General features: G+C 74.8%; 47 protein-coding genes (2 of these 47 running past the window's edge). 26 read left to right on the top strand and 21 right to left on the bottom strand.

The window, feature by feature from the left end:
- Both ACYVQV_RS04530 and ACYVQV_RS04525 read right to left on the bottom strand, forming a co-directional pair.
- Window positions 1-2167, bottom strand: partial view of a 3-hydroxyacyl-CoA dehydrogenase NAD-binding domain-containing protein gene (locus ACYVQV_RS04530; protein ID WP_461022068.1) — the 5' portion only. Its footprint begins 17 nt before the window's first position; 2167 of the gene's 2184 nt are visible here — the first part of the coding sequence; it begins with the start codon at window positions 2165-2167; its stop codon lies off the left edge, out of view.
- Window positions 2168-2219: 52 nt separating this feature from the next.
- Window positions 2220-3440: an acetyl-CoA C-acetyltransferase gene (locus ACYVQV_RS04525; RefSeq protein ID WP_461022067.1), complete on the bottom strand. Its 1221-nt coding sequence runs from the start codon at window positions 3438-3440 to the stop codon at window positions 2220-2222.
- A 106-nt stretch (window positions 3441-3546) separates the two neighbouring features.
- Between ACYVQV_RS04525 and ACYVQV_RS04520 the strand changes: the two genes are divergently transcribed.
- Window positions 3547-4122 (top strand): TetR/AcrR family transcriptional regulator, encoded by a 576-nt coding sequence (locus ACYVQV_RS04520; RefSeq protein WP_461022066.1) that lies wholly within the window; start codon window positions 3547-3549, stop codon window positions 4120-4122.
- Between the two features lie 10 nt (window positions 4123-4132).
- Here ACYVQV_RS04520 and ACYVQV_RS04515 read toward each other — a convergent pair whose 3' ends face one another.
- Window positions 4133-4564 (bottom strand): DoxX family protein, encoded by a 432-nt coding sequence (locus ACYVQV_RS04515; RefSeq protein WP_461022065.1) that lies wholly within the window; start codon window positions 4562-4564, stop codon window positions 4133-4135.
- Window positions 4565-4800: 236 nt separating this feature from the next.
- Here ACYVQV_RS04515 and ACYVQV_RS04510 point away from each other — a divergent pair, with 236 nt between their 5' ends.
- The 3 genes from ACYVQV_RS04510 (at window position 4801) to ACYVQV_RS04500 (ending at window position 7784) form a co-directional block, all read left to right on the top strand.
- Window positions 4801-5094: a hypothetical protein gene (locus ACYVQV_RS04510; RefSeq protein ID WP_461022064.1), complete on the top strand. Its 294-nt coding sequence runs from the start codon at window positions 4801-4803 to the stop codon at window positions 5092-5094.
- Window positions 5091-6698 (top strand): amidase family protein, encoded by a 1608-nt coding sequence (locus ACYVQV_RS04505; RefSeq protein ID WP_461022063.1) that lies wholly within the window; start codon window positions 5091-5093, stop codon window positions 6696-6698. The genes ACYVQV_RS04510 and ACYVQV_RS04505 overlap by 4 nt, the downstream gene beginning before the upstream one ends.
- A gap of 99 nt (window positions 6699-6797) precedes the next feature.
- The gene (locus ACYVQV_RS04500; RefSeq protein WP_461022062.1) at window positions 6798-7784 is read left to right on the top strand and encodes a hypothetical protein; all 987 of its coding nucleotides are present in this window, start codon (window positions 6798-6800) and stop codon (window positions 7782-7784) included.
- A gap of 9 nt (window positions 7785-7793) precedes the next feature.
- Here the strand turns inward: ACYVQV_RS04500 and ACYVQV_RS04495 are convergent, their stop codons facing one another.
- Complete coding sequence (locus ACYVQV_RS04495; RefSeq protein WP_461022061.1) at window positions 7794-8189, bottom strand: VOC family protein; 396 nt, start codon at window positions 8187-8189, stop codon at window positions 7794-7796.
- Between the two features lie 99 nt (window positions 8190-8288).
- On the opposite strand from ACYVQV_RS04495, the gene ACYVQV_RS04490 reads away from it, so the two are divergent.
- Window positions 8289-8963 carry a GyrI-like domain-containing protein gene (locus ACYVQV_RS04490; RefSeq protein WP_461022060.1) on the top strand — a complete coding sequence of 225 codons (675 nt, stop codon included), beginning with the start codon at window positions 8289-8291 and terminating at the stop codon, window positions 8961-8963.
- Between the two features lie 40 nt (window positions 8964-9003).
- Here ACYVQV_RS04490 and ACYVQV_RS04485 read toward each other — a convergent pair whose 3' ends face one another.
- A complete protein-coding gene (locus ACYVQV_RS04485) occupies window positions 9004-9591 on the bottom strand; it encodes a C39 family peptidase (protein WP_461022059.1) in 588 nt (195 codons plus the stop codon).
- 228 nt (window positions 9592-9819) lie between these two features.
- Between ACYVQV_RS04485 and ACYVQV_RS04480 the strand changes: the two genes are divergently transcribed.
- The 4 genes from ACYVQV_RS04480 to ACYVQV_RS04465 are packed head-to-tail and all read left to right on the top strand — an operon-like array spanning window position 9820 to window position 14667.
- Window positions 9820-11403, top strand: a complete 1584-nt coding sequence (locus tag ACYVQV_RS04480) for an ABC transporter substrate-binding protein (protein WP_461022058.1) — start codon at window positions 9820-9822, stop codon at window positions 11401-11403.
- Complete coding sequence (locus ACYVQV_RS04475) at window positions 11400-12374, top strand: ABC transporter permease (protein WP_461022057.1); 975 nt, start codon at window positions 11400-11402, stop codon at window positions 12372-12374. Before ACYVQV_RS04480 ends, ACYVQV_RS04475 begins: the two co-directional genes overlap by 4 nt.
- On the top strand, window positions 12371-13213 hold the full coding sequence (locus ACYVQV_RS04470; RefSeq protein WP_461022056.1) for an ABC transporter permease: 843 nt from the start codon (window positions 12371-12373) through the stop codon (window positions 13211-13213). Before ACYVQV_RS04475 ends, ACYVQV_RS04470 begins: the two co-directional genes overlap by 4 nt.
- Entirely contained in the window at window positions 13210-14667 is a 1458-nt protein-coding gene (locus ACYVQV_RS04465; protein ID WP_461022055.1) for an ABC transporter ATP-binding protein, read from the top strand. Before ACYVQV_RS04470 ends, ACYVQV_RS04465 begins: the two co-directional genes overlap by 4 nt.
- A 65-nt stretch (window positions 14668-14732) precedes the next feature.
- Here ACYVQV_RS04465 and ACYVQV_RS04460 read toward each other — a convergent pair whose 3' ends face one another.
- Entirely contained in the window at window positions 14733-15671 is a 939-nt protein-coding gene (locus ACYVQV_RS04460; protein WP_461022054.1) for an endonuclease/exonuclease/phosphatase family protein, read from the bottom strand.
- Between the two features lie 708 nt (window positions 15672-16379).
- Here ACYVQV_RS04460 and ACYVQV_RS04455 point away from each other — a divergent pair.
- The 3 genes from ACYVQV_RS04455 to ACYVQV_RS04445 all read left to right on the top strand — a co-directional run bounded on the left by ACYVQV_RS04455 (window position 16380) and on the right by ACYVQV_RS04445 (window position 17966).
- Entirely contained in the window at window positions 16380-17270 is an 891-nt protein-coding gene (locus ACYVQV_RS04455) for a bile acid:sodium symporter family protein (RefSeq protein ID WP_461022053.1), read from the top strand.
- Window positions 17271-17374: 104 nt separating this feature from the next.
- Window positions 17375-17656 (top strand): type II toxin-antitoxin system RelE/ParE family toxin, encoded by a 282-nt coding sequence (locus ACYVQV_RS04450; protein ID WP_461022052.1) that lies wholly within the window; start codon window positions 17375-17377, stop codon window positions 17654-17656.
- Between the two features lie 16 nt (window positions 17657-17672).
- Window positions 17673-17966: a HigA family addiction module antitoxin gene (locus tag ACYVQV_RS04445; RefSeq protein ID WP_461022051.1), complete on the top strand. Its 294-nt coding sequence runs from the start codon at window positions 17673-17675 to the stop codon at window positions 17964-17966.
- 93 nt (window positions 17967-18059) lie between these two features.
- On the opposite strand, the gene dnaB is transcribed toward ACYVQV_RS04445, so the two are convergent.
- On the bottom strand, window positions 18060-20261 hold the full coding sequence (gene dnaB / locus ACYVQV_RS04440; RefSeq protein ID WP_461022050.1) for a replicative DNA helicase: 2202 nt from the start codon (window positions 20259-20261) through the stop codon (window positions 18060-18062).
- A 389-nt stretch (window positions 20262-20650) separates the two neighbouring features.
- Between dnaB and ACYVQV_RS04435 the strand changes: the two genes are divergently transcribed.
- Window positions 20651-22033 (top strand): MATE family efflux transporter, encoded by a 1383-nt coding sequence (locus ACYVQV_RS04435; protein ID WP_461022049.1) that lies wholly within the window; start codon window positions 20651-20653, stop codon window positions 22031-22033.
- A 28-nt stretch (window positions 22034-22061) separates the two neighbouring features.
- Here the strand turns inward: ACYVQV_RS04435 and ACYVQV_RS04430 are convergent, their stop codons facing one another.
- From ACYVQV_RS04430 to ACYVQV_RS04400, 7 genes are all read right to left on the bottom strand, one after another.
- A complete protein-coding gene (locus ACYVQV_RS04430; RefSeq protein WP_461022048.1) occupies window positions 22062-25172 on the bottom strand; it encodes a hypothetical protein in 3111 nt (1036 codons plus the stop codon).
- A gap of 156 nt (window positions 25173-25328) precedes the next feature.
- Window positions 25329-25775 (bottom strand): 50S ribosomal protein L9, encoded by a 447-nt coding sequence (gene rplI, locus ACYVQV_RS04425; protein WP_461022047.1) that lies wholly within the window; start codon window positions 25773-25775, stop codon window positions 25329-25331.
- Between the two features lie 14 nt (window positions 25776-25789).
- Window positions 25790-26026 carry a 30S ribosomal protein S18 gene (gene rpsR / locus ACYVQV_RS04420; RefSeq protein WP_461022046.1) on the bottom strand — a complete coding sequence of 79 codons (237 nt, stop codon included), beginning with the start codon at window positions 26024-26026 and terminating at the stop codon, window positions 25790-25792.
- Between the two features lie 130 nt (window positions 26027-26156).
- Window positions 26157-26732: a single-stranded DNA-binding protein gene (locus ACYVQV_RS04415; protein ID WP_461022045.1), complete on the bottom strand. Its 576-nt coding sequence runs from the start codon at window positions 26730-26732 to the stop codon at window positions 26157-26159.
- An 81-nt stretch (window positions 26733-26813) separates the two neighbouring features.
- Window positions 26814-27104: a 30S ribosomal protein S6 gene (gene rpsF / locus ACYVQV_RS04410; RefSeq protein ID WP_461022044.1), complete on the bottom strand. Its 291-nt coding sequence runs from the start codon at window positions 27102-27104 to the stop codon at window positions 26814-26816.
- 124 nt (window positions 27105-27228) lie between these two features.
- The gene (locus ACYVQV_RS04405; RefSeq protein ID WP_461022043.1) at window positions 27229-28836 is read right to left on the bottom strand and encodes a glycosyltransferase 87 family protein; all 1608 of its coding nucleotides are present in this window, start codon (window positions 28834-28836) and stop codon (window positions 27229-27231) included.
- Entirely contained in the window at window positions 28793-31279 is a 2487-nt protein-coding gene (locus ACYVQV_RS04400) for a transglycosylase domain-containing protein (RefSeq protein WP_461022042.1), read from the bottom strand. Before ACYVQV_RS04400 ends, ACYVQV_RS04405 begins: the two co-directional genes overlap by 44 nt.
- A 296-nt stretch (window positions 31280-31575) precedes the next feature.
- Between ACYVQV_RS04400 and ACYVQV_RS04395 the strand changes: the two genes are divergently transcribed.
- The 4 genes from ACYVQV_RS04395 (at window position 31576) to ACYVQV_RS04380 (ending at window position 35660) form a co-directional block, all read left to right on the top strand.
- Window positions 31576-32070, top strand: a complete 495-nt coding sequence (locus ACYVQV_RS04395; protein WP_461022041.1) for a hypothetical protein — start codon at window positions 31576-31578, stop codon at window positions 32068-32070.
- Window positions 32071-32205: 135 nt separating this feature from the next.
- Complete coding sequence (locus ACYVQV_RS04390) at window positions 32206-33699, top strand: flotillin family protein (protein ID WP_461022088.1); 1494 nt, start codon at window positions 32206-32208, stop codon at window positions 33697-33699.
- Window positions 33700-33942: 243 nt separating this feature from the next.
- The gene (locus ACYVQV_RS04385) at window positions 33943-34530 is read left to right on the top strand and encodes a PadR family transcriptional regulator (protein WP_461022040.1); all 588 of its coding nucleotides are present in this window, start codon (window positions 33943-33945) and stop codon (window positions 34528-34530) included.
- A gap of 50 nt (window positions 34531-34580) precedes the next feature.
- Complete coding sequence (locus ACYVQV_RS04380) at window positions 34581-35660, top strand: inositol-3-phosphate synthase (protein WP_461022039.1); 1080 nt, start codon at window positions 34581-34583, stop codon at window positions 35658-35660.
- 316 nt (window positions 35661-35976) lie between these two features.
- Here ACYVQV_RS04380 and ACYVQV_RS04375 read toward each other — a convergent pair whose 3' ends face one another.
- Both ACYVQV_RS04375 and ACYVQV_RS04370 read right to left on the bottom strand, forming a co-directional pair.
- Window positions 35977-36105, bottom strand: coding sequence for a hypothetical protein (locus ACYVQV_RS04375; protein ID WP_461022038.1), 129 nt, complete (start codon window positions 36103-36105; stop codon window positions 35977-35979).
- Window positions 36102-36968 (bottom strand): helix-turn-helix transcriptional regulator, encoded by an 867-nt coding sequence (locus ACYVQV_RS04370; RefSeq protein WP_461022037.1) that lies wholly within the window; start codon window positions 36966-36968, stop codon window positions 36102-36104. The genes ACYVQV_RS04375 and ACYVQV_RS04370 overlap by 4 nt, the downstream gene beginning before the upstream one ends.
- Window positions 36969-37224: 256 nt before the next feature.
- Between ACYVQV_RS04370 and ACYVQV_RS04365 the strand changes: the two genes are divergently transcribed.
- The 3 genes from ACYVQV_RS04365 (at window position 37225) to ACYVQV_RS04355 (ending at window position 43493) form a co-directional block, all read left to right on the top strand.
- A complete protein-coding gene (locus tag ACYVQV_RS04365) occupies window positions 37225-40161 on the top strand; it encodes a type 2 lanthipeptide synthetase LanM family protein (RefSeq protein ID WP_461022036.1) in 2937 nt (978 codons plus the stop codon).
- Between the two features lie 118 nt (window positions 40162-40279).
- Window positions 40280-40516, top strand: coding sequence for a hypothetical protein (locus ACYVQV_RS04360; protein ID WP_461022035.1), 237 nt, complete (start codon window positions 40280-40282; stop codon window positions 40514-40516).
- A gap of 58 nt (window positions 40517-40574) precedes the next feature.
- Window positions 40575-43493: an ATP-binding protein gene (locus ACYVQV_RS04355; RefSeq protein WP_461022034.1), complete on the top strand. Its 2919-nt coding sequence runs from the start codon at window positions 40575-40577 to the stop codon at window positions 43491-43493.
- Here the strand turns inward: ACYVQV_RS04355 and ACYVQV_RS04350 are convergent.
- The 3 genes from ACYVQV_RS04350 to lanKC all read right to left on the bottom strand — a co-directional run bounded on the left by ACYVQV_RS04350 (window position 43427) and on the right by lanKC (window position 50291).
- Window positions 43427-45610, bottom strand: coding sequence for a prolyl oligopeptidase family serine peptidase (locus ACYVQV_RS04350; RefSeq protein WP_461022033.1), 2184 nt, complete (start codon window positions 45608-45610; stop codon window positions 43427-43429). The two genes, ACYVQV_RS04355 and ACYVQV_RS04350, sit on opposite strands and share 67 nt — an antisense overlap.
- On the bottom strand, window positions 45607-46986 hold the full coding sequence (locus tag ACYVQV_RS04345) for an MFS transporter (RefSeq protein ID WP_461022032.1): 1380 nt from the start codon (window positions 46984-46986) through the stop codon (window positions 45607-45609). The genes ACYVQV_RS04350 and ACYVQV_RS04345 overlap by 4 nt, the downstream gene beginning before the upstream one ends.
- 611 nt (window positions 46987-47597) lie before the next feature.
- The gene (gene lanKC, locus ACYVQV_RS04340; RefSeq protein ID WP_461022031.1) at window positions 47598-50291 is read right to left on the bottom strand and encodes a class III lanthionine synthetase LanKC; all 2694 of its coding nucleotides are present in this window, start codon (window positions 50289-50291) and stop codon (window positions 47598-47600) included.
- Window positions 50292-50516: 225 nt separating this feature from the next.
- Between lanKC and ACYVQV_RS04335 the strand changes: the two genes are divergently transcribed.
- From ACYVQV_RS04335 to ACYVQV_RS04320, 4 genes are read left to right on the top strand one after another with little or no spacing between them, the layout of a single operon-like run.
- A complete protein-coding gene (locus ACYVQV_RS04335; protein WP_461022030.1) occupies window positions 50517-51410 on the top strand; it encodes a basic amino acid ABC transporter substrate-binding protein in 894 nt (297 codons plus the stop codon).
- A gap of 60 nt (window positions 51411-51470) precedes the next feature.
- Window positions 51471-52256 carry an amino acid ABC transporter permease gene (locus ACYVQV_RS04330; RefSeq protein ID WP_461022029.1) on the top strand — a complete coding sequence of 262 codons (786 nt, stop codon included), beginning with the start codon at window positions 51471-51473 and terminating at the stop codon, window positions 52254-52256.
- A 5-nt stretch (window positions 52257-52261) separates the two neighbouring features.
- Window positions 52262-53131 carry an amino acid ABC transporter ATP-binding protein gene (locus ACYVQV_RS04325; RefSeq protein WP_461022028.1) on the top strand — a complete coding sequence of 290 codons (870 nt, stop codon included), beginning with the start codon at window positions 52262-52264 and terminating at the stop codon, window positions 53129-53131.
- Between the two features lie 44 nt (window positions 53132-53175).
- Window positions 53176-53799 (top strand): ATP-binding protein, encoded by a 624-nt coding sequence (locus ACYVQV_RS04320; RefSeq protein WP_461022027.1) that lies wholly within the window; start codon window positions 53176-53178, stop codon window positions 53797-53799.
- A 21-nt stretch (window positions 53800-53820) separates the two neighbouring features.
- Here the strand turns inward: ACYVQV_RS04320 and ACYVQV_RS04315 are convergent, their stop codons facing one another.
- Window positions 53821-54507, bottom strand: a complete 687-nt coding sequence (locus ACYVQV_RS04315; protein ID WP_461022026.1) for a hypothetical protein — start codon at window positions 54505-54507, stop codon at window positions 53821-53823.
- Window positions 54508-54620: 113 nt separating this feature from the next.
- Here ACYVQV_RS04315 and ACYVQV_RS04310 point away from each other — a divergent pair, with 113 nt between their 5' ends.
- Window positions 54621-56000 carry an MFS transporter gene (locus ACYVQV_RS04310; RefSeq protein ID WP_461022025.1) on the top strand — a complete coding sequence of 460 codons (1380 nt, stop codon included), beginning with the start codon at window positions 54621-54623 and terminating at the stop codon, window positions 55998-56000.
- A 30-nt stretch (window positions 56001-56030) separates the two neighbouring features.
- On the opposite strand, the gene ACYVQV_RS04305 is transcribed toward ACYVQV_RS04310, so the two are convergent.
- Window positions 56031-57503, bottom strand: a complete 1473-nt coding sequence (locus ACYVQV_RS04305; protein ID WP_461022087.1) for a CCA tRNA nucleotidyltransferase — start codon at window positions 57501-57503, stop codon at window positions 56031-56033.
- 136 nt (window positions 57504-57639) lie between these two features.
- Here ACYVQV_RS04305 and ACYVQV_RS04300 point away from each other — a divergent pair, with 136 nt between their 5' ends.
- Window positions 57640-57671, top strand: the start of a protein-coding gene (locus ACYVQV_RS04300; protein ID WP_461022024.1) for an NUDIX hydrolase. Its footprint extends 490 nt past the window's final position; the window shows 32 of its 522 coding nt (coding positions 1-32); it begins with the start codon at window positions 57640-57642; its stop codon lies beyond the right edge, outside the window.

Here is a 57671-nt window from a genome sequence, read left to right as displayed (position 1 = left end):
CGACGGCCCGCTCCCGCAGCCACGCCGACGGCCGAAACCGCTCCCCGTAGGCGTCCGCGAGCCCGTCCGCGCGGGCGACGAAGCCGGCCAGGCCGCCGTCGTACCCGGTCATGTACTGCGCCGGGCCGCCGGTGGTGGGCGGGTACCCGATGCCGAGGATCGCTCCCACGTTCGCGGTGGCGGTGTCCCGCAGCACGCCGTCGGCGAGGCAGCCGGCGGTCTCCAGCGCCATCGCGAACCGGTACCGGTCCTGGACGTCCGCGTACGGCACCTGCACCTCGGGGCGGGTGAAGTGCTCGCGCACCCCGGGCCACAGCCGCTTGGGGCCGTCGTCCGGGTAGTCGTAGAAGCCGCCGCCGGCGGCGCGGCCCGCGCGCCCGAGCTCCACCATCCGGTCGACGACGGCGGCGCCGGGGTGCTCGGCGTAGGGCGTGCCCTCGGTCTCCGCGGCCTTCCGGGCCTCGGCGCGGATGTGCTGGGTGAGGGTCAGGGACACCTCGTCGAGCATCGCCAGCGGCGGCGCGGGGAACCCGGCGGCGGTCGCCGCGCGCTCGACGGTCATCGGGTCGACGCCCTCCCCGACCAGCGCGGCGGCCTCCATCACCAGGGTGCCGAAGACGCGGCTGGTGAAGAACCCGCGCCCGTCGCCGACGACGACGGGGACCTTGCCGATCTGCTGGACGAGGTCCACGGCCCGGGCCACCGCCTCGTCCGACGACCGCTCGCCGCGGACGATCTCGACGAGCCGCATCCGGTCGACCGGGCTGAAGAAGTGCAGCCCCACCACGTCGGTCTGCCGCTGCACCGCGGTGGCCAGACCGCTGATCGGCAGGGTCGAGGTGTTGGAGGTGATCAGGCAGTCCGGCCCCACGACGGCCTCGACGTCGGCGAGCACCCGGTGCTTGAGCTCGGCGTCCTCGAAGACCGCCTCGACGACGACGTCGCACCCGGCGAGGTCCGCGGTCGCGGCGGTCGGGGTGATCCGCGCCAGGACGGCGTCCCGGTCGGCGTCGGTCATCCGGCCCTTCGCGACCCGGCGGTCCAGCACCGCGGCGGCGTGGTCGCGGCCGCGCCGCGCCGCCTCGACGTCCACGTCGACGAGGACGACGTCGATCCCGGACGACGCGCAGGCGTGGGCGATGCCCGCGCCCATCATCCCGGCGCCCACGACGCCGACCCGTCGGGCCGTGCCGTGCACGACCCCCGCGGGGCGGGTGCGGCCCGAGCCGATCGCCTGCAGGTCGTGGAAGAACGCCTGGATCATCGCCTTCGCGACCGGTCGCGTGACCAGGCTGGTCAGGTAGCGCGACTCGATCCGCAGGGCGGTGTCGACGTCGACCTGCGCCCCCTCGACGGCCGCGCACAGGATCGCCCGTGGCGCCGGGGCCGGGTGGCCCTTGAGGGTCGTGCGCAGCGTCGCGGGGAACGCCGGCAGCACCGCCGCCAGGCCCGGGCTGGACGGCGTCCCGCCCGGGAGGCGGTAGCCCTTGCGGTCCCACGGCTGGGTGGCGGCACCGGGGTCGTCCGCGTGCTCGAGCACCCAGCGCCGGGCCGCGGGCAGCAGGTCCTCGGCGGTGGCGACGAGCTCGTCGACGACCCCGGCCTCCGCGGCGGCCCGGGCGGTGTGCCGACGTCCCTCCAGCAGCCAGCCGGTCAGGGCGGGCTGCAGCCCGAGCATCCGGACCAGGCGGGTGACACCGCCTCCGCCGGGGAGCAGGCCCAGGGTCACCTCGGGCACGCCCAGGCGCAGCGACGGGTCGTCCACGGCGACCCGGCGGTGGCAGGCCAGGGCGATCTCCAGCCCGCCGCCGAGCGCGGTGCCGTTCAGCGCGGCGACGACCGGGCGGCCGAGCCGCTCGAGCCGCCGCAGCTGGGCCTTGACCTCCTCGATCCGGGCGAAGAACTCCCCGGCCTGCTCGGGCTGCACCGACTGCAGCAGGTGCAGGTCGCCGCCGGCGAAGAAGGTCGACTTGGCGCTCGTGACGACGACGCCGCGGACGTCGTCCCGCTCGGCCTCCAGCCGGTCGACGGCGGCGCCCATCGACCGCCGGTACGCCTCGTTCATCGTGTTCGCGCTGGAGCGCGGGTCGTCGAGGGTGAGGACGACGACGCCGTCGGCGTCGCGCTCGTACCGGACGACGTCGGGGGTGTCGGTCTGGGTGGTCATCGCTGTCCGTCCTGGGGTGGTCGTCGGCTGGCCGGTCGGCGGAGGGCGGCGGTCACAGGCGCTCGACGACGGTGGCGATGCCCATCCCGCCGCCGACGCACAGGGTCGCCAGGCCGATCCGCTGGTCGCGGCGCTCGAGCTCGTCGACGAGGGTGCCGAGGATCATCGCGCCGGTCGCGCCCAGCGGGTGGCCCATCGCGATGGCGCCGCCGTTGACGTTCACGACGTCCGGCGAGAACCCCATCTCCCGGACGAAGCGCAGGACGACGGCCGCGAACGCCTCGTTGACCTCGACGAGGTCGACGTCCTCCGGGCGCAGCCCCGCCTTGGCGAGCGCCTTGCGGGACGCCGGGGCGGGGCCGGTGAGCATGATCGTGGGTTCGGACCCGGTGACGGCGGTGGCGAGCACCCGGGCGCGCGGGGTCAGGTCGAGCCGGCGGCCGACGTCCTCGGTGCCGACGAGGACGAGCGCCGCGCCGTCGACGATGCCGGAGGAGTTGCCGGCGTGGTGGACGTGCGCGATCCGGTCGACCCAGTGGTACTTCTCCAGCGCGACGGCGTCGAAGCCAGCCCCTTCCCCGAGCGCGGCGAACGACGGCTTCAGCGCTGCGAGGGACTCGACGGTGGTGTCAGGGCGCAGGTGCTCGTCGCGGTCGAGGATGGTCAGGCCGTTGAGGTCGTGGACGGGGACGACGGACCGCTCGAACCGCCCGTCCGCCCAGGCCTTCGCGGCCCGCTGCTGGGAGGCGACGGCGTACCGGTCGACGTCCTCGCGGGTCAGCCCGTCGAGGGTGGCGATGAGGTCGGCGCCGATGCCCTGCGGGACGAAGTCGGTGGCGAACGCCGTCGCCGGGTCCATCGCCCAGGCACCACCGTCGGTGCCCATCGGGACGCGCGACATGGACTCGACACCCCCGGCCAGGATGAGGTCCTCGAACCCGGACCGGACCCGGGCCGCCGCCTGGTTGACGGCCTCCAGCCCGCTGGCGCAGAACCGGTTGAGCTGGACGCCCGCGACGGTGTCCGGGAGGCCGGCCTTCAGGGCGGCGGTCTTCGCGATGTCGGCGCCCTGGTCGCCGACCGGGGTCACGCAGCCGAGGACGACGTCGTCCACGAGGGCCGGGTCGAGGCCGGGGTTGCGCTCCCGGACCGCGTGCAGCAGGCCGACGACGAGGTCGACGGGCTTGACCTGGTACAGGGAGCCGCCGGGCTTGCCGCGGCCACGCGGGGTGCGGATGGCGTCGTAGACGATCGCCTGGGGTCCGGCGCTCATGGGTGCTCCGTCGTCCGGCCAGTGGGTGACCCGCCGCACGCTACGCCGTGACTGAACACGTGTTCAAGACCTTGATCGGACGTTCAGCCGGCGGCACCATGAGCGGGTGCAGCAGGCCACCGACGACCTCACCGCCCGGGCGCGGATCCGCAACGCCGCCCTGCGGCTGCTCGCCGAACGCGGTGAGAGCACGTCCCTGCGCGAGGTCGCCCGCGAGGCGGGCGTCACGCCCGGCCTCGTCGTCCACCACTTCGGGTCCCGCGACGGGCTGCGCACCGCCGTCGAGGACCACGTCATCGACCTGTTCCGGCAGACCCTGGACGCCGTCCCGCTGGAGGGGTCGGCCTCGCAGGTCGGCGCCGCGCGGGACGCGGCGATGGCCGACCTGCTGCGTGGCGACCCGGCGCTGATGGGGTACGTGCGCCGGCTCGTGATGGCCCCCGGGCCCGGGGACGACCGGTTGGTCGAGCGGGTCGTCGGGTTGTCGCTGGACCAGGTGCGGTCCCTGCGGGCGCACGGGGTGACGAAGGTCGGGGTCAGCGAGCAGCACCAGGCGGTGGCGATGCTCGTCCGCCAGCTCGGGTACCTGCTGCTCGAGCCGGTGGTCGAGCGGATGTGGGCCGAGGCGGTCGGCCCGGACGGCGACCCGCCGCCTCCCGTCGAGGTGCGGCTGCGCCGCTGACGACCGCCTGCTACCCCTCCCGGGAGCGGCGCCAGGCGCGCCAGGCGCCGGTCGACCACAGCGCCCACGCGACGAGGACCGGCTGGAACCACAGCCGCACGAACCGGGCCTGGTCGGAGTCGAGCCCGAACGCGTCGGTGCGGGTCAGGTACTGCGACACGTTCCCGGGGAAGATCGCGACGAAGAACGCGGCGACGACGAAGCCGACGGCGACCCGCCGCCGGGGCAGGGCGACGAGCGCGCCGCCGAGCGCCAGCTCGACCGCACCCGACCCGAGGACGACGAGGTCGTCGTCCAGCGGCACCCACGGCGGGACCTGCGCCTGGAACTCCTCGCGCGCGAACGTCAGGTGGCTGCTGCCCGCGAACAGCAGGAACGCCCCGAGCAGCAGGCGGCCGGCGGTGCGCAGGCGGGACGACGGGGCGTGCTGCTCCAGGCTCATGATCGGGACGCTAGCCGTCGCCCGGTCCCCTCGCGCGGTCTGCGACGCAGTTCCGGGCCGTCTCAGGCACCGGAGCTGCGTCGTTGTCGGTCACTCCGGGGGCAGACCGGGGCCGCCAGGCGGGCGAAGCCGCGGATCCACCCGGGACGCCTTGTGCCACCGCGGGAGACGGGGTGACAGTCCCCGAACCGTCGGCCGCGCACGACCAGGCGCCGGCCACGACCCGGGGAGGACCAGTGGCGGACCCGACACCACCCACCGACGCCGAGCTGGACACGCTCATCCGGGCGCGCCTGGCCGTCGTCGGCATCGACCTCGACCAGCTGCCGGACGGCGAGCGCGACCCCGAGACGGGGTCGCCGTCCCGCCAGCAGGCCCTCGGCTACCTGCGCGGGCTGCTGCGTGGCACCGCGGCGACGATCAGCGCGTGGGACCTGCCCGCGCCGACCCCGGAGCTCGACCAGCAGGTCGCCCCGCCGGCGCTCTACCCGTCGCTGTACGACACGTGGACCGAGGGAGGCCTGTCGTGAGCGCACCGACGAACGGCGCGGACGGCGCCACCCGGCGGCTGTTCCTCGCCCGGCTCGCCGCGCTGTCCGCGGGTGCCGTGGGCGCGGGGTCGTTGCCCGGCGTGGCGGCGGCCGCGTCACCGCGACGGCACGCGACCGCGCCCGACGTCGCCGTGTCGGCGGAGGACCTGGAGAGCCCTGCGGACCTGACCATCGCGCAGGCCGCGGCGGCGATCCGCTCCGGCGACCTCACCTCCGAGGCCCTCGTGCGCGCGTGCCTGGAGCGGATCGAGCGGTACGAGGACGTGTACGACGCGTTCAACCTCGTGCTCGGTGCCCGGGCGCTGGGGCGCGCGCGCTTCCTCGACCGGCGCCGTCCGCAGTCGCTGCTGCACGGCATCCCGCTGGCGATCAAGGACAACTACTACACGGCCGGCATCCCCACGACGGCGAACTCGTACGTCTTCCAGGACTTCCGGCCGCCGTACGACGCGACGGCGTTCGCCCGGCTCGAGGCGGCCGGCGGGGTGCTCATCGGCAAGACCCAGATGGGACCGCTGGCGACGTCGCGGGCCACCACGCCGGCCGGGGTCGTGACGACCCGCAACGCGTGGGCCCCGTTCGACCCGGGCATCACCCCGGGCGGGTCGTCGAGCGGCTCGGCGACGGCGACCGCCACCGGGATGGCGTTGTCCAGCACCGGGACCCAGACCGGCGGCTCGATCACCGGGCCCGCCGAGGAGCAGGGCCTCACCGGGCTGAAGCCGACGATGGGCCGGGTGTCGCTGTACGGGGTCATCCCGCTGACGTACACCCGCGACCACCCCGGCCCGATCGCCCGGGACGCGATGGACGCCGCGATCATGCTGTCCGAGATGGCCGGGCCCGACCCGAACGACTTCCGCACCCAGGGGCTGCCCGACGTCCCCGACCTCGTGCGCGCGGCGACCCCCGTGCGCGAGGGCGACCAGGTGGTCCTGCGACGCGGGACGCGGATCGGCGTCACCCCCGACTACCTCGACGCGGACGGCGAGGTGCTGGCGGCACGGCAGGCGTACCTGGCCGCGCTCGACGCCATCCCGGGCGCCGAGGTCGTCGAGGTGCCGCTGCCCGACGAGTGGGACCTGCTCACCGGCGGGGCGTTCAACAACGTGCGGCTGCCGGAGCGGTCCGAGCCGTTCCTGCCGTGGCTGACCGAGGACCTGCGCCTGTTCGGGGTGTCCGTGCTGCCGTGGCTGGCCGGGATGCTGCTGTCCGGGCCGGAGTACCTGCACGGCCAACGGGCCAAGGTGGTGCTGTACGAGCGGGTCATGGACCAGGTGCTCGCGGACTGCGACGTCGTCGTGCAGACCGGCCCGGTGCCGTTCGACATCATCGGCCTGCCGGAGATCGCCTTCCCGATCGGGTTCAGCTCCGCCACCGAGGACCGCCCGGCGCTGCCCATCGGCACGATCCTCGGCGCCGGTCCCTTCGCCGAGGACCGGTTGCTGGAGGTCGTCGGCGCGTACCAGGCGGTGACCGACTGGCACACGCGCCGCGCGCCGCTGCCCGACGTCGCCGGTCTGCGCGCGTCCGCCGCCGCCCCGCGGCTCAGCGCCGAGGAGGTGGCCGAGCTGTCGCAGTGACGACGGGGGCGGTCCGAGTGGGGGTGAACCTGTTCCGGCACAGGCGACCTGGGAGATCCACCGCCTGGGACGTCGACGCACCCAGTAGGGTCCGCCGTCGTGCCGCTCTTCCGCCGTGGACCCCGCCACCCCCTTCCGCAGCTCGTGGAGGCCGCGTGCGATGACGCCGAGCTGTGCGCCGCGCGTGACACGGCCGTCGCCACCGGCGACTGGCGGCCGGCCGCGACGCTCCTGGCGCGGACCCGGCAGGAGGCCGACCGCCGCGCGCTGGTCGCCGCCGTCCTGGCCGACGCCGCCGGGCGTGACCTGTCCTGGGTCGACGCCTGGGTCGACGAGGACCCGAGCCAGCACGCACTGCTGGTCCGGGGTTGGGCGGGGATCGAGCGCGCGTGGGCGGTGCGTGGGAGTGCCAGCGCCTCCCGGACGAGCGCAGAGGCCTTCAAGGCGTTCCACGCCTGGTTGGCGGACTCCGAGCCGTACCTGTGGGAGGCGGCCAAGGCCGACCCCGACGACCCAGTGCCGTGGGTCGCCCTCGCGTGGATCGCCGTCGGGCTGGGGTGGGACCGCGCGTCCTGGGACCGGCTGTGGTCGGAGTACCAGGCCCGATCGCCTCAGGGGCGGGCCGGGTACGTTCCCGCGCTGCAGTACCTGTCCGCCAAGTGGCACGGCTCCCACGGCGACATGTACGAGCTCGTCGCGAAGGCGCCGCCCGTCGGGTGGGCGGCGGTGCTGCCGCTCCAGGCGCACATCGAGCTCTACCGGGACCAGCTCATCTCGAGGAAGATGGGCTTCCTGGACGCGTCGGTGTTCTGGGAGGACGCCGCCCGCTCCCGGGACCTCGACGTCGCCATCGGGTGGGCCCGGCAGCGGCCCACGCACCCGCTCGCAATGCACGACCTCAGCGTGGTGGCCTACTGCGCCGTGGACGCCAGTCGGTGGACGGAGGCGGCCGCCGTCTTCGAGATCACGGGCCACCGCAGCTACTCGTACCCGTGGTCGTACGGCGGTGACCCCGCCGAGAGGCTGACCCGAGGGCACGCGATGGCGATGAAGCGAGCGGGCAGCCGCTTCTGGGCGGAGGACTGAGCGAGCGCCTCAGGCCGTCGGGCCCGACAGCCCGATGACCAGCCCGCCGGGTGCGCGCACGATCGCGATCCGGACGCCGGGCATGACGTCGTGCGGTGCGGCGACCGACTCCGCGCCGGCGGCGATCGCGTCGGCGTAGCTGGCGTCGGTGTCGTCGACGTGCACGGTCGGGGTGGTGCCCGGGGTCTCGCCCTTACCCAGGCCGCGGACGCCGCCGCCACCCTGCCGGGAGTAGGTGAACAGGTGGTAGTCGCCGGAGGGGCTGGGCATCGGCGGCTGGAACTGCCATCCGAGGACGCGCGCGCACCAGTCCCGCGTCGCGGTCGGGTCGCTGCTGGCGAGCTCGGTGTGGGTGATCCACCCGTGCAGTCCGGGCGTGTGCTCGTGGGTGCGCTGGTCGGTCACGGTGCCTCCTCGGGGCGGTGCTGTCGCCGTTCTGACCGCCGGCGAAGCGTCGACTCATCGACGGCGTCCGGTGGTTGCCCCCGGACCACCGGGCCGAGGATGCTGACCGCCGACGACGAGGGGGCAGCCGTGCCGGACAGCTACGACGTCAAGAAGGACCTGCGTCACCTCTACGCGCCCCGGCGTGGGGTGATCGAGGTCGTCGACGTCCCCGCGCTGCGCTTCCTGGCCGCCGACGGCCACGGCGACCCGAACACCTCGACCGACTACCGCGCCGTCGTCGAGGCCCTGTACACCGCGTCGTACGCGGTACGTGCCGTCGCGAAGGCCGAGCTCGGCCGGGTGCACACGGTCGGGCCGCTGGAGGGCCTGTGGTCGGCGGACGACGTGGGGGTGTTCCACGCTCGCGACAAGGCCGCGTGGGACTGGACCATGATGATCGTCCAGCCCGAGTGGGTCACTCCGGACGTCGTGGACGCCGCCCTGGCGCGGGTCCGGGCGACGAAGGACCTGCCGGCCCTCAGCCTGCTGCGGTTCGAGGAGGTTACCGAGGGGCTGAGCGTCCAGACGCTGCACGTCGGGTCCTACGACGACGAGGGACCGGTCATCGCCCGCATGCACGACGAGTTCATGCCCGCCAATCGCCTCGTGCCGCGCGGACGGCACCACGAGGTCTACCTGTCCGACGCGCGCCGGACCGAGCCGGCGCGGCTGCGCACCATCCTGCGGCAGCCCGTCGACCGGTCGACCGTTCAGTCCGTCAGCACCCTGTAGGGGTAGCCGGCGCAGTGGGTGAACCCGACGCTGGCGCGTCTCAGGCGCCGTAGGCGGTGAACCGGTTCATCTTGTTCCAGGCGACGATGTTGTCCTCGTTGCGCCAGACACCGTCCCGGACCGGCGTGTACGGGTCGGCGATCTTGTACTGGTCCGGTCGGTAGCCGACGATCGCGATGTAGTGGCCGGCGGAGAAGTAGTCGTTGTTGACCCGGTCCATGTTGATGACGACGGGGTACCCGGCGTTGATGCTGGCCTTGACCCGGCTGCGCAGCCGCTCCTTGAGCGTGCCCACCGGGGGCTGGCGGAAGTAGTAGCGCTGGGTGCGGCCGGCGATCCCGAGCCGGTCGTTGAGCACCCGGGCGATGGCGTACGGGTCCTGCAGACCCTGACCGTTCACGAGGCCGAGGCTGTCGGCGAGCGACGCCTGGGACGGGTAGAGCCCTCGCGCGGTGAGCGCGATGCGTGAGCTGGCGGCGGAGCACCACGACTGCGTGGCCTGCTGCCGGTACTGGTAGGCGACGGTCTCGGCGGCGCTCGCGGCGGTCGCGGTCGCGGCGGTCAGGCCGACGCCCAGGCCGAGGGCCAGGACCCCTCGGCGGGAGAGGTCGACGGTGGTTTCCTTCATGAGCGTGCTCCGGTCGTGAGGCGCGGACGAGATGGTGGACGCCACGGATCGTGCTGCTGGTCGGTGCCCCGCGGTCGGCTCGCGCCGCGTCCGGAACCTGCCAAGCAGGTTGCTGCCATCCCGCGCCTGCTCGCGATCGCACGGCACCACGGTGGCCGGTTTGAATACGATAACGATTGTCGTTTACAGTCCGCGGCCGAAGCAGTGGCTGACACACGGAGGACGGCGATGGGTAGGCGACGGGCGAACGGGCTGGCCACGGCGGGGGCGGTGCTGGCGTTGACGGCCGCCTGCACCTCCGAAGGCACGGAACCGGTGGCGTCGCAGACGCTGCGGGTCGTCGGCCCGTTCGAGGTGCACAGCCTGGCCCCGGCCACCAGCGACGGCTTCTTCACGCGCCTGCAGGTCGTCGAGACCCTCGTGAGCAGCGACCTCCAGGGCGAGATCACGCCCGGACTCGCCACGTCGTGGGAGCCCGCCACCGACGGGCTGAGCTGGACCTTCGAGCTGCCGCAGGACGTGACCTTCCACGACGGGACGCCGCTGACGTCGGACGCCGTCGCCGCCTCGCTGGGCGCCGCCGCGGACGAGGCCGCCAGCCCCCTCGCCGACGTCCCGGTCGAGCAGGTCACCCCCGACGGCGACGCGGTCCGCGTCGACCTGGCGGAGCCCTTCCCGACGCTGCCCGCGGTGCTGACCCACTACAGCACCGCGGTCCTGGCGCCGGCGTCCTTCGACCCCGACGGCCACGTCACCGAGGTGATCGGCACCGGCCCGTACGAGGTGGCGGACGTCGAGCTGCCGGCGTCCATCGAGGTCAGCCGGGCCAGCACCTGGCGCGGCGACGCACCGGAGGTCGAGCGCATCGCGTTCCAGTCCGTCGGCCGGGCCGAGCAGCGCGCGCTGATGGCGACGAGCGGGCAGGCCGACGTCGTCTTCGGTCTCGAACCCGCCGGACGGCAGCGCGTGGAGGCGGCGGACGGGGTGCGGATGGAGTCCAGCCTGCAGCCCCGGACCCTGCTCATGAAGGTCAACACCCAGCACCCGGTGCTGTCCGACGTCAGGGTCCGCCAGGCGATCAGCCTGGCGCTGGACCGACCCGGGATGGCCGAGGCGGTGCTGCGGGAGGAGGACCTCGCCGCCACCCAGCTCCTGCCGCCGTCCCTCGCCGCCTGGCACCAGGACGAGGTGGAGCCGCTCACCCACGACCCGGCACGTGCGCAGCGGCTCCTCGCCGACGCCGGCTGGACCCCCGGGCCGGACGGCGTCCTGCAGCGGGACGGCCAGCCGCTGGCCCTGACGCTGACCACCTACCCCGACCGCGCCGAGCTGCCCGCCCTGGCCACCGCGATCCAGGCGGCGCTCAAGGACGTCGGCATCGACCTGACCGTGGACGTGACCAACTCCAGCGAGATCCCCTCCCGGCACCACGCCGGCACCCTCGAGCTCGGCCTGCTCGCCCGGCACTTCGCGCTCGTCGCCGACCCGCTCGTCACCGTCGCCGACACGTTCTCCCCCGAGGGGTCGGACTGGGGCGCGATGGGATGGAGCGACCCGCAGGTCACCGCCGCGATCGACGAGCTGCTGGCCGCGACGACCCCGGACGAGGGTGACGCACAGCGCGCCATCGTGATGACGGCGGCGCAGGAGCAGCTGCCGCTCGTGCCCGTCGCCTGGTACCGGATGAACGCCGCCGTGTCCGACCGGGTGGACGGTTTCGCGATGGACCCGCTGGAGCGCACCTGGCGGCTGTCCGAGGTCACCTGGGCGGACGACGCCACCGCGGACGGCCGCACGGGTGACGGCTCGTGAACGGCGGGCTCACGCCCCGCCGCGTGGTCGGGGTCCTCGGACGCCGGACCCTGCAGGCCCTGGGAGTGGCTCTCGCCGTCTCGGTGCTGTGCTTCGCCGTGGTCCGCCAGCTGCCCGGGGACGCCGCCTACCGGATCGCCGCGGGACGCTACGGCGACGACCTCGTCGACGCGGCCGCAGCCGACGCCGTCCGCGGCGAGCTCGGACTCGACCGGCCCGCGTGGCAGCAGCTCGGGGACTGGCTGCTGGCCGTCGCCCAGCTCGACCTCGGGCGCTCGCTGGTGACGTCCCGCCCGGTCCTCGAGGAGGTGTCGTACTACCTCTGGGGGACGCTGCAGCTCACCGCCGCCGCACTGGCGGTCGCCGTGGTCGTGGGCGTGACGGCGGGCCTGCTGGCGGCGCGCCGCCCCGGTGGCGTGCTCGACCGGCTGACGACGGCCTGGGTGGCCGTCGTGCGCGCGCTGCCGCCGTTCCTGCTCGGCCTGCTGCTCGTGCTGCTGCTGTCGGTGCAGCTGGGGCTGCTCCCCGCGGTCGGGCACGGGACGTCGTCCAGCATCGTCCTGCCCGCCCTCACCCTCGCCGCGGGCCTCTCGGGGCTCTTCGCCCGCGTCGCCAGGGACACGGCCGTGCAGGTCATGGCGTCCGACCAGGTGCGCTTCGCCCGGACGAAGGGCCTGGCGGAGCGGCTTGTCGTGGTCCGCCACGTGCTGCGCAACGCGGGCGTGGTGCTCCTCCCGTACGTCGGGGTGCAGGCCGTCGTCCTCGTCGAGGGGGTGGTGGTCGTGGAGAGCCTGTTCGCCTGGCCGGGGCTCGGTCACGCGCTCGTCCACGCGGTGTTCTGGCGCGACGTCCCGGTGCTGCAGGCGACCGCACTGGTGCTGGCGCTGCTCGTCGTCGCCGTCAACACCGTCGTCGACCTCGGCACCCTCGCGCTCGACCCGCGGCCGCGCCACCAGGGGGTGACGGCGTGAGCGTCGGCACCCGGCTGGCGCCGGAGACGTCGGCCGTCCCCGTCCGACGGCGTCGCCGGCCCGTCGCCCGGGCCGCCGCGGTGGTCGTCCTCGCCGCGATCGTGCTGTTCGCGCTGCTGGGCCCCCTGCTCCTGCCGGACCCCGCGGCGCAGGACCTGAGCCGCTACCTGGAGCCGCCCAGCGGGTCGGAGCCCCTCGGCCGGGACGACTACGGGCGCAGTGTGCTCGCTCGCCTCGCGCACGCCACCCGGCTGTCGCTCGCCGTCGCCGCGGCCAGCGTGGTCACCGCGCTCGCGCTCGGGACGGCGTCCGGTGTCGCCGCCGCCTGGTTCGGGGGGTGGGTCGACACCGTGCTGCGCGGGATGAGCGAGGTGCTGGTCGCGCTGCCGGCGCTGCTCGTCGTCCTCCTGTTCGCCGCGCTCGCCGCCGACGGCTCCGTGCTCAGCCTGTACGTCGGCCTGGCCCTCGTGCAGTGGGTGGAGTACTTCCGCGTCGTGCGCGTGCGGGCGGGGCTCGTGCTGGCGTCGCCCGCGGCCGAGGCCGCCCGGCTGCTGCGGCTCGGACCCGTCCACCTCCTGCGCCGGCACCTGTGGCCGGCGCTGAGCTCGGTGCTCACGACCCTCGCGGCGCTCGGCGCCGTCACCTGCGTGCTCGCCGTGTCCACGCTCGGGTTCATCAAGGTCGGCCTGCACCCCCCGCGCGCGGAGCTCGGGCTCATGGTCACCGAGGGGTTCGCCTTCTACGACGTCGCCCCGTGGATGTCGCTGGCGCCGGTCGTCGTCCTGTTCCTGCTCACGGTCAGCCTGCTCGGGCTGCGCCGCCCGGAGGTCGCGTCGTGAACGCCCTGCACCTGCACCACCTCACCGTCCGGCACGGCGGCGCCGTCCTCGTCGACGTCAGCGGCCTCGACGCCGAACCGGGGGTGCCCGTGACGGTTGTCGGCGAGAGCGGCTCGGGCAAGTCCCTGCTCGCGCACGCCGTCATGGGCACGATCGCCGACGAGCTGGACGTCGCGGGCGCGATGACCCTCGGTGGCGCGCGGCTGGACCTGGCGGACCGGTCGAACCGGCGACGGCTGTGGGGCCGGGAGCTGGCGATGCTGCCGCAGGAACCCGCGCTCGCCCTCGACCCGACGATGCGCGTGCTCGGTCAGGTCGCGGAGGGGGTGGCCGGGTTCCCGGCGCGGCGCGGCGCCGCGCTCCAGAAGGCGACGCGGGCACTCGGCCGGCTGGGGATGGCGCACACCGCGCGGTCCTGGCCGCACACCCTGTCCGGCGGCATGGCTCAGCGGGTCGCGTACGCGGCCGCCACGATCGGCGGGGCCAGGCTGCTCCTCGTCGACGAACCGACCAAGGGCCTGGACGCCGCGTCGCTCGACCGGCTCGCGGACCTCCTGCACGAGCACGTCGACGGCGGCGGGCTGCTCGTCACCATCACCCACGACCTCGGGCTGGCGCGGCGGCTCGGCGGCCAGGTGCTCGTCATGCGGGAGGCGGAGGTGGTCGAGCGCGGGCCCGCCGACCGGGTGCTCACCGCACCGGAGCACGAGTGGACGCGGCGGCTGCTCGCCGCCGAACCCGCCCGGTGGCGCAAGGCGTGGCAGCGTCCGGACCCGGTGGGTGATCACCCCCTCGACGGCGATCCCGTCGTCGTCGCGGACGCCGTGACGGCCGGGTACGGGGGCGAGCCGCTGTTCCGGGACCTGTCGCTGCAAGTGCGTCCGGGTGAGCGGTGGGCCGTCAGCGGACCCAGCGGTGTCGGCAAGTCGACCCTGGGGAACGTGCTCGTCGGCCTGCGCGAACCCGACACCGGCAGCGTGCGACGTCACCCGGGTCTCGACGGCGGGAAGGTGCAGAAGCTGTACCAGGACCCGGCGCTGTCGTTCCCGCCCGCGGTGACGCTCGGGACGGCCGTGCGGGACGTCGTCCGCCGGCACACCGTCCCGGCGGGGCGCCTCGAGGGCCTGATGGCGGAGGTGGGACTGCCGGCGTCTCTGCTGGCCCGTCGTCCGGGCCAGGTGTCTGGCGGCGAGCTGCAGCGCCTCGCCATCGTCCGGGCCATGCTGCTGCGGCCCGCGCTCGTGCTCGCCGACGAGGCGACCTCCCGGCTGGACCTGCTGACGCAGGAGCGGACCGTCGACTGCCTCATGGTCGAGGTCGCCGAGACCGGGTGCGCCCTGGTGGCCATCACGCACGACGAGGACCTCGCTCGGGCAGTCGCAGACCGGCACCTGCGGTTGACCGCGAGGTCGACGCAGGTGGAGGCGACCGGCGCGGTGCTGCTCACCGGCTGACGCCCGCGACTCGGCCGCTGACCGCGGGGGCCGGCGTGCGAGCCGGTCCCCCGCGCTCGTCGGCGTCACCCCAGCGGCTTGAAGGTCACCTGACCGCGGATGACGTGGTGACCGGAGGAGTCCACGGGGACGACACCCTTCGACATGCCGGTGTGCGCGTCCACGCCGCGGAACGACGCGAACACGTAGTCCAGCTTGCGGGCGGCACGCCCCTCGGGGTGCTCCGGGCTCGGCGGCTTGCTGTCCGTCGTGGGCTGCATGTCGCGGCACAGGCCGGTCCCGCAGTAGTCGTTGTCGCTCTGGTCGCCCTCCCAGAACTTGTCCGTGTCGGTCCCGCCACCCTGGACGCGGTAGAGCGGCTCGAGCTCGGAGGAGCTGGGCGTGGCGTTGAGGTCGCCGGTGAGGACGACCCGCCGGTCCCAGCCCACCCACGTGTTCACCACGTCGGTGATCGTGTTGACCTGCGCCGTGCGGTTGGCCTTGCCGTCGGGGGCGTCGTCGTAGCCGAGGGCCAGGTGGGTGGTGCAGACCCACGACTTCGCGATGCCGGACCCGGTGATCTCGGCGCAGAGCAACTTGAAGTCCCGGCCGCCGTAGCTGCCCAGGCTGTGCGTCGACGTGGCGCCCATCCCGCGCTTGGTGGCGATCGCGTTGCCCTTGGCGGTCCGCCCGTTCGTGACGGGGCACCGGGCGTTGCCGTCCTTCTGGGCCCGCCAGTGCACGGCCCAGCCGGCCGCGACGAGCTCGTTCTTCTGCGACTCGCACAGCTCCTGGAACGTGATGGCGTCCACGTCGCCCCAGGCCTGGGCCGCGTTGAGCGCCGCCTGGTGCCCGCCCATGTCGGTGTTGTGCTGGACGACCCTGAGCTTGTCGTCACCGGTCCCCGCCTGCGCGGCGGGCGCGGACGCCAGGGCGGCCAGGGCCAGGCCGGCGACGGTGGCGACCGCCCCCAGTCGTCGCGCACGCACCGTGCGCCGGGGTCGGTCGACGGTCGGGTGGTTCATCGGTTCTCCTCGTGCCAGGGACGGCGGTTCGCCGCTCGCCACCGATCCTGCGCCGAGGGTCGTCCGCGACGGACTGACGCGCCGCGTCCGGAACCTGCCCGGCAGGTTGCTGCACCGCGGAACCGGAGCTCGACTCGGCGCCCAGCCGTCGGTCGGTGGTTCAGGACCCCCGCGGACTGGCCCCTCGTGCCAGGGCATCGGGTCACGTGCGCGGCAGCCAGGTTGGCGTCGTCCTGGCCACGGGGCCCCGAACGACCAGCGGCACGGACAGGGCTCGACCGCAGCACCGAGAACGCGGTAGCGAGGTGGCCGCAGTCCCGGCCCGTAGTCGAGACGCGCGCCGACGAGGAGCGGGAGCGCGACCTGGCTCACCGACAGCAGGGCACCCGGGCAGCCGAAGACCGCGTCGTGCGGGTGCGGCTCCTCGGCGGTGAACTCCCAGGCACTCCCGCTGCAGCCGCCTGACCGGACGTCGATTCGCACGGAGCCACCGGCGGCGCCCAGCTGCTCGACGGCTGCCGGTGACACCGGGAACGGCGGCCAGGTCGTCTCGTCGCTGCTCACGCGTCCGTCCTAGCGGTCGGGTCCGACGGTGGTTCACGGGCCCGGCGCTCGTCGGGGAGTGAAGGGACGGCGTTGCTGCGAAACGACCGTCTTTCCTGTGTCCTCGTGTCACACTCAGCGCCCCACTGAGGAACGAGGTCACCGATGCAGGACTCCGCGCCGATCGCCGTCGGGCTGCCGATCGCGCTCGCGATCATCATGTTCGGGCTGGGCCTGTCCCTGACGGTCGGCGACTTCCGGGCGGTCGCCCGCTCGCCGAAGGCCGTCGCCGTCGCGCTCGTCCTGCAGGTGCTGGTGCTGCCGGTGGTGGCGTTCGGGCTCGTCACCGTGTTCGACCTCGACCCGCTGCTGGCCGTCGGGGTGATGCTGCTCGCCGCGTCACCGGGTGGGACGACGGCGAACCTGTTCAGCCACCTTTTCCGCGGGGACGTCGCCCTCAACGTGACGCTCACCGCTGTGAACTCGGTGCTCGCGGCGTTCACCATCCCGTTGATCACGAATCTGGCGATCACCCACTTCGGCGCCGCGGGCGAGCTCGGCCTGCAGACCGGCAAGGTCATGCAGGTGGTGGCGATCGTGCTCGTCCCCGTAGCGGTCGGCATGCTGGTCCGCAACCGCTCGGCGGCGTTCGCGGCGCGCTCGGACAAGCCGGTGCGGATCTTCTCCATCGTGGTGCTGGTGGTCGTCGCCGTGGGCGCGCTCCTCGGTGAGCGGGACAACCTCGCCGACTACCTGCGGCAGGTGGGGCTGGTCACCGGGCTGTTCTGCGTGGCCAGCCTCGGCATCGGCTACACCGGTGCGCGACTGCTGCGGCTCGGCGAACGGCAGGCCATCGCCACGTCCATGGAGATCGGCATCCACAACACGACCGTGGCGCTCACGATCGCCCTCAGCGTCCTGGAGAGCACGCAGGTCGCCGTCCCATCAGCCGTCTACTCGATCCTCATGTACGTGTTGGCGACCGCCTTCGGGTTCCTCATCACCCGCGACCAGCGCACCCCCGACCGGACGACGGAACCGCAGCTGCAGCGCTGAGACCACGCCGCTCACGTTTCGTCGGGCGGCGGACTCGACCGATCGGCGGCAGTCGACGTGCAGTCACCTGGCACAGACATAACGCGCCGCGTTATGCTCGCCGCGTGATCGTGTCGTTCCGTGACGCTGCCACGGAGCGGCTCTGGTCACGTCAGCGCGTGAAGGGCCTGGATCCTCGGATCCAGCGGACGGCTCTTCGCAAGCTGGCGATGCTGGACGCCGCCCACGCACTCGACGACCTTCGGGTCCCTCCAGGAAACCGCCTGGAAGCGCTCAAGGGCGATCGGACAGGGCAGCACAGCATCCGCATCAACCAGCAGTGGCGGATCTGCTTCATCTGGACCGCAGCAGGACCCCAGGACGTCGAGATCGTGGACTACCACTGAAGGAGGGAGTAATCCGATGGACATCATGACGCCTATCCACCCCGGCGAGGTCCTCCTCGAGGAGTTCCTCGAGCCGCTGGGTGTCAGTCAGCACCACCTGGCGGTCTCGATCGGGGTGCCGCCACGGCGGATCAACGAGATCGTGCACGGCAAGCGGCGTGTCACGGCCGACACGGCGCTGCGCCTGTCCCGGTACTTCGGAACCTCCGACCGGTTCTGGCTCAATCTCCAGACCCGGTTCGACCTGGAGGTGGAGAAGGACCACCTGGGTTCCGCCCTCGACCAGATCCAGCCCCTGCAGAGCGCCTGAAGAGCTGCGCCTCGGCCCCGAACGTGCCGGCGCCTGTGCGACATGGGGCCGTTCTTACAAGATCGAGTACATGGCGACAATGGGGCCCAGACCCTAGCCGCCCTGAGCCATGTCGACGAACCGCGAGTAGTGGCCCTGGAAGGCGACGACGATCGTGTCGGTCGGGCCATTGCGGTGCTTGGCGACGATGAAGTCGGCCTCGCCCGCACGGGGCGACTCGCGCTCGTAGGCGTCCTCGCGGTGCAGGAGGATCACCATGTCCGCGTCCTGCTCGATACTTCCACTTTCACGTAGATCAGACATGGCGGGACGCTTATCCGTCCGCTGCTCAGGCCCACGGTTGAGCTGCGAGATCGCGATGACCGGCACCTCGAGCTCCTTGGCGAGGAGCTTGAGGGCGCGGGAGAACTCGGAGACCTCCTGCTGGCGGGACTCGACGCGCTTGCCGGACGTCATCAGCTGCAGGTAGTCGATGATCACGAGCTTGAGGTCGTGCCGCTGCTTGAGGCGCCGGCACTTCGCCCGGATCTCCATCAGCGACATGTTCGGGCTGTCGTCGATGAACAGCGGCGCCTCGCTGACCCGCCCCATGGTCCGGGCCAGCCGGGTCCAGTCCTCCTCGCGCATCGTGCCCTTGCGCATGTGCTGCAGCGACACCGTCGCCTCGGCGGAGAGGAGCCGCATCGTGATCTCGTTGCGGCCCATCTCCAGGGAGAAGATGACCGACGTCATCCCGTTCTTGATCGACGCCGACCGCGCGATGTCCAGTCCGACGGTCGAGTTGTGCGTCGGGATCATCGATCGCGTCGCGAGGTACAGGTGGGTCGGGTGGTCGATCTCCACGCACCGGACCGGGACGCTGTCGACCCGCCGTACGGAGACCAGACGACGGACGGCCGCGAACCGCCGTTCGCCCCGCGCCTGCTTGTGGGCCAGCTGCTTGGACGGGGCGCGGAACACGTCGTCGTCCGAGGCGATGCGCAGGGCGCTTCCGTCACTCGTCACGACGCACCCGAGGCCGTGCGCGAGTTCCGCGACCACCGCCTCGACGGCACCGGCCGGCGCGACCCGCACCAGGCCGTCGTCCTGGACCTCACCGAGGACGTCGAGCAGACCGGCCAGGGCGTCCTGGCGCTGCGCCACCGACCCGCGCAGGTACGCCGGCACCCCGGCACCGTCTGCTGCACCGTCCCACCCGGAGCCCTCGGCAAACGCGCGCACCTCAGGGTCGACCGAACCACCGGCCGCCACGGCCGCCGCGACCCCCGCGGCGTACGGGGCCGACGACCGAGCCACGCCGGCCAGGTCGAGCGGACGGGCCACCGGGACCAGGTGCTTGTCACCGATCGAGTCGGCGACCTGCCCGGTCGTCCGGATCGCCGCCACACCGGCCGCTTCGGTCAGCCACTGGTGCTGCTCGTCGGCGACGACGGTCGTCCCGTCGTCGAACACCACCTCGTAGCAGGGCCGGTCGGTCATCACCTCGGTGGCGGCGACCACCCGGGTCGGGGTCCCGTCGGCGGCGAGCAGCTCGTCGCCGACCACGACCTCGCCCATCGTCGTCCAGCCGGTCGGCGTCGGCAGGGGCGTGTCGAGCGCGAGCGCCTTGCCGATCGCCGGGCGCGCGGCGATGACGATCATCTGACCGGGGTGCAGGCCGTTGGTGAGCTGGTCGAGGTCGGCGAACCCGGTGGGGACGCCGATCATCCCGTCACCGCGGTGGCTGGACGCCTCGATCTCGTCGATGGTGCCCTCGATGACCTCGCCGAGGGGCACGTAGTCCTCGGTGGTCTTGCGCTCGCTGACCGCGTACACCTCGGCCTGGGCGGTGTTGACGATCTCGTCGACGTCTCCGCCGGACGCGGCGTACCCGAGCTGCACGATCTTCGTCCCGGCCTCGACGAGACGGCGCAGGACAGCCCGCTCGCGGACGATCTCGGCGTAGTAGCCGGCGTTCGCGGCGGTCGGCACCGACGAGATGAGCGTGTGCAGGTAGGCGGCGCCGCCGACCCGGCCGAGCTCGCCGCGCTTGGTCAGCTCGGCGGCGACGGTGACGGCGTCCGCGGGCTCACCGCGCCCGTACAGGTCGAGGACGGCGTCGTAGACGAGCTCGTGCGCGGGCCGGTAGAAGTCGTTGCCGCGCAAGACCTCGACGACGTCGGCGATCGCGTCCTTGCTGAGCATCATCCCGCCGAGCACGGACTGCTCCGCGGCGACGTCCTGCGGCGGGGTGCGGCCGAGGTCCTCCGACGGCGGACCGGAGGTCTCGTACTCGTTCAGGTCCGCGACGCTCAACCGGCCCTCCCCTGCTCCCGCTGCCCGACGCGACCCGGTGGCCGCTCGAACAGGTGTCTACACGCCTGCCCCGACAAGCCACCCCGCCCGTCCGGCGCCCCCGCGGACCGGGACGAGCAGCAGGACGCTAGGTCCTCCCCCCGCGTGTCTCCAAGCCGCTCCGTCCACACCGCCTGTGGACAACCGGTGGACCGGTGTGGACCCACGCACGGATCTTGTCCACAGGCTGGGGAGAGCGTTGTGGACGGTGACGGTTCGTCGTCCACCGCTCACGCCTGTGACGTGCGACGACGGCGTCCACCGGTTGTGGACGACGAAAAAACTTCACCGGCCGTCCACCCGTTGGCCCTGGCGTCCGCTGGCCGGCGCCGCCCGGTAGAACAGCGGACGTGACGGAGGACGAGCGGACGGCGGCGGCCACCGGGCCCGGCCGTCGGCGTCGCCGGCCGCGCCTGCCGGACGAGGACCGGCGCATCCTGCGGCTCGCCGTCCCGGCGTTCGCCGCGCTCGTCGCCGAACCCCTGTTCCTGCTCGCCGACTCCGCGATCGTCGGCCACCTCGGCACCCTGCCGCTCGCCGGGCTCGGTGTCGCCGCCCAGGTGCTCGCCACCGCCGTGGGGGTGTTCGTCTTCCTCGCCTACGGCACCACGGCGGCCGTCGCCCGCCGCCTCGGCGCCGGTGACGTCCGCGGGGCCCTGGCCCAGGGCGTCGACGGCCTGTGGCTGGCCGCCGCGCTCGGCACCGCCACCGCCGTCGCCGGGTGGTTCGCCGCGCCGGCGCTCGTCGACGCGCTCGGCGCCTCCGCGGCGAGCCACCCGTACGCCGTCAGCTACCTGCGCTGGTCCCTGCCCGGGCTGCCCGGGATGCTCGTCGTCCTGGCCGCCACCGGTGTGCTCCGCGGGCTGCAGGACACCGGCACGCCCCTGGTCGTCGCCGTCGCCGGCGCCACCGCGAACGTCGGGCTCAACTACGCCCTCGTGCACGGCGCCGGGATGGGGATCGCCGGTTCCGGCCTGGGGACGTCGATCGCCCAGCTCGCGATGGCCGTCGCGCTGCTCGCCGTGGTCGTCCGCGGCGCCCGCCGGCACGGCTCACCGCTGCGCCCGGACCTGCCGGGTATCCGCGCGGCCGGTCGCTCCGGCGTCCCCCTCGTCGTCCGCACCCTGTCGCTGCGCGGCATCCTGCTGGTCACCACGTTCGTCGCGGCCCGGCAGGGGGACACCGCGCTCGCCGCCCACCAGGTGGTCTTCACCCTGTGGACGTTCGGGGTGTTCGCTCTCGACGCCATCGCCATCGCCGGGCAGGCCATCACCGGCCACGCCCTGGGAGCCGGGGACGTCGCCGGCACCCGCGCGGCGACCCGCCGCATGGTCCGGTGGGGCGTCGGGTCGGCGGTCGTCCTCGGCGGCGTGTGGCTGCTCGGGCGCGACGTCATCCCGCCGCTGTTCACGCCCGACCCGGACGTGCGCGCCGCGATCGCGGCCGCCCTCGTCGTCGTCGCGCTCACCCAGCCGCTCGCGGGGTACGTGTTCGTCCTCGACGGCGTGCTCATCGGCGCCGGGGACGCCACCTACCTCGCCGCCGCCGGCGCCCTGGTGCTGCTGGCGTACCTGCCGCTGGCCGCGGCGGTGCTCGCCCTGGCCCCCGGTGGGACGACGGGCCTGGTGTGGTCGTGGGCGGCATTCACCGGCGGGTTCATGGCGGTGCGCGCCGTGACGCTGTGGTGGCGCGAGCGCTCCGACGCGTGGCTGGTCACCGGCGCGCACCGCTGACCCTGCGCGTCGAGGCACCGGACGGCGCTCACGGGCGACGGCGGTCCGGCTCCAGCACCTCCAGCAGGTCCCGCAGGCACGAGTACCCGCCCGGCCGCGGACCCGAGCAGCGGACCGCCTGGTCGTCCATCGCCGCCAGCAGCCGCTGCTGGCTCGTCGCCGAGAGCGTCCACCCCAGCGGCGGCTCCACCGCCGGTCGCGTCCGCGGCGCGACGACGACCACACCGCCGGGGAGCTGGTCGCGCAGCTCCCGGACGGCGGCGTCGCAGCGGGCCGCCGCGCCGCGGCCCTCCTGGACCGGCGCCGCCAGCACGGGTGCCGGACACGGGTCCGCCAGCGCCCCCGCGGCCCGCTGCAGCCACGTCGCGTCGTCCACCTGCAGGTCCCGGGCCCGCAGCCCCGCCGCCGGCACCAGCGGCTCCGGGGCCAGGTCGGCGGCGGGGACGGCGAGGTCGGCGCGGTTGGCGTTCTGCAGGTAGACCACGACCGGGACGACGACCGGCCCGTCCGCCGCGAGCGCCCGGACGTTGTGCGCGCGCACCGCGTCCAGCAGGTCGGGGGCGAGGTCCGCGAGGGTGCCGACGCCCGAGCCCTCCGCGTACCCGCCGTCGACGAGCTGCATGTCGGGACGCCGGGAGCAGTCCAGCACGGGCCCGTCGGGCAGCACCTGCTCCGTGGGCGGCACGCGCCCGGCGGGGGTCACGGTCGGGAACCGCGCGGACAGCATCGACGCCGTCGCCCAGGTGACGTGCGGCGCGCACACCCCGTACGTCGTGCGCAGGTCCAGGGTCGCCGGTGGCAGGCCGGTCAGCGCCCGGCACCGCGGTTGTCCCCGGCCGGCGACGTCGACGACCAGGGCGTCGGCGCGGACCCTCTCCGGGGTGCGCACGTCAGCCTGGGAGACGAGCACGCGGCAGCCGAGGCCGGCGGCCGCCGAGCTCAGCACGAGCGCGCCACCGGCCCCGTCGACGTCCGCGGTGAACGGGTCGGACAGGCCGGGTGCCTGCTCCTCCCACGTCGTCTCGATGAGCCCGGCGCGGTCGAGCCACCGGCCGTCACCGTCCAGACCGGGGACCCGCAGGCCGGCGCCGCCTCCGAGGGTGTCGCCGACGAGGAGCCCCGCGATGGCGGAGGCCAGCGCGTCGGGCGCCGCGAGGTCGCGGGCCGCGGAGACCGGTTCGTCCCCGCGGCCCAGCGCCAGGCCGACGGACCCGCCGCTGACCCCGCTGGAGAGCGCGACGGCGTGCGTGGCGCAGGGCCCCTCGGCTCGCAGCCGCGCCAGGGCGGCCGCCGTCCACGTCGTCGCGCGGATCCCGCCGCCCTGGGCGGCGACGACGACCATCGGCCGCACGGTGACCGGTCCGGCGGGCGTGGTGACGGTGCGGTCGCACGCGCCGCTGCGGGCCACCCAGTCGTCGACGACCTCCGTCAGCGCAGGGCGGTCGTCGACGAGCCGGGGGTCCTGGACGCCGTGCACGGCGCCCGGTGGCAGCGGCAGCGCCCGCACCGCGTGCAGGTCGGGGTCACCGCCGAACAGGCTGTTGACCAGCGGCACGGTGAGCAGCAGCGCGATGACGGGGTTCGCCTCGAGGCGCAGCAGCCGGAAGACCGCCAGCGGCTGCTGGTGCTGCAGGTGCACCTGGAGGTACCCGACGATGACGACCCACGCACCGATCACCGCCTCGACCGTCCCGACGACGCCCAGCCACGGCGGGAGGGTGGACGGCCACAGCAGGATCGCGACCAGCACCGCGAGCGCGAGGAGCCACAGGGTCAGCGGCAGCCCGCGCAGGACGCCCGTCCGCGGGCGGTCCCGTGGACGGTCCGGCCGCAGCACCCGCACCGCGGTGGCGACCGGGCCGGTGGGGACCTCGGCGTCGGGCCCCGCGTCGGCGGGCGTCCGGCGGTCCACCCAGGACATGAGGCGCCGGACGGCGGGCAGGGAGAGCGCTGCCAGCGCGGCGCCCGTGCCCCACAGCAGCAGCTGGAGCGACCAGGAGCCCCAGTCGCCCTCCGGGCCGGTGACGACGGGTGCGGTGAAGGACCGCAGCAGGCCGAGACCCGCCGCGGCGGGCACGCAGGCCGCGAGCAGGTCCCCGAGCCACCAGACCCGCCGGGCCCTGCCGAGGTCGCGGACGCGGCGGGGTGGCACCGGACGTGGCGGCCGCCACCGGTGCAGCGCCCACGACGTGGCCCACAGCGCGACCGGGAGCACGACGGGCACCACCAGCAGCTGCGCGTCCACGAGGTGCCGGCCGGCCGTCGCGGCCAGCGCCGCGGCCCCGACCAGGACGAGCGCGGGGCCGACCAGCCACCACCGCGAGGGCGGCGCCGGCTCGGTCGGACGGCGCAGCACGTGGGTGGCCCACGCACGCTCGGCGCGCAACCGCCCCAGCACGAGGAGCTGCCCGGTCACCAGGACCATCAGCGCGAGCGCGACGACGAGGTGGCGCCGGCTCTGCGGGTCGGGATCGGCCCATCGGCGCTGGACGTCGGGCAGCTGGTCCCAGATGTCCGGCAGCGGCACGATCGACAGGACGGTCAGGACGAGGACGACGAGCAGCGACAGCCGCTGGTACCAGACGGCCCTGGCACCGGAGCGCAGCGCACCGGCGGCCCTGCCGCGCAGCCCGTCGTGCCGGAAGGCCGCGACGACCAGCACCGTGACCGCTGCCCACTTGCCGCTGGTGGCGGAGGCGAGCGGCAGCCGGAGCCAGGGCGCCGTCCCGCCGGCGAGCAGGGCGGCGGCCCCGGTGAGGAGCCCGACCGCCTCGGCGACCTCGAAGCCGACGAGAACGACCAGGGCGCGTCGCGCGACCCGGCTGGCCGCGACACGGCGTCGCAGCAGGGTCCAGTAGGCCAGGACGAGGACCACGTCGGCGACGACGTGGGCCAGCACGGCGGCGGCGACGGTCCCCGTCCACTCGCTCGCCTGCCAGACGGCCCAGGCGCGCCCGTCGCCGGCGACCGCCAGCGGGCCGACGAGGTCGGTCAGCGAGCGGCTCTCACCCCGTGGCGTGATCGCCCCGGTCACGAGCCGGTCGACCTCGCCGAGGACGACACCGGCACCGAGCAGGGCGAGGAGGGCGAGACCGGTGCGCACCGGCAGCCGCGGTGGGTCCTGCGCGGTGTCGGTCACGTCGTCCCCCTGCCGGTCGCGCCCCGCGACGTCACGCGGCGCCGGTGTTCCACGTGAACCCAAGCGCATGCGGTGCAGCGCGTCCAGACGCACCGCGGCCCGTCCCCTGGTCGGGGACGGGCCGCGGGCGAACGCCGTTCGGCGCCGGATAGAGCGTCAGGCGGGGACGACCTCGAGGTCGACCGCGGCCTGGACGTCGGCGTGCAGGCGCACGTGCACCTGGTAGCTGCCGACGGTCTTGATCGGCTGGGCGATCTCGATCTTGCGCTTGTCGACGTCGACGCCCTTGGCGGCCTTGACCGCCTCGGCGACGTCACCGGGGGTGACGGCACCGAAGAGGCGGCCACTGGCACCGGCGTTGACGGTCAGGGTCACGCTGTCGCCCTCGAGGCGCGACTTGACCTGCTGCGCCTCGTCGAGGGTGGCGATCTCGCGGGACTGGCGGGCCTTGCGGATCGAGTCGACCTGCTTCTGGCCGCCCTTGGTCCAGGCCGTGGCCAGACCGCGGGGGACGAGGTAGTTGCGGGCGTACCCGTCCTTCACCTCGACGACGTCACCGGGGGTCCCGAGGCCGGAGACCTCCTGGGTCAGGATGAGCTTCATTGTCCGGTCCCCTCTCAGCGGGCCGAGCTCGAGTACGGCAGCAGGGCCATCTCACGGGCGTTCTTGATCGCCTTGGCGAGCTGCCGCTGCTGCTGCACGGACACCCCGGTCACACGGCGCGCGCGGATCTTGCCCCGGTCCGACACGAACTTCCGCAGCAGGGCGGTGTCCTTGTAGTCGATGTAGGTGATCTTCGCTGCCTTGAGCGGGTTCTGCTTCTTCTTCGGCTTGCGCACAGCTGGCTTAGCCATCGTGGAGCTCCTCCTTCGGGAGCCCGGGTCCTGCTGTGGAGGTACCCGGGATGGGGTTGTCTCGTCTCTGGTCGGACGCCGTCAGGTCGTTCGACGGCGTCCCGTGGTCCCCTCGGGGACCGTCAGCGGCTCAGAACGGCGGGTCGTCGTTGAACGACCCACCACCCCAGCCGCCCTGCTGGCCGCCACCGCCGGCGGACGGGCCGGTCGCCCACGGGTCGTCGGCCTGCTGGCCACCGCCCTGCTGACCGCCCCAGCCGCCACCCTGCTGGCCGCCCTGCTGACCGCCGTAGCCACCCTGGCCGCCGCCCTGCTGCTGGCCGCCGAAGCCGCCTCCCCCCCGGGAGGTCTTGTTGACCTTCGCGGTGGCGTAGCGCAGCGACGGGCCGATCTCGTCGACGTCGAGCTCGACGACCGTGCGCTTCTCGCCCTCCTTCGTCTCGAAGGAGCGCTGCTTGAGCCGGCCCTGGACGATGACGCGCGACCCGCGGGTGAGGGACTCGGCGACGTTCTCCGCCGCGTCGCGCCACACCGAGCACCGCATGAACAGCGCCTCGCCGTCCTTCCACTCGTTCGTCTGGCGGTCGAACGTGCGGGGCGTGCTGGCCACGGTGAAGTTGGCCACCGCGGCACCGGACGGCGTGAACCGCAGCTCCGGGTCGGCGGTCAGGTTGCCGACGATCGTGATGACGGTCTCGCCTGCCATGCGGGTCTCTCCTCAGCTGGTCTGCGGGGGTTGGTGCGCCGGGACGCTAGCCCGGTGCACCGACGGCGGGTGGAGTCCGCGTCAGCGGGTCTCCGGGCGGATCAGCTTGGTGCGCAGCACCGACTCGTTGAGGTTGAGCTGGCGGTCGAGCTCCTTGGCGGTCGCCGGCTCGGCCTTCATGTCGACCACCGCGTAGATCCCCTCGGACCGCTTGGCGATGTCGTAGGCCAGCCGGCGCTTGCCCCAGATGTCGACCTTGTCGACGGAGCCGCCGTCCTTGCGGACGACGTCCAGGAACTTGTCGAGCGACGGGGCGACGGTGCGCTCCTCGAGCTCGGGGTCGAGGATGATCATCATCTCGTAGTGACGCATGCGGTACCCACCTCCTCTGGACTCGGCGGTCACGGTCTCTCCGTGACAGGAGGGTTGATGCATCGTCGTCGGTGCCGTCCGGACCCGGGACCGGGCGTCGGGGTCGGCACAGACGGGGTGAAGGCTACAGGTCGGCGCCGGTGCGGGAGAAATCACGAACGGGGTCGTCCGCACCGCGGTCCGGGTCCGCCGAGGACGTGCGCACCGGGTCGGTCGCCGGGTCCCGCGCGATGACCACGGCCTGGCGGGCCAGCCAGACCAGCGTGGCGAGCCGGGTCACGAGCAGCAGCCCGTAGAGCCAGGGTGGCGCGCCGCGGCTGCTCTCGCTCAGCCCGTACGCGTACAGCCAGGTGACCGTCGCGTACGCGGCCTCGACGCCGCCCCAGACGAGGAGCACCCGCCAGCGGGGGACGGCGAGCGCCGCGAACGGCAGCACCCACACGGCGGCCTGCACCGGCACCGACGCCGCGGGCACGAGGACGGCGACGAGCAGCACCAGGACGACGACCGGGACCCGAGGGGGTCGTGGTGTGCGCACCGCCCAGGTGAGGACGGCGGCGACCGCCAGCACCGTGACGGCGAGGACGACCCAGCGCAGCGCCTGCTCCGGCACCGGCCGGGCCAGCACGCTCTGCACGGCACGCGACAGGCGCAGCGAGCCCGCGGTCTGCTCGGCCGCGGCGAGCTCGGGCAGGAGCCACACCGAGCCGTAGCCGGCCACCCGACCGGTCGTCTGCCAGTAGGTGCGCCACGCGTCGGGGGCGGCCAGCGCCAGCGGCAGGTTCACCGCCAGCCACGTCGCGGCCGCGGCGACCGCCGTCCGGCCCGCGTCGGACCGCGTGCTGCGGGTCGCTGCACCCGCCGACCCCTCGTCCGCCGCGCTGTGACCCGCCCCGCCGTCGTCCGGGCGCAGCGCCGTCACCAGCAGCGCGAGCAGCACGGCACCGGCCAGGGGGTGGACGACGGCGGCGGCGCCGACCAGGACCCCGGCCTTCCAGGCCCGGCCGCGGGAGGCGGCGAGCACCCCCAGCACGGCGAGCGCCACGGCGACCAGGTCGAGGGAGACGAGGGACGCGGTGAGCAGCACCGGGGACGCGGCGACGAGCAGCGCGTCCCAGGGCCGGTGCGGGTGCAGCCGGGCGACGGCGACGACGACGGCGATCGCGGCGACCGCCAGGACGACGACGGCGAGGTCGAACACGTGCCGGGGCTCGAGGGGCCCGCCGGGCGTGACCAGTCCGAGCAGCCAGAGGAGGGCGGCGGACCCGGCGGGCTGCGGGGCCGCGACCGCGGCGTCCGGGTCGAGGAACGGGACCGCGCCCTGCCCGAGCCTCGTCGCGACGACGTGCGAGGGGATGTCGCTGTAGCAGGCGTGCACGAGCTGGTCGGGGTCGGCGAAGACCGTGGTCCGGCAGTGCTGGCGCAGCAGCAGCGCGCCGGCCACCACCGCGGTGACGACGGCGACCAGCACCGCCTCGGGCCGCCAGCGCGACCCGCCCTCGCCCAGGTGCTCCCCGGCGGGTCCGCCGAGGACCGCGCTGGCCGACCGCGCGACGGGGTCCTCGCGCGTGGGTGCGACGGTCGTGCGGGGCCACCCGACGAACGTGCGGGCGCCGTCCCTCGGACGACGCCGCTCGGTGCCGCCGCCAGCCGGGTCGTCCGCTGCCACGTCGCCGCGCGGTGTCACGTCACCCGCCACCACCGCGGCCACCACCGCCACCGCCGGGCCCACCGTCGTCCTCGTCGGTCGGGGTGGGCCCGGGCAGGGTGAAGGTCTGCGTCGGGCCGGGCCGGTCGGTCTCGGTGGGCCGCGGGCGCGTCGGCGTCGGGGTGGACGTCTGGGTGGCCGTCGGCGTCGGCGTCCCCGTCGGGGTCGGCGTCTCCGTGGGCTCCGGCTCCGCCGTCTCGGTGGGCTCCGGCTCGGCCGTCTCGGTGGGCTGGGGGTTGACGACGCGTCCGACGTTCGCCGGCGGCGGGAACTCCGCGACCGGCTGGCCGGCCAGCGCCGCCTCCATGAACGTCGTCCAGATGCGGACGGGGAACGAGCCACCCGTGACCTCTCGCACCCCGCCGAACGACGGCAGCTCCAACTCGCTGTTGTCCTCGCCGACGTTGTACAGGGCGACGGACGCCGCGAGCTGGGGGGTGTAGCCGACGAACCACGCGGACCGGTTGTCCTGCGAGGTGCCCGTCTTGCCCGCGGCGGGGCGGTCCAGCCGCTCGGCGTACTCGCCGGAGCCGCTCTCCACCACGCCCTGGAGCGCGTCGGTCGTGTCGGCCATGACGTCCTCGGAGAACACCCGGGTCCCCTCGGTGTCGGCGAGGTAGAGGACGTCGCCGTCGTCGGAGACCTCGTTCACCAGGTGCGGGGTGCGGTTCACGCCCTGCGCCGCGAAGGTCGCGTAGGCGTGGGCCATGTCGATCGGGTGCGGGGACGCCGGCCCGAGGACGATCGACGGCACCGGTCGCAGCCCCGTCGTGTCCTCGGGGATGCCCGCCCGGACGGCGGCGTCGACGGTCGCCTCGGGCCCGACCTCCTCGTTGAGGGCGACGTACACGTTGTTGTTCGAGCTGGACGTGGCGCGTCGCAGGTCGATCGTCCCGGGGCTGGAGTTGCCGAAGTTGCGCACCGGGTTGTCGAAGCCCTCGAACCGCTGCGCGTTCGACCCGTCGTAGGTCGACCGCAGGGAGATGCCCTGCTCCAGCGCCGCCACGAGGGTGAACGGCTTGAACGTCGAACCGGCCTGCACGGCGTCCTGGGTGGCGGCGTTGCGCTGGCGGGCCAGGTAGTCCGGCCCGCCCCACATGGCGCGCACGCCCCCGGTGGCCGGGTCGATGGCGACCAGCGCCGCCTGCAGGGTCGCCGGCCGGTCCTCGGTCGGGAAGACGTCCGGGTTCGTCAGCGCCGCGATGGCGGCGTCCTGCGCGGGCTTGTCGACCGTCGTGACGACGCGCAGGCCACCGCCGTCGAGCTGGGACTCGGTCACGCCCGTCCGGTTGAGCACCTCCTCGCGGACGCCGGCGAGCAGGTAGCCGTTCGGACCGCGGTACAGCTCGCTGGTGCGCGGTTCGATCGTGGTGGGGAAGACCAACCCGGCGCGTGTCGCCGGGTCGACCATCCCCTCCTCCACCATCGCGTCGAGGACGACGTTCCAGCGGTCCTGGGCCTTCTCCGGGTTCTTCGCCGGGTCCCACACGCTGGGCGCCGGGACGACGCCGGCGAGCAGCGCGGCCTCGGCGACGGTCAGCTCGGCGGCCGGCTTGCCGAAGTACGCGCCGGACGCGGCCTCGACGCCGTACGCACCCCGCCCGAAGTAGATGGTGTTGAGGTAGCTGGCGAGGATCTCGTCCTTGCTGAGCTCCTGGTCGATCTTGATGGCGATGAACGCCTCTTGGACCTTGCGGCTGTAGGACTGCTCGTCGTTGAGGTAGTAGTTCTTGACGTACTGCTGGGTGATGGTCGAGCCGCCCTGGGTCGCGTTGCCGCGCAGGTTGGACCAGAACGCCCGGACGATGCCGGTCGGCGAGATGCCGCGGTTCTCGTAGAAGCTGCGGTCCTCGGCCGCGACGATCGCCTGCTTCATCACCTCGGGGATCTGACCCGACTCGAGGATGGTCCGGTTCTCCACCGCGAACCGGCCCATCTCCGTCGTGCCGTCGGCGTAGTACACGACCGTGGTCTCGGTCTGGCGGGCCTCGTTCGGGTCCGGGATGCCGGTGCTGGCGTAGCCGGCGACGAACAGGCCGACACCGAGCAGCAGGCCGAGCAGGACGACGCCGGAGACGAGCTTCCAGGACGGCAGCCACCGGCGGATGCCCCGCTTGTCGTGGCGCGGGTAGTCGACCAGCCGGCGCTTCGGCGGGCGGGCCGGCGTCCGCGTCGCCGCTCCGGGGCCGCCCCTCCCGCGGGTGGCGGGGCGCTGGGCCTCGGCGCGGGTGCGCGGGCGCTGGCCGGCGCCACCGGCCGCGGCACGCTGACCGCCGGTCGGACGCTGGCCACCGGTGGGACGCTGGCCACCGGTCGGACGCTGGCCACCGGTCGGACGCTGCCCGCCGGAGCGGCTCCCGCCGGACGAGGCACCCTCCGCACCGGGCCACCGCGACGGGGGGCGCCGACCGTCACCGGGGTCGCCCCCTCGGGGGCCGCGCGGGGGCGTTCTGTCGCTGGGTGCCACGTGTCTGCTTCCTGCTCCTGGGACGGCGGGACGGTCACGCGAACCGGCCCGCCGCGCCGGCTGGTGGGCGGGCCGGGTGCACAGTAGTCCGGCCGCCAAGTATGCGTGAGGCCCCGCAGCCGCCCTCCACACGACGTCCGCAGAACCCACCCGACGGCACTGCCGTGGCCGTCCGTGACCTCCGCGTGACGGCCCGCGACACCGCAGGTCACGGGTGGGTCGCGGTCCACAGCGACCCTCGGGGACCGCCGGTCCGAACCCCTAGGATCACCGCGACGTCCGGACGGGGAGGGCTCGTGCTCGCTTTCATGATCATCGGCGGTGTCGGCATCGCCCTGCTGCTGGTGTCCCTGGTGGCGGGCGAGGTGTTCGACGGCCTTCTCGAGGGTGTCGGCGGCGACCTGCTGTCCGGCGCGGCCGTCGCCGGCTTCCTCTCGGCGTTCGGCTTCGTCGGCGCGCTGGTGCTGAACGCCACCGACAGCAGCGGGCTCGCGATCGGCGCCGGGCTGGTGGCGGGTGGCGCGATCGGCGCGCTCGCCGGCTGGGGGACGAAGCTGCTGAGCAAGGGCGGCGACGAGGCGACGGTCCGCTCCACGTCGCTGGTCGGACGCCAGGGCACCGTCATCACCGCCGTCCCCGCCGACGGCCTGGGCCAGGTCAGCGTCGTCGTCGCCGGCCACATCACCCAGCTCAACGCCCGCGCGAACGAGCCGCTGCCGACGGGAACCGCGGTGACGGTCACCGCCGTCCTGTCTGCGACGTCGGTCCTGGTGGAGAAGCGCACCGCCTGAGCCGACACACCCACCAGGCGGCCTGCCGGTCGCCGCAGACCACCCACAACCAAGGGGGAGCCCCTCGTGGAACTGTTCTCGACGACGCTGCTGGCGGTCGTCGGTCTCATCGTCCTGGTCGTGCTGATCGCGGCCATGATCACCCAGCGGTACAAGGTGGCCGGGCCGAACGAGGCCTTCATCGTCACCGGCCGCAAGGGCCAGGCCGTCACCAACCCGGAGACCGGCGAGGTCTCCACCGACCTGTCCGGCCAGAAGGTCGTCATGGGTGGCGGGGTGTTCGTCATCCCGTTCGTGCAGAAGCTGCACATCATGGACCTGTCCAGCCGCCGGATCATGGTGCAGATCCGCGGCGCGGTCTCCGGCCAGGGCGTCAAGCTCAACCTGGACGGCGTCGCGATCGTCAAGGTCGGCGGCAACGAGGACTCCATCCGGGCGGCCGCCCAGCGCTTCCTGACCCAGCAGGACGAGATCGAGACCTTCACGCAGGAGACGCTCGCCGGCTCGCTGCGCTCCATCGTCGGCTCGCTGACCGTGGAGCAGATCATCCGCGACCGCGCGGCGTTCGCCCAGCGCGTCGCCGACGAGTCCGAGACGTCCCTGACCGGCCAGGGCCTGGTGCTCGACACCTTCCAGATCCAGGACATCACCGACGACGGCTCCTACCTGTCCGACCTCGGCCGTCCCGAGTCGGCGCGCGTCGGCCAGACCGCCGCCATCGCGGAGGCCGAGGCCCGCCGCGCCGCCGAGCAGGCGCGGATCAAGGCGGAGGAGGAGATCGCGGTCGCCCAGCGCCAGCTCGCGCTGAAGCAGTCCGAGATCAAGGCCGAGACGGACGCCGCGTCCGCGCGCGCCGCCGCGTCCGGCCCGCTCGCCCAGGCCGACCGGGACCAGGCGATCCTGCTCGAGCAGGAGAAGGTCGCCGTCCGCCAGGCCGCCCTGAAGGAGCGCCAGCTCGACACCGAGGTCCGCAAGCCCGCGGACGCCGAGCGGTACCGCGTCGAGACCGAGGCCGAGGGCCGTCGCAACGCCGAGGTGCTCGAGGCCGACGCCCGCCGCCAGGCCGCGATCGCGGCCGCGCAGGCCGACGCGGAGAAGTCGCGCCTGACCGGTGAGGGTGACAAGTCCCGCCGGGCCGCCCTGGCCGAGGCCGAGGCGATCGAGGGCGCCAAGCGGGGTGAGGCCGAGAAGGCCCGCCGTGTCGCCGAGGCCGAGGCCGTGCGCGCCGAGGGTGAGGCGCAGGCCGCCGCGATCCTCGCGACCGGTCAGGCCGAGGCCGAGGCGATGGAGAAGCGGGCCGCGGCGTTCGCGAAGTACAACGAGGCCGCCGTCCTGCAGATGCTGGTCGAGGTCCTGCCGAAGGTGGCCGCCGAGGTGGCCGCCCCCATGGGCGCGATCGACAAGCTGACCGTCGTCTCCACCGACGGCGCCGGCGCCATGCCCAAGCAGGTCACCAACAACATCGTCCAGACGATGGAGCTGCTGAAGAACACCACCGGCGTCGACCTGGAGGGGCTGCTGCACCGCTACACCGGCCAGGCCAGCGCCCCCTCGGCGGGCGCAGCCACGGCTCCGGTCGGGGCCTCGCAGCCCGCTCGCACCGAGGAGCAGGGCAGCGCCACCGCCTGACCCTCGACGCGCCTCCGGGCCCCGCACCCGCTCGGGTGCGGGGCCCTCGCCGTCCAGCCCGTCCGTCCGGCGCCCGGCCGGGTGACACCCGGGTGAACGCAGGGAGTTGCCAAGCCCGACACGCCGACCCTATGGTCCGACCTATCGAACCGATATGTATCGACCCGATACATCGTCCGGACCGTCACCGGCCCGGCGACCGGTTCCTGGACACGGTCAGCAGGACGGGACGGAGGGGTCGGGATGGCGCGCCGCGGTGACGTCCTCGAGCTCGCCGTCCTCGGCCTGCTGGCGGACAGCCCGATGCACGGGTACGAGCTGCGCAAGCGGCTCAACCTCGTCCTCGGGTCGTTCCGCGCGTTCTCGTACGGCTCGCTGTACCCCTGCCTCAAGGGCCTCGTGGCCAAGGGGTGGATCAGCGAGTCCGACAGCGAGGCGGCCCCGCCGCACGCGCTGTCGGGCCGGCGCGGGCGGATCGTGTACCAGCTCACCGCCGAGGGCAAGGAGCGCTTCGCCGCGCTCCTGGCCGGTTCGGGGTCGACCGCGTGGGAGGACGAGCACTTCGACGTCCACTTCGCGTTCTTCTCCCGCACCGACGCCGCCACCCGGCTGCGCATCCTGGAGGGTCGCCGGACCCGCCTGCAGGAGCGCCTGGACGGCGTGCGGCAGTCCGCCGCGCGGGCCCGCGAACGGCTCGACACCTACACGCTCGAGCTGCAGCGGCACGGTGAGGAGTCGGTGGAGCGCGAGGTCCGCTGGCTCGACGACCTGATCGACAACGAACGTCGCAAGGCGGAGGGCGAGTCACCCTCCACCGGCTCGACCGGCTGAGTGCACCGCTCGGCACCGCCCCAGAACCCAGACACTACGAGGAGCTCCTGATGGGATCCGTCCGCGTCGCCATCGTCGGCGTCGGCAACTGCGCCGCGTCGCTCGTGCAGGGCGTCCACTACTACGCCGACGCCGACCCGAGCGGGTCCGTGCCCGGCCTGATGCACGTGCAGTTCGGGGACTACCACGTGCGCGACGTCGAGTTCGTCGCCGCGTTCGACGTGGACGCCAAGAAGGTCGGCTTCGACCTGTCCGAGGCGATCGTCGCGAGCGAGAACAACACCATCAAGATCTGCGACGTGCCGCCGCTGGGCGTGCCGGTGCAGCGCGGCCACACCCTCGACGGCCTCGGCAAGTACTACCTCGAGACCATCGAGCAGTCGGACGCCGAGCCTGTCGACGTCGTCGCGGCGCTCAAGGAGGCGAAGGCCGACGTCCTCGTCTGCTACCTGCCCGTGGGCTCGGAGGCCGCCGCCAAGTTCTACGCCCAGTGCGCCATCGACGCCGGCGTCGCGTTCGTCAACGCGCTGCCCGTGTTCATCGCCGGCACCAAGGAGTGGGCCGACAAGTTCACCGAGGCCGGCGTCCCGATCGTCGGCGACGACATCAAGTCGCAGGTCGGCGCCACCATCACCCACCGCGTGATGGCCAAGCTGTTCGAGGACCGGGGCGTGCAGCTCGACCGCACGTACCAGCTCAACGTCGGCGGCAACATGGACTTCAAGAACATGCTCGAGCGCGACCGGCTGGAGTCCAAGAAGATCTCGAAGACCCAGGCCGTGACGTCGAACGTCGACCACGACATGGGCAGCCGCAACGTCCACATCGGGCCGTCGGACTACGTGCAGTGGCTCGACGACCGCAAGTGGGCCTACGTCCGCCTCGAGGGTCGCGCGTTCGGCGACGTCCCGCTGAACCTCGAGTACAAGCTCGAGGTCTGGGACTCCCCCAACTCCGCGGGCGTCATCATCGACGCGGTGCGCTGCGCGAAGATCGCGCTGGACCGCGGCATCGGCGGCCCGATCCTGTCGGCGTCCTCGTACTTCATGAAGTCGCCGCCGGAGCAGTACAACGACGACGTCGCCCGCGAGAAGGTGGAGCAGTTCATCCGCGGCGAGGTCGAGCGCTGACCCAGCGCGCACCGCACCACCCACGGCGCGGCCCCGTCCTCCGGGACGGGGCCGCGCCGTCGTCGTCCCCGAGACCGCGCTGCGGACGCGCAGGGAGTCCACCGAAAGTGCTTGCACGCCCGTAGTGACGTCGTCACAGTGGGTGGTCCGGGCTGCCGGGGCACCGCGGGCGGCGTAGGGCGTCGCCACCGGCACCCCCGGGACTCGCCCGGGTCACCGACCCGGTGCGGGGACGGCGTCCGGTCGGGGTGGTGGGCCCCGACCGGACGTCCGCTCGCCCCCAGGCGGTCACTCCCAGGCGGTCACTCCCAGGCGGTCACTCCCAGCCGAAGGGGCCCAGGGGCAGGCCCCGGTCGGCCCGCTGGCCGTCCGCACCTCCCCCGACCCGCTCCGGGGTCGGCCTCGTCGTGGCCCGGTCCCTGGTGGTCCTGCGCACTGCGGTCATCGGTCCTCCTCCGTCCAGCACCCGTCCAGCCACCCTCGCGAGGCCGCGAGGGCTCCCGCCTCGAAGCGGCTGCGCGCTCCGAGGACGCTCGTCAACGCGGCGACCCGCCGCCGCAGGTGGCGCACCGAGATCCCGAGCCGGCGCGCCGCGATCTCGTCCGTGCAGCCCTCGGCCAGCAGCCGCAGGACGCGGGCGTCGTCGCCGTCCGGCGCGCCCTGCCCGCCGTCCGCGTCCAGCCCCTCCGCGCCCTCCCACCAGCAGGTGAAGAGGTCCGCCAGGCAGCGCACGAGCACCGGCTGCCGCACCACGAGCGCACCCGACCCCCGGCGTCCCGGGTCGAGCGGCACCACGGCGACCTCACCGTCGAGGATCAGCAGGCGGTGCACCGGCCGGCGGGTCGTGCGGACCTCCTGACCGGTCGCTGCCAGGTCGCGCAGCCGCGCCAGCGCCGCGTCGCCCGCGGCGGCCCCGGCCGCCTGGAGCAGCCGGACGTCCAGCCTGCGGCGGGTCGTGCGCTCCTCCAGCGGCCGCTCGGCCGCGCGCACCTCGGTCGTCGTGCCGGGCCGCGGCTGCACCGACCAGATGCTGCGGCGCGCGAAGAACGACAGCTCGTCGAGGCGCGCACGCACCGACACCACGTCGGGGACGACCTCGAGGACCCCGTCCGGACCGTCCGGGCCGCCCCGACCGTCCTCCTGCTCCGGCCCGTGCCCCCGCCCGTGCGCCTCGTGCAACCGTGCCCGCACGTCGACGAGCCGCTCCCTGGCCTCGCCCAGCTCGGCGTCGAGCGTCTCGAGCAGGAGAGCGAGGCCCGTCCCGGGGGACGTCGTCGCGCCGCGGGCGTCGGTCGGTGCACCAGGCATGCCGAGGAGCCTGGCCTCGGGCGACCCGCCCGCGCATGGGTAGGCCGCCCCCGCAATCCCGGCCCCGTCACACCGGCCCTCGTCCCCGCATGGCGGCGTGTGAGGCCCGCACGGGGACCGCGTCGCGTCGCGGGTTCCGGACCCGAGTGACCGTGCGACCACCGTCGGTGACCCGAACGGGGCGGAGGGCGCGGACGCGAATATGGGGGGTGCCTACCCATGTCGGGCCGGCGTCCGCGCTGCCAGGGTTCTCGGCATGCAGCAGCGGCACGACACCGTCCCCGACCGGCAGCCCGCCGGTCCGTGGTGGACGGCGGCGCTCACCGACGAGGAGCGGGCGACCGACGGCCCCCCGCCCCCGTGGGTGCGGTTCGTCGAGGACGAGGTCCTCGCCGACGGCAGCCGGGACACGGGCACCAGCCAGGCGCCGACCCGCCAGACGGAGCTCCGGGAGGACGGGTCCCCGCGGCCGGGGACACCGACCGGCCCGGACGCCCTCGCGCCGGCCCTCGCCCCGTGGCGTCGCGCCGCCGCCGGTCGCCTGGCCGCTGCGCTCGCCGACCCCGCCGTCGAGGGTCACGCGGCCACGACCGTGCTGGACGACGTCCTCGCCCTGCTCGACGCCCGGCTCAGCCGGCTCGCCGCCCGCTGCCTGGTCACCGACCTGCACGCCGACCGCGAGGCGGGGCGGCTGGCCGGGGACGACCCCCGGGCCCGCTTCGCGGATTCCACCGCCCGCACGGGCAGCCCCTCGGGCACCCGGGCGCTCGTCCACCGCTACCCCGTCCTCGCCCGGCTGCTCGCCCAGGCGGTGCTGGGCACCACCGACGCCGCCCGCGAGGTGCTGGACCGGCTCGCGGAGGACCGGGACGCGGTCGTGGCCGGCGTGCTCGACGCCACCGACCCCGGCGCGCTGACCGGCCTGGAGCTCGGCCGGGGCGACACCCACGGTGGCGGCCGCTCGGTGGCCGTGCTGCGGTTCGCCGACGGCCGCCGGGTCGTCTACAAGCCGCGCCCGCTGGCCGTCGCCACCGGGTACGCGGGGCTCGTCGACTGGCTCGCCAGCCGCGTCCCCGGCCTCGACCTGTGGCACGAGCGCACGCTCGACCGGGGCACGTACGGGTGGGTCGAGCACGTCGACCACACGCCGTGCCACGACGTCGCGCAGGTGGCGGACTTCTACCGCCGCACCGGTGCGCTGCTCGCGCTGCTGTACGCCGTCGACGCCACGGACATGCACCTGGAGAACCTCGTCGCACGCGGACCCCACCCGGTGCTGGTGGACGTCGAGACGCTGTTCCACGCCGCCGCGCCGGCACCGCTGGTGGTCGCCTCCGACCCGGCGCGCGGCGCCCTGAGCCGCTCGGTGCTCAGCACCGGCCTGCTCCCGGCGGTCGTCGTCGGCGAGCACGGGGCGGTCGACCTGTCCGGCGTCGGCGGCGAGCGCGACGGCACCTGGCCGGACGACGTCGTCAGGTGGCAGGACGCCGGGCTGGACACGATGCACCTCGTCCGCACCGCCGCTCCCGCCGCCGGCGCCGCGCGCAACCGGCCCGTCCTGGACGGCGTGCCAGCCCGACCGCACGAGCACCAGGACGCCCTGCTGACCGGCTTCGACCAGGCGTACCGGGCGCTGCAGGCCGCTGCCGACGAGCTGTGCGCCGAGGACGGTCCGCTGGCCGGACTGGCCGACGCCGTCACCCGGCTCGTCCTGCGCGAGTCCTCCTGGTACGCGCGGCTGCTGGACGAGACGACCCACCCCGACCTGCTGGCGGACGCCGCGGTCCGGGACGCGGTCCTGCGCCGCGAGCTCGACGACCCGTCGGGCCACCGGTACCCCGGGCAGGCGGCCCTGGTGACGGCCGAGCTCGCGCAGCTGTGGGCGGGCGACGTCCCGCTGTTCGCCACGCGCCCCGGCTCCCGCGACGTCACCGACGGCGCCCACGGAACCCACGGAACCCAGACGACGGTGCGGCTGCTCGACCGACCCGGCCTGGAGGAGGCGGTGGCGAAGGTCCGGCGGCTGGACGAGCTCGACCGCCGCCGCCAGGGCTGGGTCGTGCGCGCGGCGCTGGCGACGACCGGCGCGCAGGCCCGCGAGCTGGTGCTGGACACCGCGCCGGGCCGGGACGCCGCCCCCGACCCCCAGCGGGTCCTGGCCGCCGCGTGCGGCATCGGCGACCACCTCGTGGCCGTCGCCGAGCGCGACGCCTGGCGGGCGAGCTGGCTCGGCGTCCAGCAGGTCGACGGGCACTGGGCCGTGCTGCCGATGGGCGCGGCGCTCGCGGACGGCTACCCCGGCACGGCGCTCTTCCTCGCCGAGCTGGCGGAGCTGACCGGTCTGGAGCGGTACCGGGACCTCGCGGCCTCCGCGGCCGCACCGCTGGCCCCGCTGGTGGGCGTCCTGGCCGACGACCCCCTTGCGGCGGCTGCCGTCGGGCCGGGGGCCCACCTCGGCCTGGGCGGTGTCGCCCACGCGACCGCGCAGCTGGCACGCCGTCTCGACGACCCGCGCCTGGCCGCTGCGGCGGCCACCGCGACGGACCTGCTGCGCGACCTGGTCGGCCGGTACGTCGCGGACGGTGGCGACCTGTCGCTGGCCGACGGGCTCGCCGGTGGCCTCACCGTGCTGGCGGACCCGGGCGTCGGGCCGGCCGGCAGCGGGCCGGCCGGCAGCGGTGCGGCCGCCGACCTGCTGCGGCAGGCCGCCGCGGCGCTGCTGGCCTCGGCCCGTGCCGCCGGCGACGCGCTCGGCACCTCCCTCGACCGCGGACTGCCCGGCATCGCGTGGGCTGCGGCCTGCTGCGCGCGGGCCACCGGTGACGACGCGCTGGCCGAGGCGGCCGGCGCCCTGCTCGACGGCCTGGCGCCCGCCCCGGACGTGGCGACGGTCCGCAGCTGCCTGGGCACCGGCCCGTGGACGGGTGGCGGCGGCGGCGCGACCCCGTTCCACCTGCTCGAGTCGCTGACCGCGGCCGGTGAGCCGGCAGCCGCGCGCAGGGACCGGGCCGTGGCCGCCCTGCTCGACCGCCTCGAGCGGCACGAGGGTGTGTGCGCCACCCCCGGCGGCGTCACCACGCCCGGGCTCTTCGACGGCCTGGCGGGCGCGGGACACGGCCTGCTCCGCGCGACGTTCCCCGACCGGGTGCCGTCGCTGCTCCTGCCGGGGCAACGGGCCGCCGTGGCGGCCTGACGACCGACCCACCGGACCGACCGACCGACCGACCGAACCGACCGAACCGACAGATCGAACCGTCCGAACCGAACCGCGAGAACCCGACCGACCAGGTCACGACCAGGAGGAGAACCCGATGCGGACCACCGACGGCACTGTGAACGGCACCTGCACCGAGACGCACCGCACCACCGGCACGTCCCGACCGCAGGAGCCGCAGCACACCCGCCGCCACCTGCACCCGACCGGCCACCTCGAGCTCGGCCCGGTCCTGCGCGGCGGTGCCCGCGTCGCCGTCCTCGCCGGTCTGGTCGTCGGTGCCGCGGGCACCTCGCCGGTGGCCTCGCTGATCCCCACGGTGACCGTGACCTGAGGCGCTCCCCGCAGGCTGGTGATGACACGGAGTCACGGCCTGCGGCTAGGGTGCGCCCGTGCGGGTCGCGACGCCGGAGCTGGTCGGGCGCACCCACGAGCTCGGGGTCGCCGTCGACGCGCTGCGTGCTGCCCGGACGGGCCGCGGCGGTGCGCTGCTGGTGGCCGGCCCGCCCGGCACGGGCAAGTCGCGGCTGGCCAAGGAGGTCGCCGCCCGCGCCCACGACGACGGCATGACGGTCCTGCGGGGCCGAGGGAGCGCCCTCGGCCCCGCGGTGCCGTTCCGGCCGATCCGCGAGGCGCTGCTGTCCCTGGCCCGCACCCACCGCCTGGACGGTGAGGCGCTCGGGCCCTACCGCGCGGTCCTCGGCCGCCTGGTGCCGGAGTGGCACTCCGACGACGTCCAGCACGAGCACGCCTCGCTCGTGGTCCTGGCCGAGGCGGTGCTGCGCGTGCTCGCCGTCGCCGGCGCGGACGGCGGCTGCGTGCTCGTCCTCGACGACCTGCACGAGGTGGACGCCGAGACGCTCGCCGTCGTCGAGTACGTCGCCGACAACCTCGAGTCGGCCCCCGTCGTCCTGCTCGCCACGCTGCGCTCGGACCCCGGGCCGGCGCTGGAGCTGGCCACGTCCCTCGAGCGCAGGCAGGCCGCCGAGCTCGTCGAGCTCGGCCCGCTCACCGAGGCCGACGTGCTCGCGCTTCTCGCCTCGTGCCTGCGGGTGCCTGTGGACGAGGTCCCGGCGCCCCTGGCCGGGACGATCCCGCGCGACAGCGCGGGCAACCCGTTCGTCGCCGAGGAGCTCGTGCGCGGCATGGTCGGCGACGGCGTGCTCGTGCGCGGCGGGGACGGCTGGTCCGTCGTCGGGGACGTCGCCCGGCCCGTCCCGCAGTCCCTGGTCCGGCTCATCACCTCCCGGGTCGAGCGCCTCGGCCCGCACGGCCGGACGGTCCTGGCCGCGGCGGCCGTCCTGGGCCGGCGGTTCCCCGTGTCCGTGCTGTCCCGCGCCACCGGCCTGGACGACGCCGCCCTGTTCGGGCACCTGCACGCGGCGGTCTCCGCCCGCTTCGTCACCCCGGACGACACGAGCCCCGACTGGTACGTGTTCGAGCACCCCCTGACCGCCGAGGCGCTGCTCTCCGAGGTCTCCCCCGCCGAGCGGGCCGCGACGAGCGGGCGGGCGGCCGCCGCCATCCAGGAGGCCGCGTCGACCGACCCAGAGCGCCGCCACCTGCTCGCCACCCTGCTGCGCGCCGCGGGCAGGCCCCAGGAGGCGGCCGAGGAGCTGATGGACGCCGGCCGCCGCGCCGTCGGCGAGGGCGCGCTCGGGTCGGCGGTGCGCTTCGTCCAGGAGGCGGTCGACCTGCTGGCCACCCACGGCGACCCGCGGCGCCACGCCCGCGCCGTCGACCTGCTCCTGGCGACGCTGGTGGAGGCCGGCCGGATCGACCAGGCCCTCGAGCTCGCCGCCTCGTGGGACGCGGGCGGGTACGCACCGCGGGGCCGCGAGCGCGCCGACCTGCACGTCCGCCTCGCCTGGGTGGCCCTGCACGCCCACCGCGACGCCGACGTCCTCAGCCAGGTGGAGGCCGCGCTCGACTGCCTGGGTCCGGACCCGTCCGACGCCGACCGCGCCGCGGTGGACGCCGTGCTGGCGGCGCACGCGCTGACCGACGCGCGCGAGAACCGGCTGGCCGAGGCCTGGGAGCTCGCGTCCCGCGCCGCGGACACCGCGCAGGAGCACGGCCTGGCGGAGGTGGCGTGCCAGGCGCTGCAGACCGTCGGGACGGTCGCCCGCGAGCGCCGGCTGCAGGACTCGGTCGCGGCGTTCGACCGCGCGCAGCGGATCGCCGAGGCCGCGGACCTGCCGGTGTGGCGGCTGTACGCGATGGTCGGGGCGGCCGGTTCGCGGTGGCTCGCCGACGGTGACGCCGCCGAGCTGGTCCGCGCCCGGGACGAGGCGATGCGCGCCGGCGCCGTGCACATGGCGATGGTCGTCCGGGGCATCCTCGGCATCGACCACGTGCTGCGCGGCCGGTTCGCCGAGGCCGGGCGCGAGCTCGACGAGGTCGTCACCGAGGCGCTGCGGATGCGGGCGGCGTCGGTGGTCGTGTACGGGCTGATGGGCCGGTGCGTGCTGGAGGCCCACCGCGGCGGACCGGACCTGCGGACCCACCTGGCCGCGTTCGCCGAGCAGGGCGGGGAGCGGTCACGCGAGATGCCGCTGGTCGTGGGGCTCGCCCGCGCCGTGGGCGCGCTGCTGGCGGAGGACCGCGACCTCGCCCGCCGGGAGCTGGCCGTCGTCCGCGAGCTGCAGTCGACCAGCTCCACGAGCTTCCACCTGACCGGGCAGTACGGCCTGGGGGTGCTGCTGGACGCCCTGGCCGGGGACGCCACCGCCGAGGAGGTGCGGCGGGTGCGCTCGACAGCGGCCGGTGGGATGCGGTGGAACCGGCAGTTCCTCACCCTGGCGGACGCCGTCCTGGCGGGACGCGGCGGCCAGGACGAGCGGGCCACCGCGCTGGTGGACGAGGCGCTCGGCGACGCCGCCCCGTACCCGGCGGCCCGGGCGCTCGGGCTGCGGCTGGTCGGTGAGGCCGCCGTCGCCGACGGGTGGGGGCGCCCGGCCGAGTGGTTGCGGGAGGCCGAGGACCAGGCGCACCGCGTCGGTGCGGGTGCGGTCGCGAGCGCCTGCCGGGCGATGCTGCGGCGGCTCGGTGAGACCGTCCGCCAGCGGCGCGAGGGCACCGACCGGGTGCCCGAGGAGCTCCGCCAGCACGGGGTGACGATCCGCGAGTACGAGGTGCTCGAGCTGCTCGTCCACCGGCTGACGAACCGCGAGCTCGCGGCCCGCCTGCACATCTCACCGCGTACCGTCGAGAAGCACGTCGCCAGCCTGATGCTGAAGACCGGTCACGAGGACCGGGCCGCGCTCGCGGAGTTCGCCGGGTCCCGGGGCCGCGCGACGGGCTCGGGCTGACCCGTCGCGTCGGAGGGCACGCGCAGGCCGGTCCCCGCGGCGAGGAAGGCCAGCAGCCTGGCCGCGAGGCGGCCGGCCTGGTCCCCGCCGCCGACGTGGCCCGCGCCGTCGGCCACGGTCAGCAGCACCGGTCCGCCCGTGGTCTCGGCCTGCAGCCGGGCGACCGTCTTGCGCGAGTGCATCGGGTCGACCCGGGTGTCGTTCGCCCCGACGGAGAACAGCGCGGGTGGGAAGCGCGCGCCGGTCGGCACGCGGTGGTAGGGCGAGTAGGACAACAGGACGGCGAGGGCGTCGGGGTCCGCCGCCGACCCGTACTCGTCCCGCCAGGCGGGCCCGAGACCGGACCGCTCGTAGCGGACCATGTCCAGGGGCGCGCCGCTGGTCACGAGGGCGGCGTACCGGTCGGGCCGCTGGACGGCGGCGGCCGCGGCGACGAGCCCGCCGTTGCTGCCGCCCATGAGCGCCAGCCGGTCCGGCGTCGTCCACCCGTCGGCGACGAGGCGGTCCGCGGCGGCGTGCAGGTCCGCGATGGTGGTCAGCCGACCGGCGCCCGTCCCGGCACGGTGCCACCCGGCGCCGCGCTCCCCTCCGCCGCGGACGCCGGCCACCGCCATCACCCCACCCGCGAGCACCCAGCTGAGGCCCTCGGGTTGCCAGGTGGCGCGGAACGGGATCCCGAACCCGCCGTAGCAGGTGAGGACGGTGGGCCGGGGGCGACGGGGGCCGTCACCGGCTGGCGACATCACCGTCAGCGGCACGAGGGTGCCGTCCCCGGCCCGGTACTCGGTGCGCGTGACCCGCACCCGGTCCCGCAGCGTGGTGACCGGCTCGGTAGGTGCCACGGCGCCGGTGCGCACGTCCGCGTGCCAGACGGAGACGGGGGTGACCCAGTCGCTGTAGACGAGGACGAGGGAGGTGGGCTCCGGTCCCCGGCGCAGCGCGGACACGGTGCCGTCGCCGGGCAGCCGCAGGTCGACCAGGCGCTCACCGGTGCCCGCGTCGTGCACGGTGAGCCGGCTGCAGCCGTCGATCCCGTGCACGAGCACCAGCCGGTCCCGGTCGGGGGCCGGCAGCAGCGTCGCGCCGGTGAGCGTGCGCGGCGGGTCCGGCGGCACGAGCGGCCGCCACGTGCGCCAACCGTCGCCGTCCGGGGCGTCGCAGACGAGCAGCTCCCCGTACGGCGAGCCGGTGGTGGACACGGCGAGCAGCCGGCCGGTGGCGTCGACGAGCACCCCGGCCGCGCCGACGCCGTCCAGGTGGACCGGCCGGGGCGGGGCGTCCACGTCGGCCGTGTCGACGACCAGCAGGCGGCCGGCGCGGTTGGTGCCGTGCCGGACGCCGACGACCAACCACCGGTCGTGCCACAGGTCGACGTGGTACCTCGACCAGGGCGAGTCGTCCCCGACGACGAGCCGGTCGGCGGCGGGGTCCTCGCCGACCTCGTGCCGGTAGACGCCCCACCCGTCACCGGCGAGGTGGCGGCGCACGACGTAGTAGGCGGTCTCGTCGGACGTCCACTCGACCGGCGCGTACCGGGTGAGGTCGGTGCGCTCCACGACCCGCCCGCCCTCGACGTCCAGGACGCTGAGCGGGGTGCGGTCCTCGGCGCCGGCCTCCACGACCTGGACGGCGAGCAGTTGACCGCCCGGCGAGGGGTCCCAGCGCCAGACCGCGGTCTCGGGCGCGGGTGGGGTGTAGACGGTGCGCCAGGGTGCGTCGTCCGAGGGGGCCGTCTCGACGGTCCACCTGACGTCGGCGGGCCGTGTCCGGGACGGCGCCGGCGGGAGTCCCGCGCCCGCGACGGCGTCCTGGTCCAGGTCCTGCGCACCGGCGAGGCGCCGGGCGCGGAACCGGCGCCGGCCGGCCACCTTGACCGGCGACGCGGCCGGTCCGTCGGCGAGCTGCTCCAGCAGGCCCATCAGGTGGTCGGTGCCGTCGAGGTCCGCCAGGACCCGGTCGCTCAGGGCGCGCTGGGCGCCGACCCACTCGGTGGTGCGCGGGTCCTCGGGGTCCTCCAGCCAGCGGTAGGGGTCCTCCACGACGTGGCCGTGCAGGTCGTCCCGGACGTCGTCGCGGTGGGCCGGCGGGTGGCCGGTGACCCGGGACAGGGCGGTCACCGCGCCGCTCCCGCCGCGACGGGCGCCTCGGCGGCGTCTGAGCCCCCGTGCTCGGTGGCCTCGGTCGCCTGCGGCCGGGTGGGGTTCGCGGCGGGTCGTCCGGCGGGCTCCCCACCGCGGGACCGGCGGGCCATGACGACGAGCAGCACCACGGCGACGAGGTCGAGCAGCACCAGCCAGGTGATGGCGGGCCGCACCCCGACCCGCTCGGCGAGCAGGCCGGCGCCGAGCGCGCCGACGACGCCGGCGCCCGTGGAGACCGTGCCGAGCAGCGCACCGACGCGGGCGAAGAACCGGTCGCCGACGTCCTCGGCGACGATGGTCACCAGGCCGATGTTGGCGAGCGCTCCGACGAACGCGGGCACGCCGAGGGCGATCGTGGCGGCGGTGAGCACCCAGGCCGTGCTCCCCCCCGCGGTCGGCAGGACGAGCAGCGCCACGGAGCCGACGGGCAGGGTGCAGGTGACGAGTGCCCGGGCCGAGGTGCCGCGGTCCATCAGGCGCGGCGCGAGCAGCGCCCCGGCCGCCCCGAGGAGCGTGGCCACCACGGCGGGGACGGTGAACAGGGCGACGGGCATGCCGGCGGTGCCGAGGAGGAAGAGGGCGCGCAGCGCGCCGACGCCGGCGAGGGCCACACCGCTGACGGCGACGTAGCTGACGAACGCGGCGAGCACGGGGTGGCCGCGGACCGCCCGGACGCCGTCCGCCAGCTCCTGGCGCACGGACCCGGGCGGCGTCGGGGAGGCCTCGCGCCGGTCTGGCGCGGTGATCCGCAGCAGGCACAGCGCGCTGAGCAGGTGGGTCACCAGGCCGCCGACGAAGAGGGTGGCGGCGTTGACGGCGGCGGCGACGGGCCCGGCGAGGGCGGCGGCCGCGGAGCCGGAGACGAGCTCGCCGGACTGCAACCGCCCGCGGGCCCGGCCGAGGTCGCGCACGCCGAGGCCGGTGAGGTGGGAGAAGTACAGACCCTCGTGCACGAGGGCGGTGCAGCCGAGGGCCGCGGCGAGCACGGCGAGAGCGGGGACGGTGAGGTTGCCGGTGAGCCCGGCGACGGCGGCCGCGCCGACGGCAGCGGCACCGGCCAGGTCGGCGCCGACGAGCCACCGGCGGGGCCGGTCGACCCGGTCCAGCAGCACCCCGGCGACGGGGCCGAGCAGCAGCGCCGGCAGCAGCGCGGCGGCGGCGATGGCGGCGACGGCCCGCGGGCCGGCGCCGAGGGCGACGACGGCGACGACGGACGTGGCCGTCGCGGTGAGGGTGCCGCCGAAGACCGAGCCGACCTGTCCGACGAGCAGCAGACGCAGGTCACGGTCGCCGGTCGGCGAGGGGGCGGGTGCGGTGGTCGGTTCCGTGGTCGGTCCGGTGGTGGCGGTCATGGGACGGGCTCCGGTCGGGCGGGCGGCTCAGCCGAGGAAGGCGTGGTCGCAGTAGTGGATGGACATGGCGCTGAGCGGGGCGTCCTCGAGGGGCGCGTCCTGGGGCGTCACCTGGTGCAGCAGCAGGACCTCGTCCACGGGGGTGTCCTCTCTCGTCGGTCGGGTCTGGTCGGTCGGGTCTGGTCGGTCGGGCGGGTGGCGGTGGACGACCCGGTCGCCGGGTGCGGTGGTGATCACCGCACCCGGCGACCGCGGGTCAGGACCGGGGTGGTGTCAGTGCGGGCGGACGGTCCCGGTGAAGTTGCACTGGATGCTCCAGGTGCTGATGGGGGCGTCCGTCTCGCCGTCCTCGATGGCGGCCTGCAGCTTCAGAACGTCGACCATGGGTCTTCTCCTTCGGTGTGGGTGGTGCGTGGTTGGTGGTCTCTCCAGGTGGTGCTGCTGGTCGTGCTGTGGTGGCTGGTCACTCCACGCGGACGGTGCCGGTGAAGTTGCAGCGGATGCTCCAGGTGCTCAGCGGGGCGTCGTTCTCCTCGCCGGCGGTGGCCTGCAGCCTCAGGACGTCGGTCATCGGGTCACCTCCTCTCGGGGTCGGGTCCGGTCGTGGCCGCTCAGGCGGTCACGAGGTTGTGGTCGTCCACCGCGCGGTCGCCCGCCACGAGCGCGGGCGCCGGCACGGCGGTGGACGTGAACAGGGGGTCGTCGAACGGGTCGACGGCGTGGCTGAGGGCGAGCAGGACGCCGGCGGCGCCGCTCCACAGCTCGCAGGACAGGCGGCCGGCGACACCTCCCAGCCAGCGGGTCCCTGACTCGTGCGGGACGGCGTGCTGGAAGAGGGCGGTGGCGGAGTCGAGCTGCGCCTCACGCAGGTCGGGTCGGCCGAGAACCCGGGCGAGGTCGCCGGCGACGAGACCGAGACCCGCCTGCCCCTCGAGCAGGCCGCTGCTGACGGTGAGCCGCAGCGAGGTGGCTCGCAGGGCACCCTCGACGGCCGCGGTGACCTCGGGAGGGACGTCGAGGTCGGCCCGGTGCGCCCGGGTCAGGTACCGGGCGCCGACGAGGGCGTACCCGGCGGACCCGGTCCCGAGGTACGGCATGTTGCGCCGGTCCTTCGTCGACACCCGGAACCCGACGGCTCCGGTGGGGACGTCGAGGGCGTGCCGCAGCTCGTCGCCGAGCAGCCGCAGGCCCCGGCGCAGCGGTTCGGGGTCGCCGGTGGCGTCGGCGAGCAGTCCCAGGGCGAGGGCGACGCCGGTGCGCCCGTGCACGAGGCCGGACGGGTCGTGGGCGCCGAGCAGCGGGGTCAGCGCGTCCCCGGTGGGCAGCGCGAGCAGCAGCCGCTGCGCCCGGTGCAGGTGCGCGTCGTCGCCGGTGAGCCGGTGCAGGGCCAGGTCCGCGGCGGCGACGCCGGCCGCTCCGCCGCCCCATGACGCCGCGGTGGCGGTCAGCGGGTGCCGGGCGGCCTCGTCGAGGAGGTCGCGGGCCGCGTCGACGTCGCCGCGCCGGGCGAGCAGCCAGGCGACCCCGGCGGTCCCGAGCAGGAAGCCCGGGGGCGTGTCGGCGTGGTGGCGCAGGCTGTCGTCCCGCAGCCGGTCGACGACCCTGGGGTCGGCTGCGCGGCCGGCGACGTCGAGGGCGTGCACGACCCCGGCGGTCCCGTAGGCGAGGCAGCGGGTGTTGGTGGACAGCCCGTCCGGGCACGTCGGCCACACGGACGTCGGGTCGTCGGGGCGCACGAGCGCCTCGAGGGCGTCCGCCGTCCGGTCCCGCAGCCGGCGCAGCTCGCCGGGGACGTCGTCCCGCACCTGCTCCGGGGTGGGGAACCATCCGGGCCCCTGCGCACCGCGAGCGCGGGCGTCGGCGGCGGCGAGGTCCCACAGGTCGCCGGGCAGCGGCCCGTACCGGCGCAACCTGGCCTCGGCGTGCGGCAGGGCCGCGGGGTTGCGGCCGCCGAGGTCGAGCTGCGGGACGAGCGCCGCCCGGGCCAGCGCGCCGAGGGCGTACCGGTCGACGTCGCGGGGGTCCATCGCGGCCCGTGCGCCGTCGTCCAGCAGCTCGGGCGGCATGAACCCGGGGGTCCCCATCGGCACGAGCGGCTGCGACAGCGGCTGGGCGCACTCGAAGTCGATGAGCCGGGCGGTGTCGTCGTCGTCGACGAGCACGTTGCGGACGCTGAGGTCGCCGAACAGGTACCCCAGGTCGTGCAGCCGCGTGACCGCCGTCCGGACCTGGTCCAGGACGTGGCGCACCCGGGTGAGGTAGCGCCCGACGTCGGCGGGGTCCGGGTCGACCCGGATGTACGGGGTGTTGGCGACGACCCACTCGTGCAGGCCGCGGCCGGGCACCAGCTCGGTGACGAGGTAGGTGTGCTCCCAGTGCCGGAACAGCTCCACCGGCCGTGGGGCGAGACCCGGTGCCAGGCGGTGCAGGGCCGTCAGGACGAGGTGCTCGCGCCGCAGCCGGCGGTCGGCGTCGTCCTCCGGTGAGGTGTAGCCGTTGTGCGCGCGGGCCTCCTTGACGAAGACGGCGTCACCGCGCCCGTCGCGCGCCCGGTAGGCGCCACCGGCGTTCGAGTGCTGCAGGACCTTCTCGAAGGTGTAGCCGTGGAAGCTCACGTCACCGTCGTCGTCCGTGCCGTCACCGGTGACGGGCACCGGCGGCGCCCACGGGTCCACGACGCCGACGGGCAGCCGGAACTGCGGCGCGCGCTCGTCGGGCACCTGCGTGCCGTCCGCGGCGAGGACGACGGGGGTCCGCGTCCCGTCGGCCCGCAGCTCGTACCTCGCGGAGAACGCCCCGTACCGGTAGTGCACGCAGCGCGAGTCGCCGAACCGGCGGTCCGTCAGGACGTACGGGCCCTCGACGCCGGCCAGGTCGCGGTCCAGGCGCTCCAGCAGCCGGCCGGCCTGCTCGGGGTCCCGCGGGTAGAGCGCGCAGAACTTGCCCGACTGCCCGCGGTGGGCGTGCTTGGCGTGGGTGAGGACGAAGAACGCGGTGCCGCGCAGGTGCTTGAACGCCACCCCGAGGTCACCGCACGCGGCGGCCACGACGTCCAGGACCTGGTCGGCCAGGGCGACCGGCGCCGAGACGTGGACCTTCCAGCCCTGCTCCGGCAGCCCGCCGGACCCGTCGACCGCCTGGTCGGGTGCCGGGTGGGGCGGCGACCACATGGACCACACGTCGGCGTCGGTGCGGGTCCACCCGGCCGGGACGGCGGTCGGGTGGTACTCCCGGCCGGGCGAGGCCTGCGACAGCGGTGCGTAGAAGTCCTGGTCCGCGAGCGCGAACCCCAGGTCCCTGATCATCGTCGCGCCTCCTCCCGTCGGTCCTCGCGACCCCGTGCCGCGATGTGTCGAGACTGGCCCGAACCGTTGGCGCGCAACAGGTCCCGCGACGTCAGCAACCGGACGCCGGGATGGCAGGAAGGTGCCCGCCCGGGGGGTTGCGCCGGAGGGTCGCGCACGGCACGACGGTCACCGCGCGGCTAGGGTGGGCGACGGCCGGTAACCGTCCGCCCTGAGGAGGAACCCGTGACCCAGCGACTTCGCCGGCTCGGCCCCGTGGCCGTCATCGGCGCCGCAGCACTCACCCTCGCCGCCTGCGGCGGGGACGACGGGGACGGCGGCACCGCGGGCGGCGGCGACGGTGGCGTCGAGCTCGTCAGCGACGGCGTCCTGACGACGTGCACCCACCTGCCGTACGAGCCGTTCCAGTTCTCCGACGGCGGCGAGATCGTCGGGTTCGACGTGGACGTCGTCGACGAGATCGCCGCGGACCTGGGCGTCGAGCAGGAGATCATCGACACCCCGTTCGAGGGGATCCAGACCGGTGAGGACCTCAACACCCTCAAGTGCGACATCGCCGCGGCGGGGATGACGATCACGGACGTCCGCGAGGAGAACCTCGACTTCTCCGACCCGTACTTCGACGCGACCCAGGCGCTGCTCGTGCCGGCCGGTTCCGACGTCGACTCCCTGGAGGACCTGTCCGGCGGGACCCTCGGGGTGCAGCTGTCGACGACGGGGGAGATCTACGCGCAGGAGAACGCCCCGGACGACGTCCAGCTCGTGCAGTTCGAGGACCTCGCGCTGCTGCAGACGGCCGTGCAGACGGGTCAGGTCGACGCCGCGATCAACGACAACGGCGTGCTGCTCGACTTCGCCGCGGACAACGACGACGTCGAGGTGACGGCCGAGTTCGACACCGGCGAGCAGTACGGGCTCGGGGTCCGCACGGGCAACGAGGCCCTGCTGGAGCAGGTGAACGCCACGCTGGAGCGGATCCGCGACGACGGCACGTACGACGAGATCTACGAGCGGTGGTTCGGCGAGGCGCCGGCCGGTGCTTCGGACGACGACTCCGGCGACGACCAGACGAGCAGCCCGACGGACGAGGCCACGGACGGCGAGACCACCGACAGCTGAGCCGCTGACGCGCCCGCGGGCCCACGGGTCCGCGGGCGCCCTCCTCCTCCGGAGTCCCTCATGGCGATGTCCCCCAGGCAGCGCGGCCGGTACGTCCGGGCGACGCAGTACGCCGTCCTCCTGCTCGTCGTCGTCGTCGCGGCCCTCGTCGCCGACTGGACGACGCTGCGCGAGGCGTTCCTCGACCTCGAGGTCGCCGGGGAGATGTTCCCCGACGTCCTGGCGACCGGCCTGAAGAACACGGTGGTCTACACCGCGTTGGGCTTCGCCTTCGGGCTGGGGCTCGGGCTGGTCCTGGCCCTGATGAAGCTGTCGTCGGTGGGCCCGTACCGGTGGATCGCCAACGCCTACGTCGAGTTCTTCCGCGGCGTCCCGGCCCTGCTGGTGTTCATCGCCCTCGGGTTCGGCGTCCCGCTGGCCTTCGGCACCCGGTTCGGCATCCACACCACCGTCATGCTGGCCCTGGGGCTCGTCGGCGCCGCCTACATCGCCGAGACGCTGCGCGCCGGCATCCAGGCCGTGCCGAAGGGGCAGACCGAGGCTGCCCGCTCGCTGGGGATGTCCTCCGGCCGCGCGATGGTCAGCATCGTCATCCCGCAGGCGTTCCGGATCGTGCTGCCGCCGCTGACGAACGAGCTGATCCTGCTGACGAAGGACTCCTCGTTGATCTACCTGCTCGGCCTGGCGACCAGCGACTACGAGCTGACGAAGTTCGGCCGCGAGTACCTCAACACCAGCGGCAGCCTGACGCCGATCCTGGTCGTCGGGCTGTGCTACCTCATCATCACGATCCCGCTCGGCCAGGTCGTCCGGCAGCTCGAGCGACGTTCCGCGAAGGCCAGGTGAGCCCGGTGACCGCCGCACCCCAGACCGACCGTGACGCCACGTCCGGCACCGACGAGGTGCTGGTCGACGTCCGCGACCTGCACAAGTCGTTCGGCTCGCTGCAGGTCCTCACCGGTATCGACCTGACGATCCGCCGCAGCGAGGTCGTCTGCGTCATCGGGCCGTCCGGGTCCGGCAAGTCCACGCTGCTGCGCTGCGTGAACCTGCTGGAGGTCCCGACGTCCGGCACCGTCCGGATCGGCGAGCACGAGGTGACCGACCCGGACGTCGACATCGACAAGGTCCGCACCCACGTCGGGATGGTGTTCCAGCAGTTCAACCTCTTCCCGCACCTGTCGGTGCTGCGCAACTGCACCCTCGCCCAGCGCAAGGTGCTGAAGCGGTCGCAGGGCGAGGCGGAGGAGGTGGCCCGCCGCAACCTCGAGCGGGTCGGCCTGTCCGACAAGGTGGACGCGTACCCGGCCCAGCTGTCCGGCGGGCAGCAGCAGCGCGTCGCGATCGCCCGCGCGCTGAGCATGGACCCCGACCTCATGCTCTTCGACGAGCCGACGTCCGCCCTCGACCCCGAGCTCGTCGGTGACGTCCTGACCGTGATGCGCCGGCTCGCTGACGAGGGCATGACGATGATGGTCGTCACCCACGAGATGGCCTTCGCCCGCGAGGTCGCCGACCGCGTCCTGTTCATGGACGGCGGCGTGGTCGTCGAGCAGGGCCCGCCGGACCAGGTCATCGGCGAGCCGCGGGAGGAGCGGACCCGCTCCTTCCTCCAGCGCGTGCTCGACCCCACCCACTCGCAGGTGGGCTCGGGTCACGACGACGCGACGGTTCGCAGGGACAGCCGGGAGCCGGACGACCCGGGCGTCGGGCGGCCGTGACGGCGGGGCGGCGGCGCTGACGCCGTGACGGTGAGGTCGCGACGGTGACGTCGCAGGTGCCGGGCGGCGGACGGCGCGAGGACTGGGCCACCACCACCCACGACTGGTCGGTCGACGTCGACGACGACCACCTGCGCGACGTCCGGTCCCGGCCCGACCACTACGCCCCCGGCGGCGTGCCGCACCTGGTCCTGGAGGTCCTCGCCTACGCCGACGACGAGGCGAGGGCGCTCGGCCGGCGCGGCCACGCGCGCGTCGTCCGGCACGGCGACGGCTCCGTGTCAGTCCGCGACGACGGCCGGGGCACCGACACCCGACGCGACGGTCGGGGTCGCGTCGTCCGCAAGCCGGTGATGGCCACCCCCGACGTGCGGTTCACTGACGTGACGGGGACGACGCTGCCGGATGGCTCACCCCGGCGGGGCGCCTCCGTCGTCGCCGCCCTGAGCACCTGGCTGGAGCACACCAACCACCGGGCGGACGGCGCGTGGACCCAGCGGTACGCGCACGGCGTCCCCGCCTCCGACCTCATCGAGGCGACCGACGACGGAGGCACCGGGACCACCGTGCGCTTCCTGCCCGACCTGGAGCTCGTCGCCGACGGTTCGCTCGATGCGCGGGCGTTGGCAGGTTTCGCTTGGCTGGGCGTCACCTGCGCCGACGAGTGACCCGGCGCCGGTGTCCTCGGATCAGGGGACGACGGCAGCCGCCGACGCCTCACCCTCCGGGCCGTAGACGGTCAGCCGGAACGACTCCCCGGACCGGCCGCAGCTCTCCATCGACCCCTGGGCGCCCACCCACGCGGGCAGGCCTGACGGCGTGCGGATCTCGCCGCGGGTGGCGTTGACGCTGCTCCACCGCAGCGTCACCGACTCGCGTCCCAGCAGCAGCAGGCACCGGCCGTTCGCGGTCACCGTGAACGAGGTGATCCGCGGCCCCGCGGACGTCGGTGCGGGGGACGGCGCCGGCGCCGGGGCGGTCGTCCGCGTCGGGGACGGCGTGGGACGGGCCGGGGGGCTCGGGGTGGTCTCCTCGGGCCGGCCCGGGGTCGGCGGCTGCTCGGTGGGTGCGGGGTCGGCGTCGTCCCGGGGGTCCGGGCCCTCCCCGGACCCACCCGAGACCGGCGTCGTCACGTCCGTCGGCGCGGGAGTCGCCCCTCCCACCGGGACGGTGAGCGGCGGCTCGGCCGGGGCACCCATCACCGACCTGGGGTCGGGGTCGGCGGCCCGCGGGACCTGACCCGAGGCCGCACCCGTCCCGCTGACCGGGTCGGACGTGCCGGGACCGGTGCTCACCGCGACGGTCGCCGCGACCACGACCGCGTACGCCGCCGCCGTGCCGACCGCGACGAGTCGCTGCCTCGCTCCGCTCCCCATCCGCACGAGGGCATCACACCACAGCAGCTACCCGCGAGTAACCCTCGTCCCGCTGCCCGGGACCCGGTCGGCCGACCCGGTCCCCCTCGGCAGCCGGTGCGTAGCCTGGCCGGGTGCCCGCCGACGACGACCCGACGCCGTCGCGGGCCGCCCCGGCGCCGACCGGGCCCCGGGCCGGCGGGTGGGCCGAGCTGCTCGTGGTGCTGCGGACCCGCGACTTCCGACGCCTGCTGTCCACCCGGCTGGTCTCCCAGCTCGGCGACGGCGCCTTCCAGGCGTCCCTGGCCAGCCTGTTCTTCTTCTCCCCCGAGCGCGCCGCGACCGCCGCCGGTGCCGCGGCCGCCTTCGCCGTCGCCCTGCTGCCGTACTCGGTGCTCGGACCGTTCGTCGGGGTGCTGCTCGACCGGTGGCGTCGCCGCCAGGTCCTCGTGCGCGCCAACCTCGTGCGCGCGGCGATGGTGCTCGTCGTCGCGGCGCTCGTCGCGAACGGCGTCGTCGGTGTGCTTCTGTACGTCGCGGTCCTGCTCTGCCTGAGCGTCAACCGGTTCTTCCTCGCCGGCCTGGGGGCGTCGCTGCCGCACGTCGTCCCGTCCGAGCGGCTGGTGATGGCCAACGCCGTGACCCCGACCTCCGGGACGGTCGCCGCCCTCGTCGGCGCGGCTCTGGCGTTCGCCGTCCGCGGGGCCCTGGGTGCCGGGGACGGCACCGACGCGCTCGTCCTGCTCCTGGCGGCCGGGGCGTACCTGGGGTCCGCGCTGCTGGCCACGCGGATGCACCCCGACCTGCTCGGGCCGGACCCGGACAGTCGCGCCCACGCGCCCGCGACCGCGGAGCACCTGCGGGTCGTGGTCGTCGAGCTGGTGCTCGGCGCCCGGCACGTCCGGCACCGCCCCCCGGCGTTCCACGGGCTGGCGGTGATCGGCGCGCACCGGATCCTGTACGGGCTGTCGACGATCGCGACGATCCTGCTGTGCCGGCACCACTTCACCGACGGCGACGACGTGGACGCCGGTCTGGCGCTGCTCGCGACCGTCGTCACGACGTCCGGCGCCGGCTTCGCCCTCGCCGCGGTCGTCACACCCCGGGCCACCCGCAGCCTCGGCCCGCGGGGGTGGGTCGTCACCTGCCTGGTCGTCGCGACGCTCGCGCAAGGGGCGTTCGCCGCCGTCCCCGAGGTCCCCGTCCTCGTCGGCGGGGCGTTCCTGCTCGGTCTGGGCGCCCAGGGCGCGAAGATCTGCGTCGACGCCCTCGTGCAGCGGCACGTCGACGACGCCTTCCGCGGCCGGGTGTTCGCGTTCTACGACGTCGTGTTCAACGCGGCGTTCGTCGCCGCCGCGGTGCTCGCGATCGCCGTCGTCCCGCCCGACGGGCTGTCCGTCGGCCTGTTCGCCGCGATCGCCGTCGGGTACCTGCTGACCGCCGGGGCGTACGTCGTCACCGAGCGCCGGGCGCCGGTCCGGGCGGCCGGCCCGGCCGAGGACCCACCCACGTGACGGCACCCGTCCGCCGGTCGGCCGTCCGGGTCAGTCGGCGGACGAGGACTCCGGCTGGTCGGCCCACCAGTCCAGCAGGGCCTGCCGGGCGGCGTCCTCGCCGAGCGGACCGTGGTCCATCCGCAGCTCGAGCAGGTGCTTGTACGCACGTCCCACCACCGGGCCGGGGTCGACCCCGAGGACCTGCATGATCTGGCCGCCGTCCAGGTCGGGGCGGATCGACGCGAGCTCCTCGGCCTCCTGCAGCCGGGCGATCCGCGCCTCGAGGTCGTCGTACGTGGCGGCCAGCCGGGCGGCCTTGCGGCGGTTGCGGGTCGTGCAGTCCGCCCGGGTGAGCCGGTGCAGCCGCGGGAGCAGCGGGCCGGCGTCCGTGACGTAGCGGCGCACCGCCGAGTCCGTCCACTCCCCGCCGCCGTACCCGTGGAACCGCAGGTGCAGCTCGACCAGCCGGGCGACGGCCTTCACCGTCGCCGAGTCGAACGTCAGCGCCTTCAGCCGCTTCGCGGTGAGCTTCGCGCCGACCACCTCGTGGTGGTGGAACGAGACCCCGCCGCCCTTCTCGAACCGGCGGGTCGCCGGCTTGCCGACGTCATGCATCAGCGCCGCGAGCCGCAGCACCAGGTCGGGGCCGGGGACGGCGCCGTCGGCAGGGTCGGCGTCCGGCGGGCTCTCCAGCGCGATCGCCTGCTCCAGCACGGTCAGAGAGTGCTCGTAGACGTCCTTGTGGCGGTGGTGCTCGTCGATCTCCAGCCGCAGCGCGGGCACCTCGGGCAGGACGACGTCCGCCAGGCCGGTGTCGACCATCAGCTCGATCCCCCGCCGCGGGTGCGCGCCCACCAGCAGCTTCTCCAGCTCGGCCCGGACCCGCTCCGCGGACACGATGCCCAGCCGCTCGGCGCGGTCCGTCATCGCCGCGACCAGCCCGTCGTCCGGGACCAGGCCGAGCTGGGAGACGAACCGGGCGGCGCGCATCATCCGCAGCGGGTCGTCGTCGAAGGACTGCTCCGGGGTGCCCGGGGTGCGCAACCGGCCGGCGGCCAGGTCGGCCAGGCCGTCGTGCGGGTCGACGAGCTCCAGGCCCGGGAGGGTGACCGCCATCGCGTTGACGGTGAAGTCGCGGCGGGCGAGGTCGCCGGCCAGCGTGTCCCCGAACGTCACCGTCGGCTTGCGGGACGCCGGGTCGTACTGCTCGGCGCGGTACGTGGTGACCTCCACCACCACGTCACCCTTGCGGCAGCCGATCGTCCCGAAGTCGCGGCCGATCTCCCAGTGCGCGTCCGCCCACGGCCGCACGACCGCGAGGGTGTCGTCGGGGCGGGCGTCCGTCGTCAGGTCCAGGTCGACCGTCCCCGCGTCGGTCAACCGGCCCAGCACGGCGTCCCGCACGGAGCCGCCCACCAGCGCCAGCTCGAACCCGGCGGCGGCGAACCGCTCGCCGAGCTCGACCGCCGCGGGGGCGAAGTCCCGCAGCTCGGCGACCGCTCGGCGCCTGACCGCCTCCATCACCGAGTCCGCCGCCTGCGCCGGGGCGCCGGCCGGGCTCGGCGCAGCCGGGTCACCGGAGGGGTCCTGGACGACGGGCGAGCGGTCTGCGGGCACGTCGGTCAAGCCTGCCAGACCCGTCGTTACAGTGACCGCCATGGCCCCGGTCCCCCGTCGTCCCGCGCGGCC

The sequence above is a fragment of the Thalassiella azotivora genome, from assembly GCF_054781695.1.
Note: the sequence above shows the minus strand (reverse complement) of the source record. Positions and strands in the feature narration are given on the sequence as shown.

Bases quoted from the DNA above. Each gene is read 5' to 3' on its own strand.
- rpsR (WP_461022046.1), bottom strand. From the start codon at position 26,026: ATGGCTAAGCCAGCTGTGCGCAAGCCGAAGAAGAAGCAGAACCCGCTC.
- ACYVQV_RS04525 (WP_461022067.1), bottom strand. From the start codon at position 3,440: ATGAGCGCCGGACCCCAGGCGATCGTCTACGACGCCATCCGCACCCCG.
- ACYVQV_RS04480 (WP_461022058.1), top strand. From the start codon at position 9,820: ATGGGTAGGCGACGGGCGAACGGGCTGGCCACGGCGGGGGCGGTGCTG.
- ACYVQV_RS04380 (WP_461022039.1), top strand. From the start codon at position 34,581: ATGGGATCCGTCCGCGTCGCCATCGTCGGCGTCGGCAACTGCGCCGCG.
- ACYVQV_RS04385 (WP_461022040.1), top strand. From the start codon at position 33,943: ATGGCGCGCCGCGGTGACGTCCTCGAGCTCGCCGTCCTCGGCCTGCTG.
- ACYVQV_RS04330 (WP_461022029.1), top strand. From the start codon at position 51,471: ATGGCGATGTCCCCCAGGCAGCGCGGCCGGTACGTCCGGGCGACGCAG.
- ACYVQV_RS04515 (WP_461022065.1), bottom strand. From the start codon at position 4,564: ATGAGCCTGGAGCAGCACGCCCCGTCGTCCCGCCTGCGCACCGCCGGC.
- ACYVQV_RS04315 (WP_461022026.1), bottom strand. From the start codon at position 54,507: ATGGGGAGCGGAGCGAGGCAGCGACTCGTCGCGGTCGGCACGGCGGCG.
- ACYVQV_RS04415 (WP_461022045.1), bottom strand. From the start codon at position 26,732: ATGGCAGGCGAGACCGTCATCACGATCGTCGGCAACCTGACCGCCGAC.
- lanKC (WP_461022031.1), bottom strand. From the start codon at position 50,291: ATGATCAGGGACCTGGGGTTCGCGCTCGCGGACCAGGACTTCTACGCA.
- rplI (WP_461022047.1), bottom strand. From the start codon at position 25,775: ATGAAGCTCATCCTGACCCAGGAGGTCTCCGGCCTCGGGACCCCCGGT.
- ACYVQV_RS04455 (WP_461022053.1), top strand. From the start codon at position 16,380: ATGCAGGACTCCGCGCCGATCGCCGTCGGGCTGCCGATCGCGCTCGCG.
- ACYVQV_RS04490 (WP_461022060.1), top strand. From the start codon at position 8,289: ATGCTGACCGCCGACGACGAGGGGGCAGCCGTGCCGGACAGCTACGAC.
- ACYVQV_RS04445 (WP_461022051.1), top strand. From the start codon at position 17,673: ATGGACATCATGACGCCTATCCACCCCGGCGAGGTCCTCCTCGAGGAG.
- ACYVQV_RS04365 (WP_461022036.1), top strand. From the start codon at position 37,225: ATGCAGCAGCGGCACGACACCGTCCCCGACCGGCAGCCCGCCGGTCCG.
- ACYVQV_RS04485 (WP_461022059.1), bottom strand. From the start codon at position 9,591: ATGAAGGAAACCACCGTCGACCTCTCCCGCCGAGGGGTCCTGGCCCTC.
- ACYVQV_RS04370 (WP_461022037.1), bottom strand. From the start codon at position 36,968: ATGCCTGGTGCACCGACCGACGCCCGCGGCGCGACGACGTCCCCCGGG.
- ACYVQV_RS04375 (WP_461022038.1), bottom strand. From the start codon at position 36,105: ATGACCGCAGTGCGCAGGACCACCAGGGACCGGGCCACGACGAGGCCG.
- rpsF (WP_461022044.1), bottom strand. From the start codon at position 27,104: ATGCGTCACTACGAGATGATGATCATCCTCGACCCCGAGCTCGAGGAG.
- ACYVQV_RS04360 (WP_461022035.1), top strand. From the start codon at position 40,280: ATGCGGACCACCGACGGCACTGTGAACGGCACCTGCACCGAGACGCAC.
- ACYVQV_RS04345 (WP_461022032.1), bottom strand. From the start codon at position 46,986: ATGACCGCCACCACCGGACCGACCACGGAACCGACCACCGCACCCGCC.
- ACYVQV_RS04390 (WP_461022088.1), top strand. From the start codon at position 32,206: ATGATCACCCAGCGGTACAAGGTGGCCGGGCCGAACGAGGCCTTCATC.
- ACYVQV_RS04305 (WP_461022087.1), bottom strand. From the start codon at position 57,503: ATGGAGGCGGTCAGGCGCCGAGCGGTCGCCGAGCTGCGGGACTTCGCC.
- ACYVQV_RS04460 (WP_461022054.1), bottom strand. From the start codon at position 15,671: ATGAACCACCCGACCGTCGACCGACCCCGGCGCACGGTGCGTGCGCGA.